Origin of the sequence: Corallococcus sp. RDP092CA (genome assembly GCF_041903675.1) — a bacterium.
GTDB lineage: Bacteria > Myxococcota > Myxococcia > Myxococcales > Myxococcaceae > Corallococcus.
Window position 1 is genome coordinate 57,672 of sequence record NZ_JAYESI010000028.1, and the last position, 52,670, is coordinate 110,341.

The 52,670-nt window shown below is 72.2% G+C and carries 34 protein-coding genes (1 of these 34 only partly in view); 24 read left to right on the forward strand and 10 right to left on the reverse strand.

Annotated elements, in window-relative coordinates:
* From U8525_RS26030 to U8525_RS26050, 5 genes are all read left to right on the forward strand, one after another.
* Positions 1-1,418 carry the 3' portion of a type I polyketide synthase gene (locus U8525_RS26030; protein ID WP_374269114.1) on the forward strand. It extends 4,207 nt beyond the left edge of the window, so the window shows 1,418 of its 5,625 coding nt (coding positions 4,208-5,625); its start codon lies off the left edge, out of view; the stop codon is at positions 1,416-1,418.
* A complete protein-coding gene (locus U8525_RS26035; protein ID WP_374269116.1) occupies positions 1,415-8,272 on the forward strand; it encodes a type I polyketide synthase in 6,858 nt (2,285 codons plus the stop codon). Before U8525_RS26030 ends, U8525_RS26035 begins: the two co-directional genes overlap by 4 nt.
* Positions 8,269-13,671: a MupA/Atu3671 family FMN-dependent luciferase-like monooxygenase gene (locus tag U8525_RS26040; protein ID WP_374269118.1), complete on the forward strand. Its 5,403-nt coding sequence runs from the start codon at positions 8,269-8,271 to the stop codon at positions 13,669-13,671. The genes U8525_RS26035 and U8525_RS26040 overlap by 4 nt, the downstream gene beginning before the upstream one ends.
* A 4-nt stretch (positions 13,672-13,675) precedes the next feature.
* Positions 13,676-14,689: a thioesterase domain-containing protein gene (locus U8525_RS26045; protein WP_374269120.1), complete on the forward strand. Its 1,014-nt coding sequence runs from the start codon at positions 13,676-13,678 to the stop codon at positions 14,687-14,689.
* Positions 14,690-15,015: 326 nt separating this feature from the next.
* Positions 15,016-16,656, forward strand: a complete 1,641-nt coding sequence (locus U8525_RS26050; protein WP_374269121.1) for an invertase recombinase-like protein — start codon at positions 15,016-15,018, stop codon at positions 16,654-16,656.
* Between the two features lie 65 nt (positions 16,657-16,721).
* On the opposite strand, the gene U8525_RS26055 is transcribed toward U8525_RS26050, so the two are convergent.
* The 4 genes from U8525_RS26055 to U8525_RS26070 form a co-directional block, all read right to left on the reverse strand.
* Positions 16,722-17,585, reverse strand: coding sequence for a caspase family protein (locus tag U8525_RS26055; protein WP_374269123.1), 864 nt, complete (start codon positions 17,583-17,585; stop codon positions 16,722-16,724).
* A 209-nt stretch (positions 17,586-17,794) separates the two neighbouring features.
* The gene (locus U8525_RS26060) at positions 17,795-18,427 is read right to left on the reverse strand and encodes an MXAN_6652 family MXYO-CTERM-anchored protein (RefSeq protein ID WP_374269125.1); all 633 of its coding nucleotides are present in this window, start codon (positions 18,425-18,427) and stop codon (positions 17,795-17,797) included.
* Between the two features lie 15 nt (positions 18,428-18,442).
* Entirely contained in the window at positions 18,443-19,630 is a 1,188-nt protein-coding gene (locus U8525_RS26065; protein WP_374269127.1) for an MxcI protein, read from the reverse strand.
* Positions 19,631-19,931: 301 nt separating this feature from the next.
* Positions 19,932-21,308 (reverse strand): HEAT repeat domain-containing protein, encoded by a 1,377-nt coding sequence (locus tag U8525_RS26070; protein ID WP_374269128.1) that lies wholly within the window; start codon positions 21,306-21,308, stop codon positions 19,932-19,934.
* A 66-nt stretch (positions 21,309-21,374) separates the two neighbouring features.
* Between U8525_RS26070 and U8525_RS26075 the strand changes: the two genes are divergently transcribed.
* Positions 21,375-22,184, forward strand: a complete 810-nt coding sequence (locus U8525_RS26075; protein ID WP_374269130.1) for a class I SAM-dependent methyltransferase — start codon at positions 21,375-21,377, stop codon at positions 22,182-22,184.
* 4 nt (positions 22,185-22,188) lie between these two features.
* On the opposite strand, the gene U8525_RS26080 is transcribed toward U8525_RS26075, so the two are convergent.
* A complete protein-coding gene (locus tag U8525_RS26080; RefSeq protein ID WP_374269132.1) occupies positions 22,189-23,103 on the reverse strand; it encodes a DMT family transporter in 915 nt (304 codons plus the stop codon).
* 125 nt (positions 23,104-23,228) lie between these two features.
* On the opposite strand from U8525_RS26080, the gene U8525_RS26085 reads away from it, so the two are divergent.
* The 3 genes from U8525_RS26085 (at position 23,229) to U8525_RS26095 (ending at position 26,743) form a co-directional block, all read left to right on the forward strand.
* Positions 23,229-24,176: a LysR substrate-binding domain-containing protein gene (locus U8525_RS26085; protein ID WP_374269133.1), complete on the forward strand. Its 948-nt coding sequence runs from the start codon at positions 23,229-23,231 to the stop codon at positions 24,174-24,176.
* Between the two features lie 139 nt (positions 24,177-24,315).
* The gene (locus tag U8525_RS26090) at positions 24,316-24,867 is read left to right on the forward strand and encodes a MarR family winged helix-turn-helix transcriptional regulator (protein ID WP_374269134.1); all 552 of its coding nucleotides are present in this window, start codon (positions 24,316-24,318) and stop codon (positions 24,865-24,867) included.
* Positions 24,854-26,743: a chloride channel protein gene (locus tag U8525_RS26095; RefSeq protein ID WP_374269136.1), complete on the forward strand. Its 1,890-nt coding sequence runs from the start codon at positions 24,854-24,856 to the stop codon at positions 26,741-26,743. Before U8525_RS26090 ends, U8525_RS26095 begins: the two co-directional genes overlap by 14 nt.
* A 12-nt stretch (positions 26,744-26,755) precedes the next feature.
* Here U8525_RS26095 and U8525_RS26100 read toward each other — a convergent pair whose 3' ends face one another.
* Complete coding sequence (locus U8525_RS26100) at positions 26,756-27,742, reverse strand: NAD-dependent epimerase/dehydratase family protein (RefSeq protein ID WP_374269137.1); 987 nt, start codon at positions 27,740-27,742, stop codon at positions 26,756-26,758.
* A 105-nt stretch (positions 27,743-27,847) separates the two neighbouring features.
* On the opposite strand from U8525_RS26100, the gene U8525_RS26105 reads away from it, so the two are divergent.
* The 6 genes from U8525_RS26105 (at position 27,848) to U8525_RS26130 (ending at position 33,280) form a co-directional block, all read left to right on the forward strand.
* The gene (locus U8525_RS26105; protein WP_374269138.1) at positions 27,848-28,471 is read left to right on the forward strand and encodes a TetR/AcrR family transcriptional regulator; all 624 of its coding nucleotides are present in this window, start codon (positions 27,848-27,850) and stop codon (positions 28,469-28,471) included.
* Between the two features lie 174 nt (positions 28,472-28,645).
* Positions 28,646-29,476, forward strand: a complete 831-nt coding sequence (locus U8525_RS26110; protein WP_374269139.1) for a TadE family protein — start codon at positions 28,646-28,648, stop codon at positions 29,474-29,476.
* Positions 29,477-29,512: 36 nt separating this feature from the next.
* Positions 29,513-31,141: a pilus assembly protein gene (locus tag U8525_RS26115; protein ID WP_374269141.1), complete on the forward strand. Its 1,629-nt coding sequence runs from the start codon at positions 29,513-29,515 to the stop codon at positions 31,139-31,141.
* The gene (locus U8525_RS26120) at positions 31,114-32,229 is read left to right on the forward strand and encodes a pilus assembly protein (RefSeq protein ID WP_374269142.1); all 1,116 of its coding nucleotides are present in this window, start codon (positions 31,114-31,116) and stop codon (positions 32,227-32,229) included. Before U8525_RS26115 ends, U8525_RS26120 begins: the two co-directional genes overlap by 28 nt.
* Positions 32,226-33,083, forward strand: coding sequence for a hypothetical protein (locus U8525_RS26125; protein ID WP_374269144.1), 858 nt, complete (start codon positions 32,226-32,228; stop codon positions 33,081-33,083). Before U8525_RS26120 ends, U8525_RS26125 begins: the two co-directional genes overlap by 4 nt.
* On the forward strand, positions 33,080-33,280 hold the full coding sequence (locus tag U8525_RS26130; protein WP_223742761.1) for a hypothetical protein: 201 nt from the start codon (positions 33,080-33,082) through the stop codon (positions 33,278-33,280). Before U8525_RS26125 ends, U8525_RS26130 begins: the two co-directional genes overlap by 4 nt.
* Positions 33,281-33,291: 11 nt before the next feature.
* Here the strand turns inward: U8525_RS26130 and U8525_RS26135 are convergent, their stop codons facing one another.
* Positions 33,292-34,053, reverse strand: coding sequence for a hypothetical protein (locus tag U8525_RS26135; RefSeq protein WP_374269145.1), 762 nt, complete (start codon positions 34,051-34,053; stop codon positions 33,292-33,294).
* On the opposite strand from U8525_RS26135, the gene U8525_RS26140 reads away from it, so the two are divergent.
* Complete coding sequence (locus U8525_RS26140) at positions 34,052-34,726, forward strand: hypothetical protein (RefSeq protein ID WP_374269146.1); 675 nt, start codon at positions 34,052-34,054, stop codon at positions 34,724-34,726. The genes U8525_RS26135 and U8525_RS26140 overlap by 2 nt on opposite strands.
* Here the strand turns inward: U8525_RS26140 and U8525_RS26145 are convergent.
* The gene (locus tag U8525_RS26145) at positions 34,707-35,327 is read right to left on the reverse strand and encodes a hypothetical protein (protein ID WP_374269147.1); all 621 of its coding nucleotides are present in this window, start codon (positions 35,325-35,327) and stop codon (positions 34,707-34,709) included. The genes U8525_RS26140 and U8525_RS26145 overlap by 20 nt on opposite strands.
* Positions 35,328-35,634: 307 nt before the next feature.
* Positions 35,635-36,720, reverse strand: a complete 1,086-nt coding sequence (locus U8525_RS26150) for an aldo/keto reductase (RefSeq protein WP_374269149.1) — start codon at positions 36,718-36,720, stop codon at positions 35,635-35,637.
* Positions 36,721-36,814: 94 nt separating this feature from the next.
* Here U8525_RS26150 and U8525_RS26155 point away from each other — a divergent pair, with 94 nt between their 5' ends.
* Complete coding sequence (locus tag U8525_RS26155; RefSeq protein WP_374269151.1) at positions 36,815-37,222, forward strand: MarR family winged helix-turn-helix transcriptional regulator; 408 nt, start codon at positions 36,815-36,817, stop codon at positions 37,220-37,222.
* Between the two features lie 87 nt (positions 37,223-37,309).
* Complete coding sequence (locus U8525_RS26160; protein WP_374269153.1) at positions 37,310-38,692, forward strand: hypothetical protein; 1,383 nt, start codon at positions 37,310-37,312, stop codon at positions 38,690-38,692.
* Between the two features lie 75 nt (positions 38,693-38,767).
* On the opposite strand, the gene U8525_RS26165 is transcribed toward U8525_RS26160, so the two are convergent.
* A complete protein-coding gene (locus U8525_RS26165) occupies positions 38,768-39,700 on the reverse strand; it encodes an MBL fold metallo-hydrolase (RefSeq protein WP_374269154.1) in 933 nt (310 codons plus the stop codon).
* Between the two features lie 109 nt (positions 39,701-39,809).
* On the opposite strand from U8525_RS26165, the gene U8525_RS26170 reads away from it, so the two are divergent.
* The 6 genes from U8525_RS26170 to U8525_RS26195 all read left to right on the forward strand — a co-directional run.
* Positions 39,810-40,697: a LysR family transcriptional regulator gene (locus U8525_RS26170; protein ID WP_374269156.1), complete on the forward strand. Its 888-nt coding sequence runs from the start codon at positions 39,810-39,812 to the stop codon at positions 40,695-40,697.
* Between the two features lie 40 nt (positions 40,698-40,737).
* Complete coding sequence (locus tag U8525_RS26175) at positions 40,738-41,325, forward strand: NYN domain-containing protein (RefSeq protein ID WP_374269158.1); 588 nt, start codon at positions 40,738-40,740, stop codon at positions 41,323-41,325.
* A gap of 27 nt (positions 41,326-41,352) precedes the next feature.
* Entirely contained in the window at positions 41,353-43,101 is a 1,749-nt protein-coding gene (locus tag U8525_RS26180) for a DUF885 family protein (RefSeq protein WP_374269160.1), read from the forward strand.
* Entirely contained in the window at positions 43,098-43,976 is an 879-nt protein-coding gene (locus tag U8525_RS26185; protein ID WP_374269162.1) for an alpha/beta hydrolase, read from the forward strand. The genes U8525_RS26180 and U8525_RS26185 overlap by 4 nt, the downstream gene beginning before the upstream one ends.
* Positions 43,977-44,144: 168 nt before the next feature.
* The gene (locus U8525_RS26190; RefSeq protein WP_374269163.1) at positions 44,145-50,921 is read left to right on the forward strand and encodes an amino acid adenylation domain-containing protein; all 6,777 of its coding nucleotides are present in this window, start codon (positions 44,145-44,147) and stop codon (positions 50,919-50,921) included.
* Positions 50,922-50,938: 17 nt separating this feature from the next.
* On the forward strand, positions 50,939-52,670 hold a 1,732-nt coding region (locus tag U8525_RS26195; protein WP_374269164.1), incomplete at its 3' end, for a condensation domain-containing protein.

Below are 52,670 nucleotides of genomic sequence, written 5' to 3' on the forward strand. Positions count from 1 at the left end.
CACCGCTCTGGGGGCTGGGGCGGGTGCTCGCGCTGGAGCACCCGGAGCTGTCGTGCGTCCGCATCGACCTTCCCGCCGAAGCCTCCGCCGGGGACGTCCCCGCGCTGGTCGAAGCGCTGGAGTCCACGGACGGCGAGGATCAGCTCGCCTACCGCGCCGGAGCGCGCTTCGTCGCCCGGCTCGCCGCGCACCGCACGACCACGCCGCCGCGGGCGGTCACCATTCGGGAGCAGGCCAGCTACCTCGTCACCGGCGGCCTGGGCGCGCTGGGGCTCGAAGTGGCGAAGTGGCTCGTCGCGAAGGGCGCGCGTCACCTGGTGCTGCTCGGGCGCGCCCCGCCCTCCAGTCAGGCGCGGATCGAACTTCAGGCGCTCGACCAGCAAGGAGCGCGAGTGCACGTCGTGGCCGCGGATGTCTCGCGAGCCGGAGCGCTCTCGGACGCGCTCGCGTCCCTGCCCTCCGGGATGCCGCCGCTCGCGGGCGTCGTCCACGCGGCCGGCGTCCTCGACGACGGCGTCCTCGACCGCCAGAGCTGGGAGCGCTTCGCCCGGGTCCTGGCCCCGAAGACGGCTGGCGCGTGGAACCTCCACGTCCAGACGCGGGGGCTGGCCCTGGACTTCTTCGTCTGCTTCTCGTCGGCGGCGGCGCTGCTCGGAGCGCCCGGCCAGGGCAACTACGCCGCGGCCAACGCCTTCCTCGATGCGCTGGCCCACCGCCGCCGGGCGCTCGGCCTTCCCGCGCTGAGCATCGACTGGGGGCCGTGGAGCGGTGCCGGCATGGCCGCCGCGGGCGCCCAACGCCGCGCCGCCTCGGACTGGCTCGGCACCGTCTCACCCGAGCACGGCCTTCAGGTGCTGAGCAGCCTGCTCGAACAGGACGCGCCGCAGGTGGGCGTGCTCCCGGCGACCTGGGCCCGGCTCGAAGCGCGCGCGGGAACCGCGCCCTTCCTGGAGCGCTTCACCCGCGAGAAGCGCCAGCCGGCGGCGCCCATCCCGCACATCCTCAAGCAGTTCGAGGCGGCGGCCCCCGGGGCGCGGAAGGCGGTGCTCGAACGGCAGGCGAAGGCGCTCGTGGCCCGCGTGCTGGGGCTGCGCGCCGACGACCTGGGCCCGCGCCAACGGTTCTTCGACCTGGGCGCGGACTCGCTGATGGCGGTGGAGCTGAAGAACCAGCTGGAGGCCCAGGTGGGCCACACGCTCCGCTCCACGCTCATCTTCGACTTCCCCACCCTGGACGCGCTGGTCGAGCACCTGCTGGCCGAGCTCTCCGGCGCCGTGCCGGAGGCCCCCGAGGCCCCATCCACCATCGGCTCCGAACCCGCCGCCAGTCCCGAGGAGCTCGACGCGCTCTCACAGGACGAGCTGGCGAACCTGCTGTCCCAGAAGCTCGCAGCGCTTCAACGAGGTCGCGCGTCATGAGCACGAGCGCAGAAGGACGGGACTACCGGTCCCTGATGAAGAACGCCCTGGTCGAGCTGGAGCGGCTGCAAGGCCAGCTCGACGCCGTCGAGGCCGCACGGCGCGAGCCCATCGCCATCATCGGCATGGGCTGCCGCTTCCCCGGCGGCGCCGACACCCCCGAGCGGTACTGGCAACTGCTGCGCGAAGGCGGCAGCGGCATCGTCGAGGTGCCCCCGGATCGCTGGGACGTGGACGCGTACTACGACCCGGATCCGGATGCGCCGGGGAAGATGTACACGCGCTACGGCGGCTTCCTGGGGAAGGTGGACGGGTTCGATCCGCAGTTCTTCGGGATCTCCCCTCGCGAGGCCACCAGCCTGGACCCGCAGCAGCGCCTGCTGCTCGAAGTGACCTGGGAGGCGCTCGAGCGGGCCGGGCTCCCCCCCGAGCGTCTCTACGGCACCCAGACGGGGACGTTCCTGGGCGTGAGCAACTTCGAGCACGCCACCTCCCTGGGCAAGGTGCCACCGGCGCGGATCGACGCGTACTTCGGCACCGGCGGCGCGCTCAGCGTGGCCTCCGGCCGCCTCTCGTTCGCGCTGGGCCTGACGGGGCCGAGCATGACGGTGGACACCGCGTGCTCCTCGTCGCTGGTCACCGTCCACCTCGCCTGCCAGAGCCTGCGCGACCGGGAGTGCGACCTCGCGCTCGCGGGAGGGGTGAACGTCATCTTCGCGCCCCAGGTGGGCATCACCTTCTGCAAGGCCCGCATGCTGGCGCCGGACGGGCGCTGCAAGACCTTCGACGCGTCCGCGGACGGCTTCGTGCGCGGCGAAGGCTGCGGGATGATCGTCCTCAAGCGGCTGGGTGACGCGCGCGCGGCGGGCGATCCCATCCTCGCGCTCATCCGGGGCTCGAGCGTCAACCAGGACGGCCCGAGCGGCGGCCTCACCGTCCCCAGCGGCCCCTCGCAGGAGGCCGTCATCCGGCAGGCCCTGGCCCGCGGAGGACTCAGGCCCCAGGACATCGACTACGTGGAGGCGCACGGCACGGGGACCTCCCTGGGGGATCCGATCGAGGTCGGCGCGCTCGGAGCCGTCTTCGGTCCTGGCCGCACCGGGGGGCCGCTGCTGATCGGCTCGGCCAAGACGAACCTCGGCCACCTGGAGGGCGCCGCGGGCATCGCGGGCATCCTCAAGGTGGTGCTCGCGCTCCAGCACCGCGAGCACCCGCCCCACCTGAACTTCAAGACCCCGAGCCCGCACATCCCCTGGGAGCGGCTGCCCGTGGAGGTGCCCACGACGCCGAGGGACTGGCCCGTGCGCGAAGGCGCGCGGCGGGCTGGCGTCAGCTCCTTCGGCTTCAGCGGCACCAACGCCCACGTGGTGCTGGAGGAGGCGCCCCCCGTCGAGGCTCCGGAGACGGCCTCCGACCGGCCCCTGCACGTCCTGGTGCTCTCGGGGCGCACGCCCCAGGCGCTGGAGCAACAGGCGAGCCGCTTCGAGGCGCACCTGGCCGCGACGGACGCGCGGCTCGCGGACATCTGCTTCTCCGCGGCGGCGGGCCGTTCGCACCATGCCCACCGGCTGGCGCTCGTGGCCGGTTCGCGAGAGCAGGCGCGGGAGCTGCTGGCGACGTTCTCCGCGGGCCGCGAGTCCGCGGGCCTCTTCACGGGGCAGGCCCGGACCACCGGCCGGCCGCGCGTCGCCTTCCTCTTCTCCGGCCAGGGGTCGCAGTACGCCGGGATGGGGCGGCAGCTCTACGAGACACAGCCCACGTTCCGGAGGCTCCTCGACACGTGCGCGGAGGCCGTGCGGCCCCACCTCGCTCGTCCGCTGCTCGACGTGCTCTTCGCGCCGGACGCGGACGGAGCGCTGGACGAGACCGGCTACACCCAGCCCGCGCTGTTCGCGCTCGAATACGCCCTGGCCTCGCTCTGGCGCGAGTTCGGCGTCGAGCCCGCCATGGTCATGGGGCACAGCGTCGGCGAGTACGCCGCCGCCTGCGTGGCGGGCGTCTTCAGCTTCGAGGACGGCCTGAAGCTCATCTCCGCGCGGGGCCGGCTGATGCAGCGGCTGCCGCCCGGGGGCGAGATGCTCGCGGTGATGGCGGAGGCCGGGAAGGTCGCGCCCCTGCTCGCGGCGCACCCCACCACCCTGTCCCTCGCGGCCCTCAACGGCCCGCGCAGCGTCGTCCTCTCCGGCACCCAGGCAGCCATCCACGAGGCCGGCGCCACACTGCGAGCCCAGGGCATCCGCGTGACACCGCTCAAGGTGTCCCACGCCTTCCACTCCCCGCTGATGCAGCCCATGCTGGCCGACTTCGAGCGCGTCGCCCGGCAGGTGACCTACGCGCCTCCCGCGCTGCCGCTCGTCTCCAACGTGACCGGCGTGCTCGCGGGGGACGACGTGGCCACGGCCGACTACTGGTGCCGCCACGTCCTGGCGCCGGTGGACTTCGACCGGGGCATGCGGACGCTGCACGCCGAGGGGTGCGGCATCTTCGTGGAGATCGGCCCCAAGGCGACGCTGCTGGGACTGGGGCGCGACTGCGTGCCCTCCGACGCGGGCATCTGGTTGCCCAGCCTGCGCTCCGGCGCTCCGGAGTGGCAGGTCCTGCTCGAAGCGCTCGGCAGGCTCCATGTCCTCGGCACGCCCATCTCCTGGTCCGCCTTCGAGCAGGGCCACCCACGACGACGCGTCGCGCTGCCGACCTATCCGTGGCAGCGCCAGCGCTATTGGCTCGAAGGGCTTGGCGAGACCGCGCCCGGCACCTCCAGCGGGGGCCCTGCCCAACGCGCGGGCCGCGCCCTGCACCCGCTGGTCGGAGCGAGGCTGCGCTCGGCCCTGAGCGACCTCCAGTACGAGGCCCGGCTGTGCGAGGACGCCCCGTCGTACCTCCGCGACCACCGCGTCTTTGATCAGGCGGTGGTCCCCGCCGCCGCGTACCTCGACATGGCGCTCGCGGCCGGGAAAGCGCTCCTGGGCACCTCCGAGCTCGTGCTGAGGGACGTCCTCATCCAGCACGCGATGGTCCTCCCGCAGGGCACGGCGCGGACCGTCCAGACGGTGCTGTCACCGCCGGAGGGAGACTCGCTCCGCTTCCGCATCCTCTCGGCGCCGGAGGGAGCGGAGGACCCGGAGTGGACGCTCCATGCGTCCGGGACGGTGCGCCGCCGCGAGCCGAGCGACGCCCTGCCGCCGGTGGACCTGAAGGCGCTCCAGGCCACGCTCACCGACGAGCTGCCCGCCGAGTCGTATTACCGGACCGCGCGCGAGCACGGAGTCGACTACGGCCCGGCCTTCCAGGGCATCGAGCGGCTCTGGAGGCGCCCACGCGAAGCGCTCGCCCGCGTCCGCTTCCCGGACGGGAACGCGCACGAGGAAGCGGGGTACGTGCTCCACCCGGTGCTCCTGGATGGCTGCCTCCAGGTCCTGGCCTCCGCCTTCGAGGACGACGGCCGCAACGAGCCCTACCTGCCGGTGGGCTTCGAGCACCTGCGCGTGCATCGGCCTCCGACGCCCGTGCTCTGGAGCCACGCGCGCGTCCGGCCCGCGCTCGATGCGGGGCGGCTGACCCACACCGTGGACCTGACGCTGCTCACCGAGGACGGGGCGCGCGTCGCCACCGTGGAGGGCATGATGCTCAAGCGCGTGGACATGCGAGCCCTCCAGGGCACCGCGCTCACGCCAGCGCTCGCGCAGAGCCTCTACGAGCTCACGTGGCGTCCCCGCGAGCGCCGCCACGCGCCGCCGCCCGACTTCCTGCCCGCGCCCGAAGCCCTCTCCCAGCGGCTCGCCGCGCAGGTGGATGCGCTCTTCGCGCAGGAGGACTTCCGTGCCTACGCGGCTCAACTGCGGGAGCTCGAACCGCTGTCCTCGGAATACGTGCTCCAGGCGCTCGCGCGGCTCGGCGTGACGCTCCAGCCCGGCGAGCCCATCGCGCTGGAGCCCCTCGCGGAGCGCGCTGGCGTGACGCGGCAGCATCACCGGCTGTTGGGCCGACTCCTCGACATGCTCACCGAGGATGGCGTCCTGCGCCGCGCGGGAGCCGGCTGGGAGGTGCTGAAGGCGATGCCCACGCCGGACGCGCGGAGCCGGGTGCTCGAGCTCCGGGCCAGCGCCCCCGCCATCCAGGCGGAGCTCACGCTGCTCGACCGCTGCGGGACCCAGCTCGCCGAGGTGCTCCAGGGACGGAGGGATCCCCTGTCGCTCCTCTTCCCCGAGGACGACACCACGACGGCGTCCATCTACACCGACACCCCGGGTGCACGGGCGATGAATGCCCTGGTCCAGCGCGCCATCGCGACGGCCATCGAGGAGCTCCCCAAGGGGCGAAGGCTCCGCGTGCTGGAGGTGGGCGGAGGCACGGGCGGCACCTCCCGTCACGTCCTCCCCATCCTCCCGGCCCACCGGACGGACTACCTCTTCACGGACGTCTCCCCGCTGCTCGTCGCCAAGGCGAAGCCCCAGCTCCAGCCGTGGGCGTTCGTGGACTACCAGGTGCTCGACATCGAGCGGCCCCCCACCGAGCAGGGCTTCGATCCACACCGCCACGACCTCATCGTGGCGGCCAACGTGCTGCACGCGACGGGCGACCTCCAGCGCACGCTGGAGCACCTGCGTCAGCTCCTCGCGCCGGGAGGCCTGCTGGTGCTCCTCGAAGGAACGGCGCCGGTGCGTTGGCTCGACCTGACCTTTGGCCTGACGCCCGGCTGGTGGCGCTTCACCGACGTGGAGCTGCGGCCAGACCATCCGCTCCTGGCGGCCCGCCGCTGGGAGGCGCTGCTGCGACAGCGCGGCTTCCCCGACGTCGCCAGCCTCCCGACCCGGCTCCCCGGCAGCGACGAGCCCGCCCAGCAGGCGGTGGTGCTGGCCCGCGCGGCACGCGACTCCACACCCGCGCGCGCGGCCGAGGGCCCGTGGCTCATCCTCGCGGACGCACAAGGCACCGGCCACCGGTTGGCGGACGCGCTCCGTGCGCGAGGGGCCACCTGCACCGTCGTGCTCCCAGCCGGCACGGCCGCGCCGGGAGCGCCGCGAGTGGATCCCACCCGGCCAGAGGACTTCGACCGCCTGCTGGAGGCCGTAAGCGAACCAGGCCAGCCGCCCCTGCATCGCGTCGTGCACCTGTGGAGCCTGGATGCCCGCCCCCAGGAGCGTGCCAACGAGCAAGGCGTGACGGTGGAGGAGACCGAAGCCGTTGAAGCGGCCGCGCGCCACGGGAGCCAAGGCCTGCTGCACCTGATGCAAGCCCTCGCGCGCCGAAAGGTGTCCACGTCGGTGTGGGCCGTGACGCGAGGCGCGCAGGCGATCAGGCCGGGACCGGACCCGGTCGCCATCACCCAGGCGCCGCTGTGGGGCATGGGTCGGGTGCTCGCGCTCGAGGAGCCCCAGCGCTGGGGCGGCCTCATCGACCTGTCACCCGCATCGGATCCGCGGGAGAGCGCCGAGACGTTGCTCGACGAGCTCTGGGAGCCGGAGGACGAGGAGCTCATCGCCTGGCGCGAAGGCCAGCGCTACGGCGCGCGACTCACCCGCGCCAGCGCCACCACCGCTCCACCGCTCACCCTCCAGGCCCAGGCCACCTACCTCATCACCGGCGGCCTGGGCTTCCTCGGGCTGCGGCTCGCCCAATGGATGGTGGCGCAGGGGGCACGCCACCTGGTGCTCGTGGGACGCCGCGCGCTCCCTGCCCGGGAGCACTGGGCGGACGCCGCCCTTCCCCCGGAGCTGAGGCAGCGCGTCGCCACCATCCAGGCCCTGGAGGCGGCGGGAGCCACGGTGCGGCTCGAAGCGGCCGACGTGGGTGACGCCACCCGCATGGGCAGCATCCTCGAAGACGTCGCGGCGACCCTGCCGCCCCTCCGCGGAGTCATCCACGCGGCGGGAGTGACGGGCGAGGCCTACCGCGACCTGCAAGAGGCCACCGCCCGGGGGCTCAGCTCGACGCTGCATCCGAAGGTGGGCGGAGCCTGGGTGCTGCACCGGCACACCCGGAAGCAGCCGCTGGACTTCTTCATCGCCTTCTCTTCCGCCAGCTCCATCTGGGGAAGCCGGGGGCAGGCCCACTACGCGGCGGCGAACAGCTTCCTGGATGCGCTGGCGCACGAGCGGCGCGCGCAGGGGCTGCCCGCGCTGACCGTCAACTGGGGCCTCCTGGCCGGTGGCGGCATGGTCGACGCGGGGTTCGACCAGTGGTTGAAGCAGACCGGCCTCGAGGCCCTGACCCCGGAGCAGGGCTTCACCGCGATGGCGCACCTGGTGGGCGCGGGCGCGGTGCAGGCCACGGTGGCCCGGGTGGACTGGGCGCGCTTCAAGCCCCTCTACAACGTCCGCAAGCAGCGGCCCCTGCTGGCGGAGCTCGAGGACGCGGCCCCCGTCGCGGCGCCCCGGGCCGAGAAGCAGGGCTCGGCCACGCTGCGGCGGCTGCGCGAAGCGCCGGCGGGTGAACGTCAGCCGCTCCTCGTCGGCTACCTCCAGGAGCAGGTCGCGCGCGCCCTGCTGCTCCAGCCGGAGCAGCTCGACCTGGAGCAGCCGCTGAGCAACCTCGGCCTGGACTCGCTGATGGCGTTCGAGCTGCGAAGCCGCGTGAAGAGCGACCTCGAAGTCGACGTCGCGCTGGTGGACTTCCTCGAAGCCGGCGACGTGACGACGCTCGCGGCGCGAGTGCTCGCGCGGCTGCCGGAGGCCCGGGCCTCCCACGACGCCAGTGCCTCCAGGCCGACGAGCGCGGCAGCGGCGCCCGAGGCCATTCCAGAGGACCTGGGACAGACCCTCGCAGGACTGAATGAACTGAGCGACGCGGGCGTGGAGGAGCTGCTCAAGACCCTCCTGGCCCGCCAGACGCAGGAAAGCGAACCCACGTCATGAGCACGAACCGTCCCCCCCTGGAGGGCCTCTCCGCCGATGAAAAACGCTCCTTCCTGGAGCGGCTCCTGCGGCAGGAGGCCTCCCGCAACCGCGCCACCCACCCGCTGTCCTACAACCAGAAGAGCCTCTGGTTCGTGAACCAGCTGGCGCCGAAGAGCGCGGCCTACAACGTCGCCTTCAGCGCCCGCATCCACTCCGCCGTGGACGTCGCGGCCCTGCGCCGGGCCCTGCAAGCGCTCGTGGATCGCCACCCGGCCCTGCGCACCGCGCTGCCGGTGCGTGACGGCGAGCCAGCGCAGGAGGTCGCCGGGCACCGCGATGTCCACTTCGAGCACGTCGACGCCACCGGCGCGGCGTGGGACGCGCTGGAAGAGAAGCTGCGGGACGCCTATCGCCAGCCGTTCGACGTCCAGCAGGGGCCGCTGTTCCGCGCGCACCTGTTCTCCCGCTCCGAGCGGGACCACGCGCTCCTGCTGAACGTGCACCACCTGGTGTTCGACGGCTGGTCGCTGTGGATGCTGGTGGAGGAGCTGCACCAGCTCTACCCCGCCATGCGCGCCAACACCCCGGTGACGCTCCCGCCGGTGGCGGGCACCTACGCCGACTTCGCCCGCTGGCAGGCCGAGCTGCTCGCGGGCCCCACCGGCGAGCGGCACTGGCAGTACTGGAAGCAGAAGCTCTCCGGGAGCCTGCCCGCGCTGAACCTGCCCACGGATCATCCCCGTCCGCCCGTCCACCGCCACCACGGGGCGTCGCAGGGACTGAAGCTCCCGCCCGAGCTGACCGCGCGCCTCAAGGCGCTGGCCCAGGCGGAGGGGACGACGCTCTTCGTCGCGCTGCTCGCCGCGTATCAGGCGCTCCTGCACCGCTACAGCGGCCAGGACGACATCCTCGTGGGCTCGCCGACGGCGGGCAGCGGCCGGGGTGAGCGGCGCTTCGCCAGCACGGTGGGCAACTTCGTCAACCCGGTGGTCCTGCGCGGAGACCTGTCCGGAAGCCCGTCCTTCCGGTCCCTGGTGGGGCAGCTGCGCAAGACGGTGCTGGAGGCGCTCGAGCACCAGGACTTCCCCTTCGCGATGCTCGTCGAGCGGCTCCAACCGGAGCGGGACAAGAGCCGCACCGCCCTCTTCCAGGCGGCCTTCATGTTCCAGCGCCCGCAGTCCACCTCGCAGCGCGTGGTGCGGCTGCTGACGCCGGGAGACGCGGGCGTGCGCGAGGAGCTGGGCGGGCTGGAGGTGGAGCCGCTGTTCATGCCGCAGCAGGAGGGACAGTTCGACCTGGCGCTGGAGATGATCGAGGCCCGGGACTCCGTCTTCGGCGTGCTCAAGTACAACACCGACCTGTTCGAGCCCGCCACGGCGGCGCGGATGGTGGGCCACCTGGAGCGGCTGCTCGCGTCGGCGGTGGCCGCGCCGGATCAACCCCTGTCCACCCTGCCCCTGCTCACCGCGCAGGAGCGGCACGAGCTGGTGGTGACCCGGAACGAGACCCGGCTCCCCCTGCCCGAGGACCCGAGCATCCAGGCGCGCTTCGAGGCCCAGGTGGCGAGGACGCCCGACGCGGTCGCCCTCCTCTTCGAGGACCAGCGGCTCACCTACCGACAGCTCGACGTCCAGGCCAACCAGCTCGCCCACCACCTGCGATCGCTGGGCGTGAAGGCGGACGAGCCCGTGGCGCTGTGCCTCGAGCGCTCACTCGACATGGTGGTGGGCGTCCTGGGCATCCTCAAGGCCGGTGGCGCCTGGCTGCCGTTGGATCCCGCCTTCCCCGCGGATCGCCTGGCCTTCATCGCCTCGGACGCCAGCGCCTCGGTGCTGGTGACCCAGGAGCGGCTGCGCGACCGCCTGCCGCCGACCCCGCACGTCGTGTGCCTCGACACGCAGCGAGCGGAGCTCTGCCGCCACCCGGAGGCGCCGCCCGAATCCCAGAGCGCGCCGCACCACCTCGCCTACGTCATCTACACCTCGGGCTCCACCGGCAGGCCTAAGGGGGTGATGATCGAGCACCGGCAGGCCCTCAACTTCTTCACCGCGATGGACCCGCTGCTCGGCGACGGGCCGGCGCGCACGTGGCTGGCGGTCACCACGCTGTCGTTCGACATCTCCATCCTCGAGCTGCTGTGGCCCCTCACGCGCGGAGACCGCGTGGTCATCCAGGGGGAGGCGGAGAGCTTCTTCTCCGCGCCGCGGCCCGCCCGGCGCGCTTCCGCCGCGCGCAAGCTCGACTTCAGCCTCTTCTTCTTCGCCAACTCGGAGGACCGCGCGCAGCAGCAGGACAAGTATGAGCTGCTGCTCGACGCCGTGAGGTTCGCGGACACGCACGGCTTCTCCGCCGTGTGGACGCCCGAGCGCCACTTCCACGACTTCGGGGGCCTCTATCCGAACCCCGCCGTGCTCGCGGCGGCGCTGGCGACCATCACCCGGCAGGTGAAGATCCGCGCGGGCAGCGTCGTGCTCCCGCTCCACAACCCCATCCGCGTCGCCGAGGACTGGTCGGTGGTGGACAACCTGAGCCACGGCCGCGCCGGCGTCTCCTTCGCCACCGGCTGGCAGGCCAACGACTTCGTGCTGGCCCCCGAGCACTACGCGGACCGCAAGCAGGTGATGCTCCAGGGCCTCCAGACCCTCCGCGACCTGTGGAGCGGAGGAACGCTCCACCGCAAGGACCCCAACGGCGCGGACGTGGAGGTGACGCTGCGGCCCAGGCCCTTGCAGCCGCGGCTGCCGGTGTGGCTGACCGCGGCGGGCAACCCGGAGACCTTCGAGCTCGCGGGTCAGCTCGGGGCCAACGTCCTCACCCACCTGCTCGGCCAGAGCCTGGAGCAGCTGCGCGACAAGTTCACGCTGTACCGCGAGGCCTGGAAGCGCCACGGGCACGGTCCCGAGGGAGGTCACATCACCCTGATGCTGCACACCTTCGTGGGCGCGGATCGCGACACCGTCCGCGACACCGTGAGGGCGCCCTTCCTCGACTACCTGCGGACCTCGTTCGACCTGATGAAGCGGCTCGCGCAGAGCCTGGGTCAGGACGCGGACGCCCAGCGGCTCAGCGCGAAGGAGCTGGACGCCCTCCTCTCGCGAGCCTTCGACCGCTACTTCGAGCAGAGCGGCCTCTTCGGCACGCCGGAGAGCTGCCGCGCGATGATCGAACAGCTCGAGGAGCTGGGCGTGGACGAGGTCGCGAGCCTCATCGACTTCGGCATCGACGCGGGCACGGTCATGAAGGGGCTGGAGCACCTGAACACCCTGCGCGAGCGCAGCCACGCCCACGCCGGGGCGGAGCCCGCGGACTTCTCCATCCCCGCGCAGCTCCTCCGCCACGGCGTCACCCACATGCAGTGCACGCCCTCGCTGGCGCGGATGCTCACCCTGGACCCGCGGGGCGCCGGGAGCCTCCGCGCGCTGAACACGCTGCTGGTGGGAGGCGAGGCGCTCCCGCTGGCGCTGGCCCAGCAGCTGCGGGAGCTCGTCCCCGGCCGGGTCCTCAACATGTACGGCCCCACCGAGACGACCATCTGGTCGACGACCTGGTCACTCGACGCGCTGAACGGAGCGGTCTCCATTGGCCGGCCCATCGCCAACACGCAGGTCTACGTCCTGGACTCGCACCTCCAGCCCGTGCCCTCTGGCGTGCCGGGAGAGCTCTACCTCGGCGGCGCGGGCGTGGCGCGCGGCTATCTGGGCCAGCCCGCGCTCACGGCCGAGCGCTTCATCACCGACCCCTTCACCAACGACGCGGCGGCGCGCCTCTACCGCACCGGCGACCTCGTGCGGTACCGCCCGGATGGCGCGCTCGAGTTCCTGGGCCGGGCCGACCACCAGGTGAAGGTGCGCGGCTTCCGCATCGAGCTGGGCGAGATTGAAGCGGCGCTCCAGCGACACCCCGGGGTCCGGGAGTCCGTGGTGGTGGCGCGCGAGGACGTGCCGGGGGACACGCGGCTCGTGGCGTACCTCGTCCCGTCCGCCAGCGCGCGCGCCCCGGGCCCCGAGCGCACGGACGGCAGGCACGACGCCCGCCCACGCCACCGGCTCCCCAACGGGATGACGGTGTTCCACCACACGGCCCATCAGACCGCCGGCATCGCCAAGGAGGTCTTCGGAGACCGGGTGTACCTCCAGCACGGGCTCACGTACCGGGACGGCGACGTCATCTTCGACGTGGGCGCCAACATCGGCCTGTTCACGCTCTTCGCGAGCCAGCAGTGCCGCGACGCGACGATCTACGCCTTCGAACCCATTCCCCCCACGTTCGAGCTGCTCCAGGCCAACGTCGAGGCGCACGGGCTGAACGTCAAGCTGTTCAACCAGGGCGTGTCGGACAAGGTCGAGACGGCGGAGTTCACGTTCTACCCGCTCATGTCCGGCCTCTCCGGGCGCTTCGCGGACGTGGAGGCGGATCGCCAGGAAGCGCGCTCCATGTTCCTGCACTACCTGGACCCGCGGGAGCGCGCCGCCAGCCAGCTCACCGACGCGCAGCTCGACGCGATGCTCGAGGAGCGCTACCGCGCGCAGACCTTCCCGTGCGCGCTGACGCCCTTGTCGGACGTCATCCGCGAGCACGGCATCACGCGCATCGACCTGCTGAAGATCGACGTGGAGCGCAGCGAGCTGTACGTGCTGCGCGGCATCCGCGACGAGGACTGGCCGAAGATCCGCCAGCTCGCCATCGAGGTGCACAGCCAGGAGCTGCTGCGCGACGCCAGCGAGCTGCTGAAGGCCAGGGGCTACGAGCTCGAGGTGGACGACGCGGTCATCATCGAGGCGGACGCGCGGCAGCCCGGGGTCTACATCTACATGCTCTATGCCTTCCAACCGGGCGTGCGCACGAGCCGGGGGAAGCCGCGCGCGATGATTCCGGCGGGGCTCGACGCGGCGGGCCTGCGGACCTTCCTCAAGGAGCAGCTCCCGCCGTACATGGTGCCCACGGACTTCGTGGTGCTGGACGCCCTGCCCCTGACGCCCAACGGCAAGGTGGACCGCAAGGCGCTCCCGGCGCCGGGCTCGACCGCGCGTTCTCCGGAGCGCCGCCACACCGCGCCCCGCACCGCCATCGAAGAGACGGTCGCGGGCATCTGGGCCCAGCTGCTGCGCGTGAAGCAGGTGGGAGTCCACGACAACTTCTTCGAGCTGGGTGGCCACTCGTTGATCGCCGCGCAGCTCGTCCACCGGCTGCGAGACGCCTTCCACGTGGACCTCTCCATCCAGACGCTGATGGAGAACGAGACGGTGGCGGCGATGTCGCTCGCCATCCTCCAGATGCAGCTCGGCGACGAGCCGGAGAAGCTGCTCGAGAGCATCTCGCACCTGACGGACGAGGAGGCGGCGGCGCTGCTCCAGCACCTCCAGGGCCAGGAGCAGCCGGCGGCCCGTGCCGCGCCTCCCACTCGCATGACCCGGTGAGCCCGTGAACGACCCCGCCAAGACGCCGGAGAGCCTCTCCCCGGTCAAACGGAAGCTGCTCGAACAACTGCTCAAGCAGAAGCAGGGCGTGAGCGGCCAGGCCCCGCTGGGCCGCGCCGTCCCGCCCGTCGTGCCCATCCGGGCGAAGGGGCAGAGAGAGCCCTTCTTCGTCGTCCACCCCATCCTCGGGGTGATCTTCCCGTACTACGAGCTGTCCGCGGCGTTGCAGCTCGACCGGCCCATGTTCGGCATCCAGTCCTTCGAGGGAAGCGGGACGCTCATCGCCCAGCGGACGATGGAAGACATCGCCGGCTACTACGTGCGGCGGCTGCGGGACGTCCAGCCCGCGGGGCCGTACTTCCTGGGAGGCTGGTCCTTCGGCAGCATGGCCGCGTACGAGATGGCGCGGCAGCTCACGGAGCAGGGGCAGGAGGTCCGCTTCCTGGGGCTCTTCGACACCTGGGCCCCGGGCGCGGGCACGGTGATGACGTACTCCCGCTTCGGCTACTCGGTGGCGCGCGACATCTGGAGCCTGGCGTCTGACTATGTCTACCTGCGGGAGCAGCGGACGGCGGGAGCGGCGCCGGGAGGCGCGGACACCGGCGGCAGCCGCTTCGCCGCGGTGCCAGACTGGGTGCGGACGCGGGTGCGAGGGCTGCGCTCGACCCTCAGTGAGATGCGGTCCAGCACCTCCGAGCTCCAGACCGGGGCCGAGCAGACGCCGAGCATGCGCCCGCTGCTCAACGCGTATGTGATGAACAGCGCCGCGGTGTTCCGCTACAAGCCCGCGCCTTACGCGGGGCGGCTCACGCTCTTCCGCACGAAATCGGACTCCGCGCTGTACGGCCGGGATCCAAGCTGGGGCTGGGGTGGGCTCGCGAGGGGCGGAGTGGAGGTCCACTACATCGACGGCAACCACATGACGCTGCTCAAGCCCCCTCACGTGCAAAGCCTGGCGGCGACCCTGAAGGCCTGCCTGGAGGCGCTGGACACGCCGGCTGGGGTCGGAGCCCCCTGACAGCGGTCAGGGCCCCGGGAAGCGGCTCGCATCCGCCGCTTCCTCGAACTTGAAGGAGCTTTCCTGGTTTTGAGGCCCTCGGCGAGCGCGCCACCAGAACCTCCCCGTCCAGAACCTGTCCAAGCGCAATGCGTTGCACGCGCTGGCCCGGACGATGCGGAGCGAGGGCGGTCATGACGTGAAGCAGCATCGAGGATGGCCTCGTCGCGAAGCTGCGCGAGCGGGACACGCGGCCCCCTGCGGAGCGCAGGCAGGGGGCTCGCCCGCACGATGTGGTACGAAAGCCCTGGTCCTGGAACCGGAGGCTCGCGTTGAAGTTGTTTCGTGTGTATTTGGCTTCGCTTTTGGTGTGGGTGGTCGCGTGCGGTGATTCGGATCCGGCGGAGACGCCCGACGCGGGCCAGAGCCGGCCTGACGCGAGCGTCGAGACGCCTGATTCAGGCAACCCGCTGCCGGACGCAGGCACCGAGGAACCCGACGCAGGCTCCGAGCCCACGGACGCGGGCTCCGAGACGCCCGACGCCGGGACGGAGGTCCCTGACTCCGGGACCGAGCCCACGGACGCGGGCTCCGAGACACCCGACGCGGGCACCGAGCCCACGGACGCGGGCTCCGAGACGCCCGACGCGGGCGGCCCTGTCGAGGTGAACGTCATCGACAACGGGGGCTTCGAGGAGTGGCCCGGTGCCCTCCCTGCGCTGTGGTCCGGGAGCACGTCGAACATCGAAGAGGTGCAGAAGGTCACGACGCAGGCCTTCGAGGGCGTGAACGCGGCCCGGCTGATCAACACCTCGACCACCCACAAGCGCTTCAGCACCCTGGCGAAGTCCATGCCCGCGGGCCGCTACTCCTGCACCTACCAGGCGCGCGGGACGGGCGACATCCGCAACGGCTTCTTCAGCACGGACTACTCCAGCTACTCGTCCTACACCTCCATCGACACGAAGACGTGGACGCAGGTGGCGTACAGCTTCAACCTGGCCAACGCCGTCTTCGACACCTTCGAGCTCATCTTCAGCGTCCGGAACACCAGCGGCGACCACCTGCTCATCGACAACGTCCGCTGCACGCGGGCCCCCGAGCCGTGTGACTCCGTCAGCTGCGAGGAATGGGCGCGTTGCGACAACGCCACCGCGACCTGCAAGCCGCTCTCCGGCCGCTGCGACGACGCCATGAACTGCGGCGAGTGGCAGACCTGCGACGCGACCCACACCTGCGTGACCGCCGACGACCGCTGTGCCCGTCACGCGGACTGCGCGCAGACGCCGGACACGCCGGTCTGCGACACGGCCACGCATCGCTGCGTCGAGGGCGACCCCTGCGCTGGCGTCACGTGCGGCAACCCGGCCCAGACCTGCAATCCCACGACGGGCGTGTGCGAGCTGGCCGAAGGGGCGTGCATCACGACGTATGACTGCCAGGGCGCCCTGCCCGCCTGTGACACGGCCACCCACCGCTGCGTCGCGGCAGACCACCCCGCGAACATCATCCGCAACGGAGGCTTCGAGCGCTGGAGCACCCGGGCCATCCCCTACTACGGGAACAACTACGTCCCGGATGACTGGTACGGCCTCGACAACGGCATCACGGACCCGGGCTCGGAGATCAAGCCCTCGCGCCTCGTGCGCTACACGAGCGCGGTGCACGGCGGCTCGGCGGCGTTGCAGTTCGTGGTCCCCATCCAGACCGCGGAGCGCTTCACCACGGAGAAGTTCAACGTGCCGACGGGCACCTACTCCTGCTCGTACCGGGTGCGCGGCCACGGCAGCATCCGCCACCGCAGCTATTCGAGCGGCGGCTGGAGCCCGCAGACGGACTTCCTCGCCGTCGACAGCGACGCGTGGCAGCCGGTGTTCTTCCGCTTCACCGGCAACGTGCGCGACTGGCGCCTGTTCTTCTACCCCAGCCGCAGCGAAGCCGACCGCGACCACCTCCAGGTCGATGACGTCGTCTGCACGAAGGACTAGCGGCTGAAAGCCGACGCGAAGGCAGCAGGCACGGTGGGCGCTCCGCGTCGAGCGCTCACCGTGTCTCAGCTCACGTGGAACGGCACCTGCCGCTCGAACTCGCGGCTGGGGACCCCGATGACGGAGTAGGCCGGGGACTGGATGGGCGGCATGGTGTGCAGGATGCGGCGGTGGAAGGTCGGGTAGCTGGCCTTGAACTTCCCCCCGTTCCAGACGCGCAGCAGGTTGGACGTGAAGAGGCCGTTGTAGACGCCGTCGCTGGAGAGCTGGTTGTCCTGGCAGCCGGAGATGAGCAGCACCGTGGCCTTGAGCATCAGCTTCGGATCGTCCTTGGGCAGCCCCTTCAGGATGGCGTCGTACATCGCCTTGTTGTCGCGGTACGTGCGCTGCTCGATGCCCAGCGGCATCTCCTTGAAGCGCCGCTCCGCCGGCTCCGTGCTCTGCACCGAGTCCGCCAGCAACTGGAGGCTGCCGCTGGAGCGCAGGGCCGCGTAGGCCACCCGGCTCACCGTGCCGCTGTGGCAGCTGTCGGAGAGCATGAAGACCCGCACCCCGGCCTTGAGCTTCGTCATCGCCTGGTAGATCTCGTCGTCGACGAGCTCCCCGTCATACAGACACCATGTCTCGTCCAGGCCGTCGGCCTCGTCCCCGTTCATGTCAGGGAGCTGGCCGCCGTGCCCCGAGTAGGTGAACAGCAGCAGGTCCCCGGCCTGGAGCACCGTCGCGGCCTCGCCCAGCTCCGCGAGCACCTTCTCGCGCGTGGCCTCCTTCGTGAGGAAGGGACGGACGCGGCTGAACTCCCGCGCCTTCGCGATGCTGACCATGTCCTGGGCGTCCGCCTCACACGCCTGCAACTGGCCATCCCAGCCCGCGTAGTGCTTCGGATCCACCGCGTTCAACCCGATGTTGATGGAATATCCCTGCGCCATGACAGTCTCCGCCTCCTTCACCCACGGTGGAGACGGGCGCTCGGGATGGCAGGGAGGAGGCGGAGCGCGCCGCGCTCTTCCGGCCCTTCCCCCGCCAGGAGCCCGGGGCTCGCCCCCTCCGCTCCCGCATGTTCATGGCGGAATGCACCAGGCCCCCTCCCTGCTCGCGCCGGGAAGGGGCCTCTCGCTTCACGACCTCAACGGGCGCTTCAGCTCCGGCGGCGGCGAAGCACCGCCAGCGGCAGCCCCGCCAGCGCGAGCGCCCAGAACGGGGCGCTGCTCGCGGCGGCGCAGCCTCCGGAGTCCTCGCCGTCACCCGGGCCCGGCTCCTCCTGCGCCGGAGAGCCGTTGCCCACCTGGATGCTCAGCTTCGTGTTGGCGGCGCGGTCACCGGTGCTGTCCTGGTCCGCGTTCGCCGAGTTGCCCGCGCCGAAGAGGTTGATGGTCACGTCCGTGGCGGGCGCGACGAGGGAGAAGTTGAAGCGCAGCTCCGTGCCCGTGAAGGCCTGGGGCGCGGAGTGGGTCAGCTCGGCGCCCAGCTTCTTCAGCCCCGTGCCGGCGACGAGGCTGGTGTCCGCGTTGTCCACGGCGATGTCCGCGCCGCCCGTCTTCGCGGCGCCGCCCCGGATGATGAGCGAGTACTGCGCGGTGGCCCCCTTCTCCACCTTCGTGGGGCCCTCGAGCTCCACCGTGGGCGCCGCACCGCCATTGTGGCACGTGTTGCAGGTCACCCCGCTCTTGCCAGAGTTGCCGGTGATGCCCGTGCTGGTGGCGAACGCCGTCGTCGCCGTCAGCAGCCCCATGGCCAGCAGGCCCGCGTGACGCATCGGATGTCCGAGCATGGTCGTGGGTCCTGGCTAGCGCAGTTGGAGGAAGGAGAAGGACAGGCCCTGCGTCGACACCACGGCCTTGCCGTTGTCGCCCAGCACGCGGAAGGTGGTGGACGCGGCGCCCGCGCCGAACTCCGTGTAGAGCGTCTGGTTCTCCGACTCGAAGAGGAACACGCTGCCGGAGGTGGACGGGAAGTCGGCCTTCCGCGTCGCGGTCAGCGTGTCCAGCTTCAGCTCCCACCACTGCCAGCCGGTGCCGCTCGCGATGGTGCGCGGGTGCGTGCCCTCCTCCACCGGGGCGATGCTCTCATCGAGCACGCGCACGTACGCCGTCCCCGCCGTGGGGCTCGGGATGAGCGCGCCCGCGGTGCCACCGCCCACCAGCGAGTCCAGCGAGCGGTAGAACGTCGTGTCGAACTGGCGCGTCTGCGGGTCGTACCTCAGCAGGCAGGGCTCCGGGGCGTCCTGCCCCACCACCCGGCGCACCGCGGCGCCATACGCCTCCGTGGCGACGTACACCTTGCCGTCCGTGCCGAGCACGGCGTCGTGCGTGTAGCCGCAGCGCTCATCCGTCGCGATGGAGGCCGTGTCCGTGGCCGTGTCGATGGAGACCACGCCCGCCTTCTTCGTGACGTTGACGCCCGCCTCCGGACGCCAGCCCACCGGCATGATGATCTGCCCGCCGGTGTGGATCACCGCGCCGGAAAACGCCATCACCGTGTCCGGGATGACCAGCGACGTGAGCGGGATGGTGCCCGTCACCGTCATCGCCGTGGGGTTCCAGATGACGACCTGCGCGGTGGCGCCGTCGAAGAAGTACGCCTTCGTCTCCGAGACGAACTGGAAGTTGGCCTGGTACTCGCCCAGCGACGTCACGCCCTGGGGCGCGAAGCTCACCGTGCCCGCGGCCTCCAGCGCGTCCTCGGCGTTCAGCGTGTAGCGGGTCACCGTGGCGCTCGCGTCGCTCACCACGTAGACGGAGCCGGACCTGGGGATGCCCACGCCCAGCGCGCGGCCGGGCACCTTGAGGGCGCCCTCCAGCGACAGCGACGCGGCCTTCTCCGCGTCGGGCGTCAGCACCACGTAGCTCTCCACGGGGTCCGACACCAGTTGCTGCGTGGTGATGGCGTACAGCGGGCCGTCCTCTTCCGAATCGCCGCAGCCCACGAACAGGGACAGGGCGATCGCCGCGGTGGAGAGGCGGAGGGAACGCAAGGCAAACGAGTGCTTCATCGACAATGGCCTCTTGGCTTGGGGGGATGGAGCGCCTCGCATTTCCCGCCGGGACGGGGACCCGGACATGAAAATGATAGGCATTCTCATCATCACCCTCTAAAGGCGCAGAGTCCACATGTCAAGAAAGAGACGTGCACTCCTCGAACCCGGACAGCCTGGGTTGAGGTGGGAACCGGCGGACCCAGGCGCCGGGCACCTGGAGCGCCGCGCCGGTGGTCACCTCCCCCACCCGGGGGGAAGCTGACCACCGGAGAGGCAGCCGGACGTCGAGCCCTCGCGCCTACCCCTCCACCTTCGGCTGACGCGCGAGCCAGGCACGCCACTCATCGGCGGTCTCGTAGGACTCGCCGGAGAGCTGCTTCAGCACCCGGATGGCGGGGTCTCGGTTGAGGGGCACCTGGAGCGCCGACATCGCGACCAGCGTCTCCCCCAACTGGCGGATCAGCCCGGTCCGCTGCGCCTCGAGCGCCTCGGGAGACAGGTCAGCCAGCAGGTAGGAGAGGAGGAAGGTCGCCTTGTTGCGGTCGCTCGCCTCCGGGAGCGTCACCGCGTCCGCCACCGTGGCCACGTCCAGCAGGGGATTGGTCGCGACCTCCTGCGTGGCCGTCAGCACGCGCAGCACGTTGTTGCGCACGCCGCCGTCCGGATCGCGGATGGAGGGCCGCAGCCGCTGCACGGTCTCCTCGGCCGTGGGCGCGTAGGCCAGGAGGAACGCGGCCGCGCTTCGCTTCTCCGGGTCCGCGTCCTCGCGCAGGACCGCCGTCAGCGCGTCCAACCGCGGGGGCACCTTCGCGATGAACTCCGGCTCGTAGGCCGCGAGGTCCGGGTGGCCGAACCCGCCGATGCAGTGGGCCACCTTGCAGGTGGAGTCCTCTGGCAGCTTGCCCTGTATCTGGAGCTGCTGCAGGCGCTGTTCATAGTCGTGCCACCGGGTGAGCAGCCCTTCCGGATCCGCGAGGTGCCCCTGGGGCGGGGGCCGGAAGCGCAGCCGGGCCGCGTCGGCGGCGTCCACCATGTCCATCACCATGTAGACGGTGCCTTTGTACTCCTCGGCGAAGTACATGAACATCGCCAGGTGGGCGAACGCGAGGCCGTACTGCTCGCGCAGCGCCGCCGACTTCTGCTTGAAGACCGCGGGGCTGCGGACGACGGGCTTGCCCACCTCCAGCCCCAGCGCCCGCTGGACCGCCTCCCGGTCCACCTTCCGCGAACCGAATGCATCCAGGCCCGCGAGCGTGAACATCGGGAGCGGGGGCTCGGTGGCCTTCGACAGGTTGGCGCGGGCCTCCGCGACGATGCCGCTCCACGCGGGGAGGCCGTGCAGCGCCGCCAGCTCCGGGTTGTATTCGAGGTGATCCGCGTCGTAGTAGCCGCCCTGGACCGCGCGCTTGAGCACATCCACGGCCGCGTCCACGTGGCCCGCGAGCGAGGCACACCCCGCGGCGCGGTAGAGGGACTCCGCCCGGTCCGGTCCCTCCGCGCCCGCGTCGCCGGAGGCGCGGAAGCGCTCCGCGCACCGCTCGAAGTCCAGCGCGTCATAGGCCTGCTCCGCCTCCGCCGAGAGCTGCTGCGCCCGCGCGGCCGGGTCCGCCGCCTTCGGGGCATGCGCGCAACCCGCGCCCAACACGACCACGCCCAGCGCCATCACGAAACGCATCTGGACCATCCTTTCGAGAAAACGCGTATCTCATGCAAGCTGCGCGCGGGTTTCAAGGAGGCCCCCATGGCCAACGCCATCTCGAAGACCGCGTACTACACCCTGGCCTGCCGGGCGGAGGACGCGCGCCGGCCGCGGCCGCTGTGCGGCGACACCTTCGCCTCCCGCTTCATGGACGACGAAGCGCGGCGGGTCTGGGCCCGCTTCCAGTCCTTCGACCACGCCAACGAGAGCAACGCCGCGAGGCACCGGATCATCGACGCGCGGGTGCAGGAGGAGCTGGACCGGGCCCCCGACGCGCGGGTGGTGGTGCTGGGCGCGGGCTTCGACACGCGGGCCTACCGGCTCCGCGGCGGCCGGTGGCTGGAGGTGGACGAGCCCGCCATCCTCACGCTCAAGGACGCGAAGCTGCCGGTGACGGAGGCGAGGAACCCGCTCGAGCGGCTCCCCATCGACTTCGCGGCGGAGTCGCTCGCCCAGAAGCTCGCGCCCTACCAGGACGCACGGCGCACGCACGTCATCATCGAGGGCGTGCTCATGTACCTGTCGGACGCGCAGCGCCGGGACATGCTCGCGGTGCTCCGGCAGGTGTTCCCCCACCACGCCGTGTACTGCGACCTGATGCGCGCCACCTTCCAGCGCGAGTACGGCCGAGACCTGCACGCGGTGCTCGCCAGCATGGGCGCGTCCTTCCAGGACATGACGGACGCGCCGGAGTCCCTCTTCCTGGAGGCGGGCTACTCGGCCGCGTCCGCCACCTCCGTGCCCGTGCGCGCGCGGGAGCTCGCCGGAAAGCGCGTCCAGGCGTTCATCCTCCGGCGCTTCCTGCCCACGGTCCGGGACGGCTACCGCATCTGGAAGTTCGAGCGGACCTGACGCCTCACTTCGCCCGGGGCGCCGCGGGCGGCTGCCCCAGCGCCACGCTCCCCAGGATGAGGCCGCCCGCCACCAGCATGGTGGGCGTCAGCGGCTCGTCCAAGATGAGCCAGGCCCAGGTCAGCGCGAACAGCGGCACCAGGTAGGTGACGACGGCGGCGCGCGGCGCGCCGATGCGCTGGATGAGGCGGTAGAACACCGCGTACCCGAGGCCGGTGCAGATGACGCCCAGGGCCGTCGTCGCCAGCCAGGGCCGCATGCCGATGGGCTCCGCGGGCCACGTGGCCACCGCGAAGGGCAGCAGCAGCACCGCGCCGCAGGCCAGCGTGGCGGCGGCGACCGCGGCGGCCGGCAGTCCGGCGAAGTGGCGGCGCACCAGGTTCGAGCCGATGCCGTAGAGGAACGCGCCCGTGGTCCCCGCCGCCACGGCCCAGGCGACGCTCGCGCCCGCGGCCCTGCCGCTGGCCAGCACCACCACCCCGGCGAAGCCCGCGAGCAGCGCCACCGCGCGCCGGGCTCCGATGCGCTCGCCGTAGAAGACGAACGCCACCAGGGCGGTGAAGAGCACCGCCATGCTGTTGGTGATGGCCCCGACGCCCGCGGGGGCCTGGCGCGCGGCCCAGGCGAACAGCGAGAAGGGCACCGCCGCGTTGATGACGCCCACCAGCGCCAGCCGGGGCCACAGCGCGGGACGGAGGGCCGTGCGCGCGCGCCAGAGGAACGGCATCAGCACCGCCGCGCCCAGCACCAGGCGCACCGCCACCAGGGGAAGGGGGCCGAAGGCCGGCGCCGCGATGCGGAGGAACAGGAAGGACGCGCCCCAGATGGCGGCCAGCCCGCCCAGCTCCAGGGGCGTGAGCCACGCCCGGTTGAAGGGAGGAGTCACGGCCTGGGGATGGGTGAGACCGGGTGCGCGCATGGTGGCCCCCTCGTGCGAGGAAGGAATCTGACTTCTGTCTGGCCCCTCTCTTCACGCCGCCCCCCTTTCTTCACAAGCGCATCCTTTCCGTGTCAGACATGAGCCAGATTTGAGGCTCGTCCCCCATGCCCCTTCACACCGACCTGCTCCCCGCCCTGGCGGCCTTCGAGTCCGCCGCCCGCCACCAGAACTTCGCCCGCGCGGCGGAGGAGCTGCACCTGACCGCCAGCGCCGTCAGCCACCACGTGCGCAAGCTGGAGGACCGGCTGGGCGTCGTGCTGTTCCAGCGCCACGCCCGGGGCGTCGCGCTGACGACCGAGGGGCGCCAGTTGGCGGACGCCGCCAGCAACGCGCTGTCGGACATGGACCACGTGCTCGGGGGGCTGAAGCACTCGCGGGCCGAGGACGCCGTGGTGCGCGTCACCACCGTGCACTCGCTGACGTATGCGTGGCTGCTGCCGCGCATGCCGGGCTTCACCGCGCGGCACCCGCGCGTCCGGATCCACGTAGACACGGAGATGGCGCTCACCCGCTTCGACGAGGGCGGGCCGGACCTGGGCATCCGCTACGGCCAGGGCCCCTGGCCGGGCCTCACCGCGCAGCCGCTCATGGACGACGCCCTGTTCCCCGTGGCCGCCGCGCGGCTCGCGGGCATCGAGCACGTGCGCGACGCGGCGGACGTGGCGGCGCTGCCGCTCATCGCGGACCTGAGCCGTCAGGGCTGGCAGGACTGGTTCCGCTCGGCGGGCGTGCGCGGGGCGCGGTTCGAGGAGCGCTACAGCTTCAGCGACACCACCGGCGCGCTGATGGCCGCGGTGCAGGGCCTGGGCGTGGCGCTGGCGCGAGAGAAGATCGCCACGCCCTACTTCGCGGACGGCCGCCTCCTCCGGCTGCCCGGGCCCATCGTGCCCACGCGCGCGAGCTATTTCGTGGTGTATCCCTCGCACAAGCGGCTGCGCCCGGCCGCGCGCCTCTTCGTGGACTGGCTCCTGGCACAGCGGGACACCGCGACCGTGCCGCCACCGCCCGCGACTCAAGGGGCCGCCCCCGCGCCTCGGAACGCTCCTCCGTGACAACCCCTCCCAGGGTGGGCCCACCCTCCCGATGGCGAACTCCGGGCCCACGCCTCGCCGGCTGGGCCCAGGCAGCCAGGCCTCCCCAGCGCTTTCGCTTGTGCCCGCGCCCCCTGCCCCGTAGGTTGCGGGCATATATATGGGCTCCCATACAAATCGGCCGCCGCCCCCGGACGTCTCCGGCGAGGTGCGCGCGGCCATGGACGGCGTGCGGCGGTTGGTGCGCCTGCTGCGGGTCTCCACCCGCGCCTCCGAACGGCTGGTGGGCATCAGCGGCGCCCAGCTCTTCATCCTTCAGGAGCTGGCGGAGTCCGGGCCGTGCTCCATCAACGCGCTCGCGGAGCGCACGCTCACCCACCAGAGCAGCGTGTCCGTCGTCGTCACGAAGCTCATCGAGCAGGGGCTGGTGAGCCGGCGCCGCTCGGACGAGGACGGCCGCCGCGTGGAGGTGGCGCTGGAGCCGAAGGGCCGGGCGCTGCTTCGCAAGGCGCCGCCCATGGCCCAGGCCCGCCTCATCTCCGCGCTGCGCGGCCTGGAGCCCGAGGTGCGCGCCGGCCTGGTGCGGGGACTGGACGCGTGGGTGCGCGCCCTGGGGCTCGACGGGGACGTGGCCCCGCTCTTTTTCGAAGACGAAGCCTCGCGCCCTCCGCGGCGCGGCAGGGCACAGGAGCACACCGATGAAGAAACCTGACGTGGAACGCATCGAGGAAGGGCTGGGCGGGGGGACAGCGGCGCGGTCCAGCCTCCCCGTGGCCCCGTCGATGGGGCCCGCGCTCGCCAGCCTGCGCACCCCCGCCACCTCCGTGGCGGTGGACTCCCGCACCGTGTTCATCAGCTGCCTGGCCGTGGCGCTGGCGGCCGTCGCGGGCCTGGTGGCGCAGGGGCTGGGCGCGCTCATCCACTTCGTCACGAACCTCGCGTTCTTCGGCCGGCTGTCCGCGCAGCCGGTGTCGCCCGGGGACAACACGCTGGGCACCTGGGTCGTGGTCGTGCCCGTGGTGGGCGGGCTCATCGTGGGGCTGATGGCGCGCTATGGCTCGCGGGCCATCCGGGGCCACGGCATCCCGGAGGCCATGGAGCAGGTGCTCTTCAACCAGAGCCGCATCCCGCCCCGGATGACGCTGCTCAAGCCGCTGTCGGCGGCGATCGCCATCGGCACCGGCGGCCCGTTCGGCGCGGAGGGCCCCATCATCGCCACGGGCGGCGCGCTGGGGTCGCTGCTGGGGCAGGGGCTCCACGTCACCGCGGATGAGCGCAAGGCGCTGCTCGCCGCGGGCGCCGCCGCGGGCATGGCCGCCACGTTCGGCGCGCCGGTGTCCGCGGTGCTCCTCGCCGTGGAGCTGCTGCTCTTCGAGTTCAAGCCCCGCTCCGTCATCCCCGTGGCCCTGGCCACCGCCACCGCCACCGGCGTGCGCATCGCGTTCATGGGCGGCGCGCCCGCGTTCGCCATCCCGGACCTGACCACGCCTTCGGGAGGGGCGCTGGCGTTCTACGGCGTGCTGGGGCTCGCCCTCGGCGTCGCCTCCGTGGCGTGCACGCGCGCGGTGTACTGGCTGGAGGACGCGTTCGAGAAGCTGCCCCTGCACTGGATGTGGTGGCCCGCGCTGGGCGCCATCGTCGTGGGCGTGGTGGGCGCCTTCTCCCCGCGCACCCTGGGCGTGGGCTACACCAACATCGAGGACATCCTGTCCGGCCGCTTCGTGGGGACGGCGATGCTCGCCTTCTGCGCGTTCAAGTTCATCTCCTGGTCCGTGGCGCTGGGCAGCGGGACGTCGGGCGGGACGCTGGCGCCCCTCTTCACGCTGGGCGGCGGCCTGGGCTCCGGCCTGGGGCTCTTGGCCACGCAGCTGCTCCCCTCCCTGGGCGTGGACGTGCGCGTCGCGGCGCTGGTGGGCATGGCCGCCCTCTTCGCGGGGGCGTCCCGCGCGCTGCTCGCGTCGGTGGTGTTCGCCTTCGAGACCACGCGGCAGCCGCTGGGCCTCCTGCCGCGGCTCGCCGGCTGCGCGGCGTCCTACCTGGTGTCCGCGCTGCTCATGCGGCACTCCATCATGACGGAGAAGCTGGCCCGCCGCGGCGCCCGCATCCCCACGGAGCTCGGCGCGGACGCGCTGGGCACGGCGCTCGTGCGCGATCACGGCCTCAAGCCCGTGGTGACGCTCCAGGCGGACTCCCTCCTGGAGGAGGTGCGCGCGTGGCTCGCGTCCGAAGCCGCGGGCTCCCGCCACCAGGGATTCCCCGTCGTGACGCAGGAAGGCCGGCTGGTGGGCGTCGTCACCCGCAGGGACCTGCTGGATGGCCAGGCGAGCGGCGGCCGGCGGATGCGGGACGTGGTGAAGCGCCCGCCCGCCGTCGTCTTCGACGACAGCTCCCTGCGCGAGGCGGCGGACCTGATGATGGACGAGGGCGTGGGCCGCCTGCCCGTCGTCTCCCGCGCCCGGCCGGAGCACGTCATCGGCATCCTCACCCGCAGCGATCTGCTCGCGGGCCACCGGCAGCGCCTGACGAACGCGCGCACGCGCGAGCGCGGCCTGGGCGCCCCGCGCTCCGCCGCGCCCCGGCCCGCCTGAGCGCGCCCCGGCTCAGGTCGCCGCGGGGACCCGGGCCGGACGCGCCTTCGCCTCCTGCTCGCGGTGCAAGGCCGCGAGCGTCTGGCGGATGCCCTCCGGGTACGGCGTCTTGTGCACCGTGCCCAGCAGGCCGCGCAGCGCGGAGTCGTCCAGCAGCACCGGGTTCGTGAGCAGGTAGTGCATCTCCACCAGCTCCCGCATGAAGGGGTCGAACAGGCCCGCCAGCCGCAGCATCCCCTTCCCCATCGCCAGCATCTTCGGCTTGTGGCCGGCCTGCGCGTAGATCTCCTTCACCAGCTGGCGCTGGGTGGTGACGCTCGCGCCCGCCAGGTTCCAGAAGCGCCCGTACGCGCGCGGCTCGTCCATCAGCGCGGTGACGACGGGGCCCACGTCATTCACGAAGACGAACTCGTGCGGCGCGTCCAGCGGCCCGATGAGCGGGGCGCGCTTGCCCTGGGACGCGGCGACGAAGGCGCGGTACAGGAAGCTGCGCTCCACGCCCGGCCCGTAGAAGTCCGGCAGCCGGAGGAGGGTGCCCCGAATGCGGCCCGCCGCGTCCGCCTCCAGGAGCAGGTCCTCCTGCGCCTTGCGCATGCGGCCCTTGTACGAGTTCGGCTCGCGCGGATGGGACTCCGTCACCCGCGCGGTGCGCGGCAGGCCATACGGATACACCGTGCCGATGAGCACCACCCGCTCCACGCCCTCCGCGATGGCCGCGTCCAGCGTGCGGCGCATCAGCTCCGGGTGCAGGTGGAACTGCCAGTAGTTCACCCCCACCATGTAGATGAGCGTCCGCACGCCCCGCGCCGCGGCCCGGATGGACGCCGGGTCCTCCGGATTCCACGTCACCACCTCCGCCCGCGGATCCGCGCCGAACTCCCGGCGCAGGCTGCCCTCCGAGCGCCCCACCACCCGGTACGGCCGCCCCTGCGCCTGGAGCGCCCGCGCCACAGACTGCCCGATGACGCCCGAAGCGCCGAACAACGCCACCGTCTCCATGTCGCCCTCCTGGGAATGAACGGCCGAGCTTTCACTGAACACCGTTCTGTGAACAGCGTTCATTTATTGCTGGCCGTTCGTTTCGTCAAGACCTACGCTCGTGACATGGGCATCACGGAGCGCAAGGAGCGGCAGCGCGCGGAGCTGCGGGAGCGCATCCTCCGGGTGGCGCGGGAGATGGTGATCAAGGAAGGGTTTGGCGCCCTCTCCATGCGCAAGCTGGCGGACGCGGTGGAGTACGCGCCCGCGACGCTCTACCTCCACTTCGAGAACCGCGACGCCATCGCGCGAGCGCTGTGCGTGCGCGGCTTCCAGGACCTGCTCGCGGTGCTGGAGCCGGCGGCCGCCATCGAGGACCCCGCGGAGCGGCTGTCACGCCTGGCCCAGGCGTACCTGGCCTTCGGGCTGAAGCACCCGGAGACCTACCGCCTCATCTTCATGGAGGACCCCAAGCTGTCCGCGGACCTCTTCCAGGACAAGCAGGGGGGCGAGGGCCCCCGGGCCTTCGCCCTCCTGGTGCGGGCCTTCAACGACCTGAAGTCCGCCGGCCGGGCCCTGGAGGCCGCCCCCTCCGAGCAGCTGGCGGAGGTCTTCTGGGCGGGGCTGCACGGCATCCTCAGCCTCAAGCTCACCTGCTCCGGGTTCCAGGGCGCGCCGGCGGAGGCGCTGGCGCGGACCCTCGTCGCCACGCTGGTGGGCGCCCCGAAGCCCGCCGGGCGCTCCCGGTAGCCCTCGCCTCCACCCACCGGGTGACCAGATTCGGCGCGGCGCGTCCAAGCGACCGATACCGTCTTCTTGCGTCCTGTATTGGATAGGTCCCCGTCTCATGGGGGAGGCTGGCGGGCGACCAGGGGGCCGCCGACTGGCATCCCTCTGACACGGTGTGTGAACATTGGACGTCCCATGAACAGGTCCCCTTCAACCCATCCCGGTGAGTCAGGCCAGGCGCTGGTGGAGTCCGCGCTGGTCATCCCGGTGATGGTGTTCCTCATCCTGGGCATCCTCCAGCTGGGGACGCTCCACCACGCGCGGCTGATGACGGAGTACGCCGCGTACCGGGCGGCGCGCGCAGGCATCGTCAACCACGGCGACTGCGAGCTCATGAAGAAGGCCGCCTACGCGGCGGTCCTGCCCACCCTGGGGCCGCCCAGATCCGGCGGCATCGAGGGCCGCGTGGACACGCTCATCAACGTGGCGCGGGTCCATGACGCGTACACGGAGCTGAGCCAGGCGGAGAAGAACCAGCGCTTCAACGAGGACGTGGACCTGGAGCGCGTGCGGGTGGAGGTGCTCAACCCCCGGCGCAGCCAGCTGCCCACCCTCTTCGCCTCCTACGGCTCCCACCTGCAGGGCCTGGAGCTGGACTACGACGACATCCGCAACGCGCAGGTCATCGAGGCCAACCTCCTCACGGTGCGCATCACCTACTTCTACGAGATGCGCATCCCGTTCGCGAACTGGCAGCTGCACGCCTTCTACATGGGGCGCGAGGCGCTGAACGGCCTGGCCATGCGGGGCGTCAACTTCACCACCCAGAAGGTGAACGGCGGCAGCCTCACGGACCACCTGGAGGACGCGGGCGCGGGCCAGAGCCCCGACCACCAGAAGATCCGCGCGCTCGCGAACACCAACATCTTCGCCATCCCCGTCGTCGCCACCTATTCGATGCGCATGCAGTCCAACCTCCTCAACAGCGGCTCGCACGGCCCCAACGCGTGCGCCGTGGACGGCTAGCGCCGCCCCCAGGCGCGGGCCAGAAGGACCCCCACGATGTTTCGGATTCTGCGGAGACTGCGGCGCGACGAGCGCGGGCAGGCCATGGTGCTGGGGGTGGTGGTCATGCTCGTGCTGGCCGTCACCGTCATGACGTCGGTGAACATCGGCCAGGGCGTGTACGAGAAGATGAAGCTGCAGGACGCCGCGGACGCGCAGGCGTACTCGCTGGCGGTGAAGGAGGCGCGGGCCTACAACTTCCTCGCGTACACCAACCGCGCGATGATCGTGCACTACTCCGCGATGCTCACCGTGATGTCCTACGTGAGCCACGCGGTGTACCTGGAGCGCACCATCGGCGTGGCGGCCAAGTACCTGCAATACATCCCAGGCATCGGCGCCGTCTTCGCCGCGGTCTCCGCGGTGATCAAGGCCTGGAAGGTGACGGTGGAGACCGTCTCCCGGTTGCTCATCCCGGTGCTGACAGCGCTCAACATCGCGCTGTGGCTGGCCCAGGAGGCCATGCTCACAGGCACCCTCTTCGACCTCTACACCACGAAGGGGCACGGGGACGTCATCGCGAAGACGGACCCCAAGGCCGACGTCCCCAGGGACATGGACTCGGGGGAGTCGTTCACCAAGACCGCCACGGTCGGCGGGCTGTTCAAGAACCAGGGCGACATCAACTACTCCAACGCCAAGAACTTCCTGCACGTCCTGGACGACGGCCCCTTCAGCAGCAGCCCCACCATGGGCGTGGACCCCACCGGCATGCTCACGCGGGCGAAGCTGGTGGGGGGCAACAAGCTGTCGGATCCGAACATGGCCAAGTACCGCCTCCTGATGGGCAACCTGGCCAACGGCGTGCGCCGGGAGTGGACGGCCGTGGGCAAGGGGCCCATCCTCATCGGACGCAAGTGGGACTTCCGGCTGTGCGTGGGCATTGGCGAGCTGCGCATCCGCAAGACGGCGGACAGCCAGATCAAGAGCTTCGACGAGAACTTCGAGAACAACCGCAAGGACCAGCTCTTCGCGTCGGACGACATCCGCATCGAGGTGCGCCCCACCTGCTTCCTCTTCGGCTGGAGCGACGTCTTCCGGCTGCGCTTCCGGGCGGCGGCGGACAACCGGGGCGGCTTCCACCAGGAGTACGGCTCCAACAAGACGGATGACCACCACCCCTGGATGGGCATCACGCCGTTCGTCACCTCCGACACCAGCTTCGTCAGCCCCCGGCAGAACCACTTCGGCTACCCGTGCAACCTCATCCTCCTGAGCAAGGACATGGGCGCGGACCGCACCGGCAACAAGCCCGTCTATGAGCTGGAGAACCTGTCCCGGAACGCCTTCATGGAGGGCAACGGCGACGGCAAGTACAACACCGCGGAGAACAACGACGAGGGCATCCGCGAGTCGTACCTGGACATGACCTGGCGGTACGTCGGCGGCAAGCAGGACGGCTACGCGGCGGACTTCCGCGAGCGCACGGGCGGCATGATGGCCATGTCGGTGGGCCGCGCCATCTACCACCGCCCCAACACGTGGAAGGAGGAGCCCAACTTCTTCAACCCGCTCTGGACCGCGCGCCTGGCGCCCATCAACACGCACTGGGACGAAGACCACCTCAAGTGGATGGTGCCCGCCTGGGAGGACAGCGAATGGCTGCTCAACGGCATCAACTACTGACGCGGGCGGGCCGCCGCGCGGCGCGGGGAGCGGCGACGGTGGAGCTGGCGCTGCTGGCGCCGCTGCTCGTCGTGCTGGTCCTCTGGGCGAACTACTTCTGGGAGGTCCAGCGCGCGCGCCTGAAGATGGTGGAGCTGGCGCGCTTCGTGGCCTTCGAGCGCACGGTGCGCCAGGACCTCTCCGCCGTCACCGCGGAGGCGCAGACGCGCTACCAGGACCTGGACGGCTCCACCAAGACGGGCACGCTGGGCACGGCCTACCGCAACGGGCTCACCCTCAACGTCCAGGCCCAGAACGCGGACGCGCCCCTGGAGAGCGTGGGGATGTCCGGGCTGGGTTCGCAGTCGGGCGTGGGAGGCATCGCGGGCGCCGCCGTCAGCGCCCTGGGCGGCTCGCCGGAGCAGCTGGCGCGGGACATGGGCTTCGACCCCAGCGTCGGGGCGGTCCAGACGGACGTGCAGGCCCGGGTGATCAACCACATCATCCCCCGGGAGGTCGCCCTCTACACGACGGGGTTCGACGGCGACCAGCTGGACCTCCACTTCGAGGAGCACTTCTACCTCTACCACGACACCTGGAGGTCCTGGGGTCCGGGCGAGAACCCCGCGGACACCTATCCGCGCGTGGAGCAGCTCACGCACGACCGCATGAGCAACATCGTCTACGCGGGCGTGAGCGGCGGGGCGATGAACTCCATCGCGTCGGTGCTGAGCGTGCTGGGGCTCGATTTCCCCTTCTCCGACGACTACATCCGCAAGTCCGTGGTCATCCGCGCGGTGACGGACGCGGGCAACTACAGCGCGGTCCAGCCGACGCGCACGGTGCCCGGCGACGTGCTCCAGGCCGCCTACTGGCGCAACGACACGAACTACTGCTTCGGCAACTGCGAGCCCAGCGCCATCAAGACGAAGCGCGGGCTCTCCAACTCCGGGGGCCGGGACGACAACTGGCCCATGCGCGCCTACCGGTGCCGGGGCAACTTCTTCCAGGGCGCCGCCATCTCCAACGAGCCGGAGTCCATCTACACGAAGTCCACCTCCGCGGCGGCGGCGTACTTCCACTACAACAGCGACGCCTGCACCCCATGAGCGGACTGACGGACCGCACGGGCGCGCTCACGCGCTGGCTGGGCCTGGGCGGGCTGCTCGCGCTCGTGGCCACCGCCGTGCTGCTGAAGGATCCGCCCGCGCCGGCGTCGGGGCTCCCGGCGAAGCCGCCCTCGAAGCCGGAGGTCGCCCTGCCCCCGGCGCCGCCGTTCCCGGATGCCGGTGTGGGCCGGCTGCTGCGCGTCATGCCGTCCTTCCCCGGCGCGGCGATGGTGCCCATGGGCCGGATGGTGACCAACGGCAGTCCCATGGAGATGGGCTACTTCGAGACGGACCACCCGCCGGGCGAGGTGCTGGAGTTCTTCGCGCGCGAGTTCCGGCTGCGCGGCCGCAACATCGTCACGCAGGACGACGGCGCGGGCGGCGGCGCCGTGAACTACTACGACGAGCGGCTGGGCGCGCTGGTGGCCGTCACCACCATCCGCGTGGGCGGCGCCACGACGCGCACGCTGGTGTTCCCCTCCCTGGTGGAGGCGCCCGAGGGCATCCACCTCCAGGGCCAGGCGCCCGAGTCGCTGCCGCAGCCCCCGGGCGTGGTGACGGTGCTGCGCCTGGACGAGGGGGGCGGCGGCGCCAGCGCGGGCAGCACCACGCTCACGCAGGTGGCGCACGGCACGCCCGCGATGCTCGCGGAGTTCTACCGCTCGCAGCTCCCCTCGCGCGGCTACCTGCCTTCGGGCGGGCGCCTGGCCAAGGGCGTGGAGCTGCTGGAGTTCGAGCGCCCCGGTGAGCGGCTGTCGCTGACGCTGTCGCCGCTGGACAAGGACGGCCCCCCCGAATCCCTCATCACGTTCGTGCTCGAGCGTGCCCCTCTTCCCCAGGAGTCGAATCGATGAATGGCTGGTTGTCGCGAGGCTACCGGTGGCTGCGGCGTCCGCGTTCGCGGGGTCAGGCCATGGCCGAGTTCACCGTGCTGCTGATGGCGTTCATGTTCGGCGTCGGCGCCATCACCACGTTCGCGCCGGAGATGTTCGCGGCGCTCACCATCTACATCCGCGGCTTCTACTGCGTGCTGGGCTACCCCTTCGGCTGAGGGGCCCTGCGTCAGGGCGTGGGCAGCCGGGGCAGCGTGAGCGGCACGGCGTCCAGCGCGGGCCGGGCCCCGGTCCCGCTCTTCTGCGCCGTCCAGGTGGCCTCCGGGTCGCGCAGGGACTCCACGCCGAACACGGGCACCCGGTCCGCCGTCACCACCGTCACCTGCCTGCCGGTCTCCAGGCGGAAGGTCTGTTCCCGGGCCTTGCCGGCGAAGGGGCCGGCGCGCAGCTCGGTGTCGCGCTGGCGCACGGGCACGCCCCGGAGCGCGGCGTGGTCCGTGAGCAGGTCCACGGGGACGGAGACGGGGGCGTTGGGCGGCAGGGAGAGGGCCAGCCGCTCCACCATGGGACGGGCGGTGCCGGCACGGGCCACCCAGACGACGATGAGGGCGCGCGGGGCCGTCTGGTAGTCCACCTCCACTTGGTAGAGCGTGTCGTGCTCACGCGGCGTCTCGCCCACCACGGCGGCGCGCACGGGGAAGGCTTTGCCCTGCTTCGATTGGACGAGGTATTCCACCCACGCGCCCACGACGGGCTGGAGCTGGCCGTAGAGCAGCAGCGGCGGCACCAGGGCGCGCGCCTCCGCGAGGCGCTCGGAAGCAATGGGCGGATCCGAGGGCGCTGGCGCTCCGGCGTCGGGCGGGCCGGCGTCAACGGACGCCCCCTTCGCGGCGGGGCGGCTCGGCGAGGTGCCCGCGTCGGGCGCGGCGGACCCGGCCGGAGTGGCGGAGAGCAGCACGGCGGTGCACACGGGACACAGGAGGCGGCGCATGGGAACAGCACTATCGGTCCGGGGCTCCGCGCCGGACAAGCCCGGGGGCTCGAGGACAGCCACCCGGGGAGGACGCCTGGGGCGGCTGCTGCCGCTGCTCGCGGTGGTGCTCGCGGGCCTCACGGCCCTGCCCGCGCGGGCGCAGGACCGCGCGCCGGATGCGTTGTTCGGGCTGCCGCTCGTCGTGCGCGAGGGCGGCTGGGCGCGCTACCTGAACACCTCGCCGGACGGGCCCGAGCAGTTCGTCATCAAGGTGGGCGGCCCGGGGCGTCATGAGGGCAAGCGCGGGCGGTGGATCCTCCTGGAGCTCGACGTGCCCGCCGCCGGCCGCGTGGGCTTCGACTTCCTGGTGGAGGGCGATCGCTTCAGCGCGAAGAGCGTGCTGCTCATGCGCCTGCGCGTGCCGGGCCAGCCTCCGAAGGACACGCCCGCGCCCTTCAATCAGCCGGGCGCCCACCGCCAGCCCCACCCCCTGCGCGAGAGCACGGAGACCCTCGCCGGCAGGAAGCTGGCGGTGAAGGAGTACTCGTACGCGGGAGGCATCACCGCCCAGTGGTCCGCCGCGGTCCCGGCGCTGGGCCTGGTCCGCGTCTCCGGGACGCAGTCCTTCCAGTTGGAGGCCTTCGGCGTGGGCGGCGACCCGTGGAAGGACGCTACCGCCGCCGGGAGGTGAGGCCCGCCCCGAGCAGCGCGGTCCGCACCGCGTCCTCGTCCGCGCTGGCGAGCCGGGCGTTCAGCAGGAGCCGCGTCCCGTGCCCCGCCTGGAGGCGCACGCGGGGCAGGTCCCCCTTCTCCCGCTGGAGCGAGAACCACTCCAGCCGGGAGAACGGCGTGCGCCGCCCCAGCGAATCGATGAAGCCCGAGGGGCCCAGGAAGAGCGCGGGCACCCCATGCAGGCCCACCCCCGCCAGCCACCCGGCGACGCCCAGGCAGAACAGGGCGAGCGCGGGCCGGCCCTCCGCGGAGGACAGCCGCAGCCCCACCAGCGCCAGCACGCCCATGGTCGCGAGCACCAGCGCATAGGTGCCCATCTCCGCGCGCGAGCGCAGCGCCCGCAGCCGCCCGCCGCGCAGCAGCCCCACGAGCGCGCCCAGCGCCACCAGCGCCAGGCCCCCCGCCGCCACCGCCACGCCCAGCCCCATCATCCCGGGGCGCCCGCCCAGCTCCCGCGACTCGCGCACGAGCCCCGCGGCGCAGCCCGCGAAGTAGAGCAGCGCCACGCCATGGAAGGCAGCCGTGGGGAGGGGGCGCGTGGGGACCGGCGGAGCACTCACCCGGTCCTCTCTACACCACCTGGCCTCCGGGGAGGTGACGAAGCCCTCCCGCGCGGGCGCCTACTTCAGCGCGGCGAGGACGTCGAACACGGAGGGCCGGTGCGGCCCCCAGCCCAGCGCGCGGGCCCGCTTCGCGCGGATGCGGCTGTTGGACGCGAGCGCCAGCCGCCCCAGCTCCACGCCCCAGCGCTTCTCCCCGTCCGCTTCCAGGAGCCGCTCGCGGGGCCGGGCGCCTGCGCGCGGACGCTCGGGCCCGGGCGGCCTCAGCGCGCCGGCCCGGGCGCCCGGTGGGTGTCTCCTCGCGCGGTCAGTAGACCTTGTCGCCCTTCTCCACGCCGAAGGGGGACGGCGGCGCGAAGGTGCCGTTCACCGTCGTCCCGCCGTTGTGGATGGCGGGGAACATGGGCTGCATGCTCTGCGGGAACCCGAAGGTGGGCTTCGTCAGCTCATCCAGGCGGCCCAGCTCCGCGGCCGTGAGCTTCACGTCCGCGGCCTTCAGGTTGTCCTCCAACTGCGAGAGCCGCCGCGCGCCGATGATGGTCGAGCCCACCGCCGGCTTCGCCATGACCCAGGCCAGCGCCACGCGCGCCGGGGTGCTCTCGTGCGCGCGGGCGATCTGCTCCAGCGCGTCGACGACGGTGTAGGTCTTCTCGTTCAGGAAGGGCTCGAGGAAGGGCCCCCGGTCCGCCTTCAGCTGCCCTGCGTTCTTGCGGGTGTACTTGCCGCTGAGCGCGCCGCTCTTGAGCGGAGACCAGGGCGTGATGCCCAGCCCGTGCTCCAGGGCCATGGGCACCAGCTCCTGCTCCACGCTGCGCTCCAGCAGCGAGTACTCGATCTGCAACCCGATGAACGCGGACCCGCCGCGGAAGCGCGCGGTCACGTTGGCCTCGACGATCTTCCACGCCGGCGTGTCGGAGACCCCGAGGTAGCGGACCTTGCCGGCCCGGACGAGGTCCTCCAGCGCGGCCATCGTCTCGTCGATGGGCGTGTGCACGTCCCAGTTATGGAGCCAGTACAGGTCGATGTAGTCGGTCTGCAGGCGGCGGAGCGAGTGCTCGCACGCCGAGATGATGGACTTGCGGCCGGAGCCTCCCCCGTTCGGATCGCCGGGGTAGAGGTTCCCGCTGAACTTCGTGGCGATGACCAGCCGGTCGCGCCGGGCCGCGTGCCGCCCGACGTGGTCGCCGATGATCTTCTCGGAGTGGCTCTTCGTGTAGAAGTTCGCGGTGTCGATGAAGTTGCCGCCCAGCTCGATGTACCGGTCGATGATGCGCTCGGACTCCTCCACGCTGGTGCCCCAGCCGAGGTCTTCACCGAACGTCATCGCACCAAGGCACAGCGGGCTCACGCGGAGGCCTGAGCGGCCGAGCGTCACGTAATGGTCCAGAGGCATGGTTGCTCCAGGGGATGTGCTACCGTTTCGAGGAGGCCGGATTGGTTCAGCCTTGAATTGATTTAATTTTGTACCATTTTCCGCGCAAGGGCCCATGTCGAGAATCGACCCGGCGAAGATCTGGTCGCTGAACTACACCCTGCTGATGTCGGTCATCGCGGGCGTCTCGCCCGACATCGCCGCGCTGGGGCTGGACACGAAGGAGCTGTTCGTCCTGGCGCAGGTGGAGGAGCACCCCTACCCCGCCGAGCTGGCGGCGACCCTGAGCATGCCGAAGCCGACCATCACCGTGTACGTGAAGCGGCTGGAGGCGGCGGGCTTCCTGCGCCGGGAGCTGGACACCGAGGACCTGCGCCGGCACCGGCTCCAGGTCACCCCGGCGGGGCGGAAGGTGACGGCGAGGGGCCTCGCGCTGCTGTCGGCGGCGTTCAGCGAGCGGCTCGGGCGCCTGGGCGCGGCGGAGCAGGCGCAGCTCCAGCACCTGCTCGAGAAGATGGGCTGACGGCGGCTTGAATCCGGCCGTTTCCCTGGTGCGTAATCCTCAACACGGTGCCGAGGCGCTCCTCGCCCGGCCGGGAGTTCCCGAGACATGCGGACGCGTCGCGCGGGTGAAGTGATTCTGGGTGCGCTGGTGTGCTGGATGCTGGCGGCGTGTGGTGGCGGCGACAAGGTGAAGGTCCGGGGGCACGTCACCAACGGAGGCGGTCAGCAGACGCAGGGGCTCACCGACGGAGCGCCCGCGCTGGCGGGGGATGGGACGGCCTCCGCGGCGGCCACGGTGCGGATCAGCCGCGTGGTGGCGGCCGGCGACCTGTCGAGGCTGGCGGAGGCCGACGTCGCGGCGGACGGCAGCTACACGCTGGAGCTGGAGGACGCGGGGCAGCGGCTGGTCATCGAGGCGGTGAACGCGGCCGGCGTCACGGTGGGCTCCGCGGTGCTGGACTCCGCGGCGCCGCAGGCGGGCCAGGACGCGCGCACGGCGCCGCCCATCACGAGCGAGTCCTCGCTGGAGGCGGAGGTCTACGTCCAGATGGTGCGGGACGGGGACTCGCCCAACAGCGTGGACACGGTGGACCTGCGCGCGCGGCTGAACGCGGAGCAGGCGGCGGCGGTGCGCGGCCAGCTCAAGCAGACGGCGGCCGAGTCCGTGGGGGCGCTGGCCGTGGCGGTGCGCGCGGCGCAGGCCACGCGGCTCAAGGCGTACGCCCGGGCGGGCGTGGTCGTCACGCAGGACCAGCTCTTCAACGCGTCGCTGGACGCGGCCGCGCAGCTGGACGCGGCGCTGGATGCGGGCGGACCGTCCGCGGCGAGCGCCTACCGCACGTTCTTCGCGGCGGTGCGCGCGGCCACGCCCGAGGCGAACGACGTGCAGGACCAGCAGGCGGAGCGCGAGGCCAGCGTCTCGTACCGCATGGTGGTGGACGCGCGGCTGTCCACTGGCGCGGGGATCGCGGTCGCGGACGCGTCCATGCGGGCCGCCGCCTCGCTGGAGGCCGAGGCCACCGAGGCGGCCGTGACGGCCCTGCTCCAGGGCGCTGGCGCCGCCGACGCGGTGTTGAGCCAGGCGAATACCGCGGCCACGACGCTGCGCTCGAACCTGGCCGCCGCCACGTCCGCCAGCCTCGCCGCGTCGGCGTGGGCCTCCTACAGCAGCCAGCTCGCCACCGGCGGCAGCGCGTCCGTGATGGGCGCGCAGCTGGGGGTCACGAGCAGCAACCAGCTCGCCTTCGACTCCGCGGTGCACACGGGAGCGCAGGCCGGGGCGACGCTCGAAGCCACGCTGGGCACGGTGCTGGAGCAGTCCGGCAGGGGGACCGCCACGCTCATCGCGGACGCGGTGGTCAACGCCTTCGCCACCTATGACGCGGAGGTGCGCGGCGCCGCCACCGCCACCCTGACGGGCTTCGGCGCCCAAGCCCCCACCGGCGTGGAGCTGCTGATCATCTCCGAGGGCTCGTTCCGGCTGAAGTAGCCGCGGTGCCCGGGGCCGCGTCGCTCTGGACGGGGCCCCGGTCTGCCCCCTCGCCCACCGCCGCGGCACGCCCCCTCAGTGCTGGTGGCCGAAGCGCACCTCCACCTCCGGGTGCGCCGCGACGAACGCGCGCAGCTTCTTGAAGCTCTCCACGCCCCGGGGCCCGTCCTGCGTGAAGGTGCCCGGCTCCACGTCGTGCTCCCAGCCCCAGCGCGTGTGGCTGGCGTCCCCCAGCAGCAGCACCGGCCCCTTCGTGGAGCGCACGAGGTACGCGGTGCTGCCCGGCGTGTGCCCCGGCACCCAGAGCGCCCACACGGAGCCGTCCCCGAAGACGTCCACCGCGCCATCGAAGAGGCCCTTGGGGTCCGGCGTGTAGTTCCACTCGGACAGCGCCGGCTTGCCCGCCAGCGCGCGGTCCGTGGCGCCCTGCACCACCAGGTTCACGAACGCGCGGCTGCCCGCCTCCCCCGGGCCGGTGTACACGGGCGTCCCGGCTGGCGCGTCCGCCATGCCGCTGATGTGGTCCGGGTGCAGGTGCGTGAGGAAGACGCCGGCCAGCGGCTGGGGCTGCTGCGCCAGCCACTCGCCCAGCGGCGCCAGCACCGTCATCTTCTCCATGTGCATCGCGCTCGTGACGATGCCGCTCAGCGCCGCGCGGTCGGGCGCGTCGCGCAGCGCCGTCTCCACGCCCGTGTCCACGATGAACATCCCCCGCGTCGGGTGGCGCAGCGCGTGGAAGAAGACCTGGATGGGCTCGTCCCCGTCCTCCAGGTGCGCCGCCTTCGCCGTCGGGTGGTCCAGGTTGATGAGGCCGCTTCGGTCCACGGACCAGTCACAGGACGTGACGGTCTCCAGCTCCACCGGCCCCGGCACGTCCAGCGCCGCGAGCAGCGCCTCCGCCGGCCGCGTCACGCCCAGCTCGGACTTCTGGACGGCGTGGGAGGACGTGGCGCAGCCGGTGGCGAGCCCGGCGACGGAGAGGCAGAGCGCGAACAGGGTGGACTTCATGGCGGACTCCTTCTGCCGGCGCGGCGCGCCGGGCGTTCGGGACACGCGGGAAGATGCGGGATGCGCCCGTGGATGGGAATCCGCGAAGACGGCATGATGCCATCCATTCATGGATATCTCCTGGGACGACGCCCGGCTGTTCCTCGCCATCGCGGAGACGGGCAGCTTCAGCGGGGCCGCGCGGCGGCTGCGCATCGGACAACCCACGGTGAGCCGGAGGCTGGCCGCCCTGGAGTACGCGGTGGGCGCGGCGCTGTTCCGCCGCAGCGTGGAGGGCGCGGCGCTCACGGTGGCCGGGGAGCGGCTGCTCGTGCCCGCGAAGAAGATGGCGGAGTGGGCCGGTGAGCTGCACCGCGCGGCGGAGTCCGCGGACAGCGCTCCCCGCGGCATCGTGCGCGTGACGGCCACGCCGTTCATGAGCTTCGACTTCGTGGCCCCCTTCGCCGCCTTCGTCGCCCAGCAGCACCCGGGCCTGCGCCTGGAGGTGCAGTCCCAGGTTCAGTACCAGGACCTGGCTCGCGGCGAGGCGGACCTCGCGCTGCGCGGACGGCGTCCCACGAGCGCGGACCTGAAGCTCGTGGACACGCTGGAGGTCCCCAACGCCGTCCTCGTCTCCAAGGCCTTGAAGGCCCGGCTGCCCAGGAAGGTGACGCTCCAGCAACTGCCCTGGGTGGCCTGGGCGCCCCCCTTCGAGGCCGTCCCGCCCAACCCCCAACTGGAGTCGATGATCCCCGGCTTCGCCCCGGCCTTCACGGCGGACCACTACCTGGTGATGCTCGCGGCGGCGGAGGCCGGCCTGGGCGCGATGGTGCTCGCTCGCATGCCGCACCGCTTCAAGCGCCCCACGCAGCTGGTGCCGCTGGAGGTGGACCTGGGGCCCTTCTCCCGGAGCCAGACGCACCTGGTCTGCGCGAAGTCCGCGCTCGACATTCCCCGCGTGCGCCGCGTGTCGGAGCTGCTGCTCGAGGAGTTCCAACGGATCCGCCTGGGTCGATGAAAACCCCCAACGGACACCGGCCCCGCGTATTGTGCCCGCCATGCAATCCGCTCGACCCGCCGCCGCCTCCTACGTCCTCATCGACGCCGAGAACGTTGACTGGGCTGTCTCCAACATCGTCGGACGCAAGCCCGAGCCCCAGGACCGGGTGCAGTTCGACCGGCTCGTCTCCTTCTGTGACACGTACTTCCCCAAGCCCGTGCGCTGCGTGGTGGTGCTCAACGCGCGCGGCGAGCAGCTCCCGGACGCGATGATTGGCTTCGTGCGCGCGCTGAAGTCCGCGGGCTGCGAGGTCGCGCTCCTGCACGGGCGTCCGGACCAGAAGGTCGTGGACCTGGGCATCCTCAAGCTGCTGGAGAACATCCGCACGCAGCGCCCGCAGGCGGCGGTGGGCCTGGCCAGCCACGACGGCGCGGACTTCGCGGAGGCGCTCAAGCCGCTGCTGGAGGAGCAGCGCCAGGTCGCCGTGCTGGGGCTGCGCGAGTACGTGAGCCAGAAGTTCCGCGAGCTCACCCCGCTGGGCCTGAAGGTCGTCGACCTGGAGCTCAACGCCCGCGTGTTCCAGCGCCCCCTGCCCCGCCTCCTGCCGGTCAACGTGGACGAGTTCGATCCCACGCTGTTCATCTAGCCGCGGTTCCCGCTCCGGAGTCCGTCCATGTCATCCGAGTCCGTCCCCTCGCGTGGCGCCGCGTCCGCGTCGCTGCACGCCCTGCTGGAGGCGGAGTGGCAGTACTCGCTCCAGCAGCACCCCACCTACGCGTCGATCCTGGGGGACCGGCGCTGGAACGACCGGTGGGACGACCTGAGCCTCGCCGCGCTGGAGGCGGACCACCAACACAGCCACGACGTGCTGCGCCGGCTCCAGGGCGTGGACCGCGCCGCGCTGGACAGCGACGCGGACCGGCTGCACCTGGACCTCTTCCGGCGGATGCACGAGACGTGGCTGGAAGAGTACGGCGTGAAGGCCCACCTCCTGCCCCTCAACCAGATGGGCGGCCTGCCGGAGGCGCTCAAGATGCCGCCGGGGCTCCAGACGGCGTACCAGTTGGCGGACACCCTGCGCTTCGAGACGGTGGGGGACTACGAGGACTGGGTGAAGCGGCTGGAGCGCTTCGGCGCCTACGCGGATCAGGTGGTCGCGCTGATGCGCGAGGGCATGCGCCAGCACCGCATCCACCCGCACATCGTGCTCCAGCGCATCCCGCCGCAGCTGGAGCGGCAGGTGGTGAGGGACCCCACGCGGAGCGGCTTCTACAGCCCCTTCACCCGCATGCCGAAGGACCTCGCGCCGGAGGACGCGCGGCGGCTCTCGCAGGCGGGGCGCGACGCCATCGCGAACACCGTGGTGCCCGCGCTCCAGCGCGCCCTGGACTTCGTCGTGACGGAGTACCTGCCCGCCGCCCCGGAGACCGTGGGCGTGTGGCAGTTCCCGGAGGGCGACGCGATGTACGCGGTGCTCGCGCGCCGGCACACGACGACGCGCCTGACGCCCGATGAGATCCACGCGATGGGGCTCGCGGAGGTCCAGCGGCTGCGGGCGGAGCTGGATGGCGTGATGGCCCGCACGGGCTTCACCGGCACGCGGCAGGCCTTCTTCGAGCTGCTGCGCACGGAGGCGCGCTTCTACGAGCCCACGGGCGAGGCGCTGCTCGCGCGCTACCGGGCGCTGGCCCGGCGCATCGATCCGCTGCTGGAGCGCCTGTTCCGGACGATGCCGAAGCAGCCCTACGTGGTCGAGCCCATCCCGGAGGCCATGGCCCCGGACGTGACGACGGGCTTCTACTTCCCGGCCGCCGCGGACGGCTCGCGCCCGGGCACCTTCCAGGTGAACCTCTACCGCCCGGAGACGCGGCCCGTCTGGGAGATGGTGCCCCTGACGCTGCACGAGGCCGTGCCCGGCCACCACTTCCAGGTGTCGCTCGCCTCCGAGCAGACGGACGTGCCGGACTTCCGCCGCTTCACGTCCTACGTGGCCTTCGACGAGGGCTGGGCGCTCTACAGCGAGTCCCTGGGTGACGAGCTGGGCCTGTACGACGACCCGTACGACAAGTTCGGCCAGCTCGCCTACGAGATGTGGCGCGCGGTGCGGCTGGTGGTGGACACCGGCCTGCACGCGAAGCGGTGGACGCGGAAGCAGGCGCTGGACTTCTTCATGGAGAACGCGCCGCGCCAGGAGCTGGACATCACCAACGAGGTGGACCGCTACATCGCGTGGCCCGGCCAGGCGCTGGCGTACAAGGTCGGCCAGCTGCGCATCCGCGCGCTGCGCGACCGGGCGGAGGCCGCGCTGGGCGCGCGCTTCGACGTGAAGGCCTTCCACGACGTGGTGCTGCTCACGGGGTCGCTGCCCCTGGACGTGCTGGAGGCGAAGGTGGACGCGTGGGTGGCCCGGGAGTCCGCGTGAAGCACCCGCTCGTCGCCGGGCTCCTGCTGGGAGGCGTGGCGCTGCTGGCGATGGCGGCCTGGGTCGCGGTGCGCAGCGCGCGCTACATCTCCCAGGAGGTGCACCCGCCCCGCCAGCCGGTGGGGAGCCCCCCGGGGGACGCGGAGCTCGCGGGCCTGCGCGACGTGGGGTTCCAGGACGCGGACGGCCTCTCGCTCAAGGGCTGGTACCTGCCGCCGCGCGACGGGGCGCTCGTCGTGCTGGTCCATGGGCTCTCGGGCAACCGCACGCAGCTGCTGCCCGAGGCCCGGTTCCTCGCGCGGGCCGGGTATGGCCTGCTGCTCTTCGACCTGGGCGCGCACGGCGAGAGCGGCGGGACGGTGTCCACCTACGGCGACCGCGAGGCCACCCAGGTGCGGGCGGCGGTGGACTTCGCCGCGCGCCAGCCGGAGGTGGACGCGAAGCGCATCGGCGCGCTCGGGTTCTCCCTGGGGGGCTACTCGGTGCTGAAGGCCGCGGCGGAGGATGCCCGCCTCAAGGCCGTGGTGGTGGAGGCCGCCGCCGTGGCGCCCGCGCAGGCGCTCCAGGATGAGCTGGGACACTGGGGCCCGCTGGGCCTGTGGCCCGCCCTGGGGGTGATGAAGCGCGCGGGCGTGGACGTGAACGCGGTGCGGCCCGCCCGGGACATGGCCGCGCTCGCGGGCCGCCCCGTGCTGCTGATCGCGGGCGCGGCGGACCCATGGGTACCGGACGCCGCGCTGGAGGAGCTGCTGCGCCAGGGGCAAGGCCCGTGGGAGAAGTGGCTCGTGCCGCGGGCAGGCCATGAGAGCTACCTCCAGGCCTCGCCAGAAGAATATCCACGCCGAGTGCTGGCGTTCTTTTCGCGCTTTCTCTGAATGCAATGCCTGAGGGGCGGCCGAGGGGCCGTCCGTATGTAAGGAATCTTCCCAGGCGCGATCATTCCATTCCAGGCATGGCATGCTCGGTGACCGGGTTGGCCCAGCTTTCCCATTCTCTTTCATCTCCAACGCTCGGCACCTAACGGTCGGACGACCCTGGGGGACATGTCCGTGGACGCAGCGCTCATGCAGACAGTGGTGGCTCGTTTCACCGCGCAAGCGATCCGGACACCTGACGCCGAGGCGATCCGCTTCGAGGGGACGGGGCTGACGTACGCGGCGTTGGAGCACCGCTCCAACCAGCTGGCGCACCACCTGCGGGGCCTGGGCGTCACCACGGACGTGCTCGTCGGCGTGTGCCTGGAGCGGTCGATGGAGCTGGGGGTGGCGGTGCTGGCCGTGCTCAAGGCAGGCGGCGCATATCTGCCATTGGACCCGGCCTATCCCGCGCCACGTCTGGCTTTCATGCTGGAGGACGCGAAGGCGCCGGTGCTGCTCACCCAGGCGAGGCTGCGCGCGGGGCTGCCGGCCTTCGCGGGCCCGGTGCTGTGCCTGGACGAGTCCCCCGCCCTCTTCGCGCCGGAGGCCCCGGCCACCCCGGTGGACGCGTCGAGCCTGGAGGGGCTGGCCTACGCCATCTACACGTCCGGCTCCACGGGCACGCCCAAGGGCGTGGCCATGGGGCACCGGCCGCTCGCCAACCTCATCGCGTGGCAGCTGGGCCAGTCCATCGCGGGGCCGGGCACGCGCACGCTCCAGTTCTCCCCGCTGTCCTTCGACGTGTCGTTCCAGGAGCTGTTCGGCACCTGGTGCTCCGGCGGGACGCTGGTGCTGGTGCGGGACGCGCTGCGGCTGGACGCCGTGCTGCTGCTACAGCTCCTGGCGGAGGAGCGCGTGGAGCGGCTGTTCCTGCCCTTCATCGCGCTGCAGAACCTGGCGGAGATCGCCACCTCGCACCAGAAGGTGCCGCCCGCCCTGCGCGAGGTCGTCACCGCGGGCGAGCAGCTCCAGGTGACGCACCACCTGCGCGCGTTCTTCTCCGCGCTGCCGGGCTGCGCGCTGCACAACCACTACGGCCCGTCGGAGACGCACGTCGTCTCCAGCCACGTGCTGCGGGGCTCGCCCGACACGTGGCCCGCGCTGCCGCCCATCGGCAAGGCGGTGGACGGCTGCGAGCTGCTGGTGCTGGACGAGCAGAAGAAGCCCGTCCCCCAGGGCGAGTCCGGGGAGCTGTACCTCGCGGGCGTGTGCCTGGCGCGCGGCTACCTGCACCGCGAGGCGCTGACCGCGGAGCGCTTCGTGCAGCACCCGCTCAAGCCCGGCACCGGCGAGCGCGCGTACAAGACGGGCGACCTGGCGCGCGTGCTGCCGGACGGCGACGTGGAGTTCCTGGGCCGCATCGACGGCCAGGTGAAGGTGCGCGGCTACCGCATCGAGCTGGGGGAGATCGAGGTCGCGCTGGGCAGCCACCCGGCGGTGAAGCAGGTGGCGGTGGTGGCGCGCGAGGACGTGCCCGGCGACAAGCGGCTGGTCGCCTACGTCGTCCCAGACGGCGCGCTGGAGCACGCGGCCGGAGCGCTGCGACGCCACCTGTCCACGCGGGTGCCGGACTACATGGTGCCCTCCGCGTTCGTGCTGCTGGACGCGCTGCCGCGCACGCCCAGCGGGAAGATCGACCGCCGGAGCCTGCCCGCCCCGCTGCCCACGCGGCCGGAGCTACAGCAGGCCTACGTCGCGCCGCGCTCGCCGCTGGAGCGCACGCTCGCGGAGTCCTGGGCGCAGCTCCTGCGCATCGACCGGGTGGGCGTGCACGACAGCTTCTTCGAGCTGGGCGGCAACTCGCTGCTCGCGCTCCAGTGCGTGGCGCGGCTGCGGCAGGCGCACGGGCTGGAGATCCCCATCGTCCAGTTGTTCCAGTCCCCCACGGTGGCGCAGCTCGCGGCGGTGCTGACGGGGGATGCGTCGCGCCCGTCGCTGCGGCAGCAGGTGGAGGCGCGGCAGGCGAGGCGGCGGCGGTCCGGCGGCGGCGCGGAGCCGGTGGCCGTCATCGGCATGGCGGGCCGCTTCCCGGGCGCTCCGGACATCGAGTCGTTCTGGAAGAACCTGGTGGGCGGCGTGGAGTCCGTCACCTCCTTCACGCGCGAGGAGGTGGATCCGTCCGTGCCCGCCGCCGAGCGCGACGCCCCCGAGTACGTGCGGGCGCGCGGCATCCTGGACGGCGTGGAGCTGTTCGACGCGGCCTTCTTCGGCATCACGCCGAAGGAGGCGCAGGTGATGGATCCGCAGCAGCGCCTGTTCCTGGAGACGGCGTGGGAGGCGCTGGAGTCCGCGGGCGTCGTGCCGGAGGCGTACCCCGGCCTCATCGGCGTCTTCGCGGGCACGCACAACAACAGCTACCAGCCGCTGCACGTGCAGCCCCGGCAGGACATCGTGGGCCAGCTGGGCGCCTTCCAGGCGATGGTGGCCAACGAGAAGGACTACGTGGCCACGCGCGTCGCCCACAAGCTGGACCTGCGCGGCCCGGCGCTGTCGCTCAACACGGCGTGCTCCACGTCGCTGGTCGCGGTGGCGCAGGCCTTCTGGGCGCTCCAGACGCACCAGTGCGACGTGGCCCTGGCGGGCGGCGCGTCCGTGACGGTGCCGCAGAAGTCCGGCCACCTGTACCAGGAGGGCGGCATGCTCTCCCTGGACGGGCACTGCCGCCCCTTCGACGCGAAGGCCACCGGCACCCTCTTCAGCGACGGCGTGGGCGCGGTGGTGCTCAAGCGCCTGTCGGACGCGCAGGCGGACGGCGACGTCATCCACGCGGTGCTGCGCGGCGTGGGCATCAACAACGACGGCGCGGCCAAGATGAGCTTCGCGGCGCCGGGCGTGGAGGGACAGGCCGCCGCCATCGCGACGGCGCACGCGAACGCGGGCATCGACCCGCGAACCCTCCGCTACGTGGAAGCGCACGGCACGGCGACGCCGCTGGGCGACCCCATCGAGGTCGAGGCGCTGTCGCAGGCGTTCCGCGCGCACACCGCCGACACGGGCTTCTGCGCCATCGGCTCGGTGAAGAGCAACTTCGGCCACCTCACCGCCGCGGCGGGCGTGGCGGGGCTGCTCAAGACGGTGCTCGCGCTGAAGCACCGCGAGCTGCCGCCGACGCTGCACTTCGAGACGCCCAACCCCAAGATCGACTTCCCGCGCAGCCCCTTCTTCGTCCAGGCGAAGCGCTCCGCGTGGCCGGAGGGCACGGGCCCCCTGCGCGCGGGGGTGAGCTCGTTCGGCGTGGGCGGCACCAACGCGCACGTGGTGCTGGAGGAGGCGCCCGCGCGTCCCGCTTCTGGTCCGTCGAAGCCGCGCCAGCTCCTGACGCTGTCGGCGAAGACGCCCGCGGCCCTGGCGCAGGCGGCGCTGCGGCTGGCCGCGCACCTCCAGGCGCATCCGGAGGACTCGCTCGCGGACGTGGCCCACACGCTGGCCACGGGGCGCAAGGCGTTCCCCTTCCGCCGCGCCGTGGTGGCGGGCACCCATGAGGAGGCCGTGCGGGCGCTGACGGCGGCCGAGCCGGAGGCCTCCGCGCTGGAGTCCACGCCGCCGGTCGCGTTCCTCTTCCCGGGCCAGGGCTCGCAGCACCCGGACATGGCGCACGGGCTGTACCACCACGCGCCGGCCTTCCGCGCCACGGTGGACGCGTGCGCGGAGGTGCTCAAGCCGCTGCTCGGGCGCGACCTGCGCGAGGTGCTCTTCCCGAAGGACCCGGAGTCGCCCGAGGCCGCGGAGGCGCTGCGCCAGACGTCGTTCGCGCAGGCGGCGCTGTTCACGGTGGAGTACGCGCTCGCGCAGCTCTGGTGGAGCTGGGGCGTGCGGCCGGGGGCGCTCATGGGCCACAGCGTGGGCGAGTTCGTCGCCGCGTGCCTCGCGGGCGTCTTCACGCTGGAGGACGCGCTGCACCTGGTGGCGAAGCGCGGCCAGCTGATGCAGGCGCAGGCGCCGGGCAGCATGCTGTCGGTGCGCCTGTCCGCGGAGGCCGTGGCGCCCCGCCTGTCGGACGGGCTGGCCGTCGCGTCGGACAACGGGCCGCGCCTGTGCGTGGTGTCCGGGCCCACGGAGGCCGTGCAGCGGCTGCAAGCCACGCTGGAGGCGGAGGGCACCGCGTGCCGGATGCTCCAGACGTCGCACGCGTTCCACTCGCCGATGATGGACGCCGCGGTGGCGCCCTTCCTGGAGGCGGTGAAGGGCGTGCGCCTGTCCGAGCCGAGCATCCCCATCGTCTCCACGGCGACGGGCACCTGGCTCAAGGCCTCCGAGGCCACGTCCCCCGAGTACTGGGCGCGGCACCTGCGCGACACGGTGCGGTTCTCGCCCGCGCTGCGCACGCTCTGGGACCAGGGCGAGCACCTCCTGCTGGAGGTGGGCCCGCGCGTGACGCTCGCCACGCTGGCGCGGCAGCAGGCCACGGCCGACCAGCGCTCGCGCATCGTCGCCTCCCTGGGCGAGTCCACCGGCGACGCCGCGGACTGGAGCGCCCTCCTGGGCGCCGCGGGGCAGCTCTGGCGCCGGGGCGTGGCCCTGGACTGGGGCGCCTTCCACGCCGGCGAGCAGCGCCAGCGCGTCACCCTTCCCACCTATCCCTTCCAGCGGCAGCGCCACTGGATCGACCTCGAGCGGGCGCCCGTGCTCGCGCCCACTCTCTCCAACGGAGCCTCCGTGAGTCCCGCCCCCGTTCCCCGTGCCGAGCGTCTCGTCCCCACCCTGCGCAACCTGTTCGAGGAGCTGAGCGGCCTGGAGCTGGCCGACGCGGATCCGGGCGCGAGCTTCCTGGAGCTGGGGCTCGACTCGCTGGTGCTCACGCAGGCGGCGCTCGCGGTGCAGAAGCAGTTCGGCGTGAGGGTGACGTTCCGGCAGCTCCTGGAGGAGGCCGCGTCGCTGGGGCAGCTCGCCGCGTACCTCGACGGCCGCATGCCCCCGGACGCCGCGCCCGCGCCTGTGGCCGCCGCGCAGCTCACCGCGAACCTCCTCGCGCAGCCGCAGGTCCCCGCGTCCGCGGGCGCCGCGTTCCCGGCCCAGGCGACTCCGGCTGTCGCCGCCGTCCCCGCGCAGCTCGCCTCCGCCGGCGCCGCGTTCCAGGTCCAGGCGATGGCCGCCCCCGCCGGGAGCCTCCAGGCGGTCGTCGCCCAGCAGCTCTGGCTGATGACCCAGCAGCTCGCGCTGCTCTCCGGTCAGCCCGCGCAAGTGCGGGCCCCGCAGGCCTTCGCCCCCGCTCCCGCCGCGCAGCCTCCGACCGGGCCGGCCCAGGCCGCGCAGCCGCAGGCCTCCCAGGTCCAGCCCGCCCCCACGGCTCCCGCCCCTGCCGCCACCCCTGACGAAGCCGACCTCAAGGGCCCGGTGAAGTACGACGTGAAGAAGGCCTTCGGCGCCATCGCGCGCATCAGCCTCGCGCCGAAGGACTCGCTCACGCCCCGCCAGCAGACGTTCCTGGAGGACTTCACCCGCCGCTACAACGCGAAGACGCAGGGCTCCAAGCGCTACGCCCAGGAGAACCGGAGCCAGCTGTCGGATCCCCGCGTGGTGACGGGCTTCCGGCCGCTGCTCAAGGAGCTCATCTACCCGCTGGCCGTGAACCGCTCCAAGGGCTCCAAGCTCTGGGACGTGGACGGCAACGAGTACCTGGACGCGCTCAACGGCTTCGGCTCCGTGATGTTCGGCCACGCGCCGGACTTCATCACCCAGGCCGTGCGCCAGCAGGTGGACGACGGCTACGAGCTGGGGCCCATGCACCCGCTGGCCGGCGAGGTCGCGAAGCTCGTCTGTGAGTTCACCGGCGCGGACCGCGCGGCGCTCTGTAACACCGGCTCCGAGGCGGTGATGGGGGCGATGCGCATCGCCCGCACCGTCACCGGCCGCAGCACCATCGCCATCTTCACCGGCAGCTACCACGGCATCTTCGACGAGGTGCTGGTGCGCGGCACCAAGAGCCTGCGCACGGTGCCGGCCGCCCCGGGCATCATGGCGGGCGCGGTGCAGGACGTGCTCGTGCTGGACTACGGCACGCCGGAGTCGCTCGAAACCCTGCGCGCCCGCGCGGACTCGCTGGCGGCCATCATGGTGGAGCCGGTGCAGAGCCGCCGCCCGGACTTCCAGCCGCGCGAGTTCCTGCACCAGCTGCGCGACCTCACCCAGAAGTCCGGCTCCGTCTACATCTTCGACGAGGTCATCACCGGCTTCCGCATGCACCCCGGCGGCGCCCAGGCCCTCTTCGGCGTGCAGGCGGACGTGGCCACCTACGGCAAGGTCGTGGGCGGCGGCATGCCCATTGGCATCATCGCGGGCAAGCGCCCGTTCATGGACGCGCTGGATGGCGGCCACTGGCAGTTCGGCGACGAGTCCGTGCCCACGGTGGGCGTGACGTACTTCGCCGGAACGTTCGTGCGCCACCCGCTGGCGCTCGCCGCCGCGAAGGCCGCGCTGGAGCACATGAAGGCCGCGGGCCCGGAGCTGCAGCGAAGCGTGAGCGCCAAGGCGGACGCGCTCGCCAGCACGCTCAACGCCTTCTTCGACGAGGTGGGCGCCCCGCTGCGCATCAAGCACTTCGGGTCGCTGTGGAAGACGTTCGTCACGGCCGACGTCGCGAACGCGGACCTGCTGTTCTGCCTGCTGCGCGACAAGGGCATCCACATCTGGGATGGCTTCCCGTGCTTCTTCACCACCGCGCACTCGGACGCGGACGTGCAGCGGCTCATCACCGCCTTCCAGGACAGCGTCACGGAGCTGCAGGACGCGGGCTTCCTGCCCGGCGCGGCCCGTCCCCAGCCGCAGGCCCCCGCCGCCTTCGACTCCAACCAGCCCCCCGTCCCCGGCGCCCGCCTGGGGCGTGATCCCCAGGGCAACCCCGCCTGGTTCGTCCCTCACCCCACGGTGCCCGGCAAGTTCGTCAAGCTGAGCGAGACCCGATGAAGACCCCCGCGACCCCGATGCACGACCTGCCTGAGGACTTCGATCCGTTCGCCGGGCCCGCGCTGCTGCTCACCGCGCCGTCCACCGAGCCCCAGCGCGAGGTGTGGACCGGCGTGCAGATGGGCCCGGACGCGTCCTGCGCCTTCAATGAGTCCATGTCCGTGCGCCTGCACGGCCCGCTGGACGTCGAGTGCCTGCGCGCCGCGCTCCAGGACCTGAGCGAGCGGCACGAGGCGCTGCGCACCACGTTCAGCGCGGACGGTCTCACGCTGTGCGTGGCCGCCGCCACGCCCTTCCCGCTGGAGGTGCTGGCGCTGGACGCGCTGCCGCCCTCCGAGCGCGATGCCCGCGTCCGCGAGCTCGTGACCCACGAGGTGGAGACGCCGCTGTCCCTGGAGACCGGGCCGCTGCTCCGTCCGCGCCTCGCGCGGCTGTCCGCCGGGGAGCACCTGCTGACGCTGACCGCGCACCACATCGTGTGCGACGGCTGGTCCATGGCGGTGATGCTGCGCGACCTGGCGACGTTCTATTCGGCGCACGCGCGGCGCACGCCGCACACGCTGGCGCCCGCGCCCTCGTTCAGCGACTACGCCCGCGCGCAGGCGCGGCTGGCCACGACGCCGGAGTACGCGGAGCATGAGCGCTACTGGCTGAAGCAGTTCTCCGGCACGCTGCCGGTGCTGGAGCTGCCGCTGGACCGGCGCCGTCCGCCGTCGAAGACGTACAGCTCCCGGCGCGAGGACTGCGTCCTGGAGCCCGCGCTCGTCGAGCAGCTCAAGCGCGTGGGCGCGCGCCACGGCGGCAGCTTCTTCACCACGCTGCTGGCGGGCTTCAAGGCGCTGCTGCACCGGCTGACGGGGCTGGAGGACGTGGTGGTGGCCATCCCCGCCGCGGGCCAGTCCGTGGCCGGGCTGAAGGACCTGGTGGGCCACTGCGTGAACGCGCTGCCCCTGCGCAGCAACGTGGCCGCGGAGGCGCCCTTCACGCAGGTGCTCAAGCAGCTGCGCACCACGATGCTCGATGCCTACGAGCACCAGGAGTACACGTTCGGCACGCTGCTCAAGCAGCTGGCGCTGCCGCGCGACCCCAGCCGCCTGCCGCTGGTCAACGTGCTGTTCAACGTGGACCAGGCCGTCACGGGCGACCAGCTGGAGTTCCAGGGCCTCACCTGCACCCTGGCGAGCAACCCGCGCCACTTCGAGAACTTCGACCTCTTCATCAACGCGGCCGAGGCCCATGGCCGCGTGGTGCTGGAGTGCCAGTACAACACCGACCTCTTCGACGGCTCCACGGTTCGCCGCTGGATGGCGTGTTACGAAGAATTGCTGCGGGGCGTGGTCGCCGACGCGGACTGCCCCGTGTCGCGCCTGCCGCTGCTGCCCGCCGCGGAGAAGCAGCGGGTGCTGGTGGACTGGAACGCCACCGCGAAGCCGTTCGACCGCGAGGCCTTCGTCCACACCCTCGTGGCCGCGCAGGCCCGGGCCACCCCCGACGCGGTGGCGCTGCGCTCCGGCGCCGTGACGCTCACGTACCAGCAGTTGATCCAGCGCGCCCACCAGGTGGCGCATGGCCTGAAGCAGCAGGGCGTCACCGCCGGCAGCCTCGTGGGCCTCTTCACGAACCGCGGCGTGGACATGGTGGTGGGCCTGCTGGGCATCCTCGAAGCAGGCGCCGGCTACGTCCCGCTCGACCCCGGCTTCCCACCCGAGCGGCTGGCCTTCATGGTCGAGGACGCGAAGCTCTCCACCA

Excerpts from the sequence above, each read along its gene's own strand:
- U8525_RS26140 (WP_374269146.1), top strand. The coding sequence starts at position 34,052 with ATGGGAACAGCACTATCGGTCCGGGGCTCCGCGCCGGACAAGCCCGGG.
- U8525_RS26035 (WP_374269116.1), top strand. The coding sequence starts at position 1,415 with ATGAGCACGAGCGCAGAAGGACGGGACTACCGGTCCCTGATGAAGAAC.
- U8525_RS26115 (WP_374269141.1), top strand. The coding sequence starts at position 29,513 with ATGTTTCGGATTCTGCGGAGACTGCGGCGCGACGAGCGCGGGCAGGCC.
- U8525_RS26190 (WP_374269163.1), top strand. The coding sequence starts at position 44,145 with ATGTCCGTGGACGCAGCGCTCATGCAGACAGTGGTGGCTCGTTTCACC.
- U8525_RS26095 (WP_374269136.1), top strand. The coding sequence starts at position 24,854 with ATGAAGAAACCTGACGTGGAACGCATCGAGGAAGGGCTGGGCGGGGGG.
- U8525_RS26085 (WP_374269133.1), top strand. The coding sequence starts at position 23,229 with ATGCCCCTTCACACCGACCTGCTCCCCGCCCTGGCGGCCTTCGAGTCC.
- U8525_RS26100 (WP_374269137.1), bottom strand. The coding sequence starts at position 27,742 with ATGGAGACGGTGGCGTTGTTCGGCGCTTCGGGCGTCATCGGGCAGTCT.
- U8525_RS26070 (WP_374269128.1), bottom strand. The coding sequence starts at position 21,308 with ATGCGTTTCGTGATGGCGCTGGGCGTGGTCGTGTTGGGCGCGGGTTGC.
- U8525_RS26055 (WP_374269123.1), bottom strand. The coding sequence starts at position 17,585 with ATGGCGCAGGGATATTCCATCAACATCGGGTTGAACGCGGTGGATCCG.
- U8525_RS26110 (WP_374269139.1), top strand. The coding sequence starts at position 28,646 with ATGAACAGGTCCCCTTCAACCCATCCCGGTGAGTCAGGCCAGGCGCTG.
- U8525_RS26040 (WP_374269118.1), top strand. The coding sequence starts at position 8,269 with ATGAGCACGAACCGTCCCCCCCTGGAGGGCCTCTCCGCCGATGAAAAA.
- U8525_RS26075 (WP_374269130.1), top strand. The coding sequence starts at position 21,375 with ATGGCCAACGCCATCTCGAAGACCGCGTACTACACCCTGGCCTGCCGG.
- U8525_RS26175 (WP_374269158.1), top strand. The coding sequence starts at position 40,738 with ATGCAATCCGCTCGACCCGCCGCCGCCTCCTACGTCCTCATCGACGCC.
- U8525_RS26165 (WP_374269154.1), bottom strand. The coding sequence starts at position 39,700 with ATGAAGTCCACCCTGTTCGCGCTCTGCCTCTCCGTCGCCGGGCTCGCC.
- U8525_RS26155 (WP_374269151.1), top strand. The coding sequence starts at position 36,815 with ATGTCGAGAATCGACCCGGCGAAGATCTGGTCGCTGAACTACACCCTG.
- U8525_RS26135 (WP_374269145.1), bottom strand. The coding sequence starts at position 34,053 with ATGCGCCGCCTCCTGTGTCCCGTGTGCACCGCCGTGCTGCTCTCCGCC.
- U8525_RS26125 (WP_374269144.1), top strand. The coding sequence starts at position 32,226 with ATGAGCGGACTGACGGACCGCACGGGCGCGCTCACGCGCTGGCTGGGC.
- U8525_RS26120 (WP_374269142.1), top strand. The coding sequence starts at position 31,114 with ATGGCTGCTCAACGGCATCAACTACTGACGCGGGCGGGCCGCCGCGCG.
- U8525_RS26090 (WP_374269134.1), top strand. The coding sequence starts at position 24,316 with ATGGGCTCCCATACAAATCGGCCGCCGCCCCCGGACGTCTCCGGCGAG.
- U8525_RS26130 (WP_223742761.1), top strand. The coding sequence starts at position 33,080 with ATGAATGGCTGGTTGTCGCGAGGCTACCGGTGGCTGCGGCGTCCGCGT.
- U8525_RS26180 (WP_374269160.1), top strand. The coding sequence starts at position 41,353 with ATGTCATCCGAGTCCGTCCCCTCGCGTGGCGCCGCGTCCGCGTCGCTG.
- U8525_RS26105 (WP_374269138.1), top strand. The coding sequence starts at position 27,848 with ATGGGCATCACGGAGCGCAAGGAGCGGCAGCGCGCGGAGCTGCGGGAG.
- U8525_RS26060 (WP_374269125.1), bottom strand. The coding sequence starts at position 18,427 with ATGCTCGGACATCCGATGCGTCACGCGGGCCTGCTGGCCATGGGGCTG.
- U8525_RS26160 (WP_374269153.1), top strand. The coding sequence starts at position 37,310 with ATGCGGACGCGTCGCGCGGGTGAAGTGATTCTGGGTGCGCTGGTGTGC.
- U8525_RS26170 (WP_374269156.1), top strand. The coding sequence starts at position 39,810 with ATGGATATCTCCTGGGACGACGCCCGGCTGTTCCTCGCCATCGCGGAG.
- U8525_RS26080 (WP_374269132.1), bottom strand. The coding sequence starts at position 23,103 with ATGCGCGCACCCGGTCTCACCCATCCCCAGGCCGTGACTCCTCCCTTC.
- U8525_RS26150 (WP_374269149.1), bottom strand. The coding sequence starts at position 36,720 with ATGCCTCTGGACCATTACGTGACGCTCGGCCGCTCAGGCCTCCGCGTG.